This window comes from Bradyrhizobium sp. USDA 4354, assembly GCF_054060315.1.
In genome coordinates this window covers 2,959,326-3,016,996 of record NZ_JBSSDC010000001.1, presented here as the reverse complement: position 1 = coordinate 3,016,996, position 57,671 = coordinate 2,959,326, and the positions used below count along the sequence as shown (strand labels likewise).

Genomic DNA, 57,671 nt, shown 5'->3' with positions numbered 1-57,671 from the left:
TTTCCGCATGAGCAGTTCGCGGTGGCGTTCGGGTTGTGAAACGTAAAGCCAGAGCTCTCCAGTGCCATCACGAAGTCGATGGTCGTACCGACCAGATGCTCACGGCTCTTGTTATCGACGAACACCTTCAGCCCGTCGCATTCGATCACGGTGTCGTCAGGCTTCGCTTCCTCGGCCAGACCCATCTTGTATTTGAATCCATTGCAGCCGCCTGCTTCGATCATGACGCGCAGACCGCCGGTCGGGTGCGTCGACGATGAAATCGCGCTCTTGATTGCATTCACTGCGCTATCCGTCAGGTTGATCACGGCTTTCCCTCATCAGCTTGGATTTAGCTACCAAGGGCAAGTCACGTGCCAGCGCGCAGACGCTTGATGATGCGCACCTTTTCGGATCGCGCCTGTTGGCTTTGGAACCGGTGTCGCGTTCCCGACAAGGCTCCTTGATGCGATCGCAGCCACTGACGCGTTTTCGTTCTAAGCTACGGCGAAGGCCCCTACTCATGCAACGGCAAGCAATTTGCATCGGATCTGGCACCGGCCAAGGCGTCGGTGAAGAGCTTAGATCGAGGAAGAGTTTAATGACTGCAATCGAGAACACCGCACTCGGCAGACTTGAGAAGGAGGGCCGCTTGCTCAATGCCGTACTCAAAGGCGGGACTACCAAGCCGGGCCGGTTCGGCTTTCGCGGCGACGTGGCGCTAAAATTCCAGACTCAGGTCGCGGACGAAAAACGGCCGCCAGACTATTCGATTGAGCAGGTGTTGACGATCGCGCAGGACGGCGAACGCACTATTCCGGTGCTGGCCGGCTACCTGCATTCCTTCGCCTATCTCGCTGACGTCGCGACCGTCCTTGATGGCGCCTTGAGCCCAACCGGCAGCTACTTCATATTCTGCAACAACATTGATTTACTGGCGAAGTACCGAGTGAAGTTCGGTGACATTAGCTTCCACGTCCTACCGTGCGATGAATCCACGGTTTGGAAGGAGATGATGGACCTGGTCGGGCTCAACAAGGACGAAATCAAGAAGCTCGATCCGGGCGGCAAGCTTGATTACCTCCTCGATGCCGCAAAGGATCTCGACCTGTCTTATGAGGAGATCTCGTACGACGACGGGCTAAAGAGGATGGAGCCCGTGAAAAACCGCAACGAGAACCGGCCGGTCTGAGCGCGGTCTTCAGTTGTTGGCCGATGCATCGTCTTCGACAAGATGCACACCAACGACGCAGATATCACCATCCAGAACTGCCAACGCGATCGGCGTGAGCGCTCTACCTTGACATGGACCTTCGACGCACCGGCCGGTGCCGAGTTCGAAGGTCGAACCATGCTTGCCGCACATCAGCCGGATACCGTATGGATCTAGGAATTCGTTCCGCTCCCAGTCCAAATTGACGCCGTTATGCGGGCATTTATTGGCGTAGCCAAGCACCTTTTTGCCCCAGCGCACCACAATGATGGACCACGGCCGGTGATTGCCGTGATCATCGACGACCACGAGGTGGAATCCCATGGCCTGGCGGCTCGGAATGTCGTTAAAGCTGCAGATTGCGTAGATGGGATTTGGCTTCATTTATCACCCATTTATTGCAAGACGCCTTTCACGCTGTGCAATCAACCTGCAAGAACCGTACAAGTGCCGGGCTGATAGTGTCTGTGGTAATCCAACGCGCAAGCCAGCCATTGCTGGCTCACCCAATTACCCGACGCATAATTCAGACCAATCAGTTCGATAATTTGGGCCTTGCTGCCGTTTCCATGAAGGCCGTGCAGCTGCAGCTTTCGGGTCCAAGCCCTCTGCACCATCTGCCGGATAGCTGCCTGCGGTGGCTGGTCGTTGCTGCTCGTTGATGGCCACTCCGTAGGGAGCCCCATTACGCCCCCTCGGATCGCGCATCCCACCGCATCTTCGTAAGCGCCTTCGGAGAAAGGTTGAACTGACGTTTCAGCCGGCGGGGGCGACGCAGCGAGCGTGCGCCCCTTTGCAAGACCGTTGAGCCCGGGATAGAACGGTTAAATGTCCGTCATTTCAGGCCCGCTGCTGCTATTGCAGTCAATTTACTCCATGTGCATCCCCCTAAGAGCGCGCTCCAAGTAAAATGAAGGGTCATCGTCCGACGAATCCGTTTCGTAGCTTCTCTGAGGACCGACATCACTGCCCTCATCTTTGGAGAGATACTTCGTAGGCTTGCCTACCCGCTGCCACTCGTCGTTCTCGTTCTTCGCCCAGACGTCGGGGCGCTGGTGAGGATCAAGCGCCCAGTGGTTACGAGCCACGTGAACAAAACCCATGTCCGCTAGACGAGGTTCCATGCCCGCTAGGGCCGGCCGTGACAAGATCAGCGGACGGTCCCCGTCCTCTCGCAGTTGATACTCTAGCAAGATATCGCCAGCATTCTCGACAAGCGGGTGAGTCACCCTCAGATCTACGACGGATGTGATATCGTTGCGCCCAAACTGCTGCTGAAAATGGTCTCCTTTAATCACAGCCGGGCCTCCTGCTCTTAGAAGCCCGACAATTTCGTCGCCCAACCGGTAGCTGTAAAATCGTGCTGGCTTATCTGGATCGTCGTAGGTGTTGGCGTAACCGCCAGCAACCGTTGCTGCGCGCTCAGCCTTGTCGAACACGAATTTGGAGTACTCTTCCGGGTTATCGGCGATGTGCCTGATATCACTGCGCAAGAATCTCTCAACTCCGTCCAAGAAGGTTTTCCGGTCGATCTCTCTAATGGGCGGTTCGGAAACGAGAGAGTATGACGCCGCTGGTTCGGATGACGACCCACCTCGCTCCATCCTGCAACTGTTTCCGCAAACCGGGGACTATCTCCCGCTTCTGCCGAATCGTCAGTTTGGTTACCGATGGTGAACTGGCTAGATGGGCCAACGCTTCTGCCATACATGAGAGCGCTCTCCTATCGGCAAAGTTGCACGCAATTGAGCTCGTGCCGTGCAAGCTCTGCTGACTAGGATAAATTCCTAGCTAACCACAACCTGACCAAAGAACTCTGCGCGCTTCGGCGTGACTACCCGACGCTCTCTGCGCGTGAGTTACAGATAGTCGCTGCGACAAGCCGCGATCTGTGGGTAGAATCGCACGTAAGATCGCCGGCTGCCGATCCGTCAAAGAGATTGACGTCAAGTGACAATGACTCGCAGTTCCTATCACCAGATGGGTACCCGGCCCGACCAGGTGCCCGCGCAACGACAATTAGAGACCTGCGTGCGAAGTGATCCGTGTTGATTTGCGATGTGCTCTCGATGTCTACGTGCTCTATTGCAACGCCTGCGTACTGGGCAGCGAAATGTCGTCCGCCACCGGGCGTGCGCAAAATGACCAACTAATGTGTTCCCGGCACATCACGTTCTAAATAGAATCGACCATCTAGGCAGACATCATTGTCCACGATCGGCGGCACGGCGGACAAGTAAGCTACTCCTGATCGCAAGCAGACATGCACAGCATCCCCTCGGATCAAATCGCCCGACGTAGTGGCTACCTGCCTTGAACTATGCTCTTCGGACTCCATCATGACACGCACTTCGATCCACTTAGCGCTGCGGGAGGCGCGGCTCACGTTCTACGAATAGGCGGACCTTGGAGACGAGTGATTTGTGAGCAACGGCTATTGTATCGGCATAACATAGCCGGCGCCCAACCATCACCGGGCAATGCCTGCGCTTTAGCTCGCTCGATCTTGCTATTGGATGTTTAATCGAGATCCTTCTCACGCGCCGTCCTCACCATGAGTTCACCTGATCAAAATTGCACCTTTCATCACCTATATCTCGCCTGCCGCGACAGGACGAATGTGTTCGCTCACGCCGCTTCAGGTACGGCTGACGTGTGAGTCTGGCAGTTGGCCGGGCAAACCCTGGCGCATGCACCGCAGCCAATGCAGGCGCCTTGATCAGTCAGAACCATAATCTTCTTCTCGATCTCATCGTCGTCGTCATCGAGGTTGACAAATTCGCCATCCTCGCTGATTCCTTTCAACGTCATGACATCTCGGCCGCACACCTTGAAACAGCGGCCACATCCGATGCACTTCTTGGCATCGATCGAGATCAAGTATTGTGGCGTCCAGTCGCGTCCGTCTCGTGTTTGAAACGACATGCATTGTCCCTTTAAGTATTTTCCAGCGCCTTCAAGTCGAGGCTCTTGCGCTCAAGTTCGGCATAAGCATGGTACGCCTTCTGCGCCACCTCCATGATCGAGGTCCAGTTGACGGGCAATTCTTCCGAAAGGTCGTGCAGATCCATCTTGGCTTGTGTCGCCTTGACAGACAGCTTCTTTAGTTCCGCCTTCAGTGTTTCACGATCGTTCATGAGTATCCACAATTGCTCGCCACCTCCGGAAATTTCCGAATCATGTCAATTCCGTCGCTGACATACTTGTCGCCCGCCTGCGCGAGCTTTACGAAATTAGGAAATCCGAAGCGATGCACATCGCGCAGCTGCTTGTTCACGGCGATCAGCCGGCCTGAGATGAGCACCATGCGGCCGAAGCCTTCATGATGCAGATCCAGAATCGGCTGGATCATCACGCCAGTCTCCCTCTCGATCGAGAGCGCGACCGCATCGAAGAACAGCTTAAGCCGCCACAGCGTATCGGGATCAGGATCACCGATAATCGGCAATGCGCGCCGTTTCTCCTTGTCCAGGATATAGTGTTCGAGCAGGTCAAGATCGCTCTTCGCCTTCCAGGCTCCGTTGGTATCCTGAGCACGCCAAATCTTGATCAACTCCTTGAGGAACGGCGCGTCGACAGCGCTGCCCTGCTGCTCTATTTTTGCGGTCATATCACCTCATTCGTCGAACTCGAACGTACGCCGTCGGTCTTTTGCCATGGCCTTGCGTAGCCACGGAGGTGGCGTGCCATTCAGTACGCGCTCGAGTTTTTCGAGCAACACCAGAATGCTTTCTGGCTTATTCACCTTGATAGGATGGATCTTGTTGGCCACCACTCGCGCAGCCCCGGCACCGCCAATGGCGGCGACGTAAAGGATTGCGCAATCCTTGATGGCCTCGATCTTCGGCGCCAACTTGTCGTCGTTGCCGTCTTCCTTAAGATCGCCATCAAACTCAATCGCTTTGAGAAACACGTGCCCGCCAGGCGTGACATCGTAGATTGCGATATTCTTTGCCCAACCAAAATGGGCATCGACGCATCTCATGTCTTGAGTGGCAAACGCGACCTTCATGCAATCGACCTCTCAGCTGCGGCGGTGGAGCTGCGATACCGCGAGCATCGTGGCAGTCCGGCCGCAGTCCGCCATCTATCGGGCGTAGGCTGATCGTTCTCCTCGCGGTGCGCGATCACGAGATTGGCGATTTCGAAGATCAGATTGCGGGTACCACGATAGCCCACGGATAGTTGGTGTCCCGCGCCAAGTCGGTCGAACATCGGAAACCCCGTACGATAGAACGGGACTTTCAGCCGAGCCGCCGCTTGCCTGCCATGCGAATGCGTGATCAGCAGGTCGCAATTCCTTGTTTTGGCAAACCCTTCCAGATCCTCGAGATCGCCAATGAGTACCTCCTTGGTCTTGATCCGCTCGATCACCCCCGACTGAGTGGTCGTTACGGCCGCGGTCACCTGCGCGCCCATCTCGTGCAGCATGCCGGATAGATCGAACAGTAGGTCTGGCTCAGCGCCGATCGCAACTTTGCGACCGCCAATATGGAAGTGCGCGTCCAGCATTGCATCGGCGAGCTGACCGCGCTGGCGTCGATACTTCAATGGTATCGGGCGGCCGCTGATCTCGCTCAAGAACGTCATGAATTCGTCATTCGGACAGAGACCACACAGCCGCTCGAAGACACGAAAAGGCACGCCGGTCTTGACCTGCATGACCTCTGCCGCTCGCTGCATCTGCGCGCCGATTGCAATCGTCCACCCGGCGCGGCCCATGCTCGCAATTTCGTCGACGCCGATGCCGCCGATGGTCGTTGGCGTAAACTCATCGGGGATATGCCCGTCGAGCGATCCCGCCAGGTCAGGGAGGAAGGACGGGCACAACCCGAAATCCTCCAGTATGACACGGAGTTCATCAAGGTCGCCCGGCGTGAGGTGACATCCCGGCAAAACATTCACCTTCGATGGATCCCGCAGGCCATTGGCGTTGGGCCCTTCCACCAGCACCTCCACAATGCGCGCCACAGCCTTCTCCCAGCCATCCTGGAACGCGCCCTTGAAATCAGGCGTCGAGACATACACCAGTGGCAACTTTGCGAGTTGCGGATGCTTGCTCCGGATTAGCTTGAGGTAGGCATCCACATCGTCGCCGTTGGTCTCGGTGACACCGGTCGAGCAGATTCCGATGATCTTTGGCTTGGTACGGTTGTAGATGTTCAGTATCGCCTGCTCGAGATTCTCATAGCCGCCGAGTACGGTCGCGACCTCGCTCATCGCGGTGGTCTGCAGCGGTACTGCCTCTTTGAAATGCCGGACAAAGAGCGTGAGCCCGAAGGACGTGCACCCCTGGGAGCCGTGCAGAAGCGGCATCGCCCCGCGCAGCCCCATGAAGGCGAATGCGCCGCCGATGGGCTGGCTCATCTTCAGCGGGTTGACAGCGCAGGCTTTTGTCGGCGCCGTGACGATGGCCATGATGCCTCCCTATTCTGCGGCCTGTCGCATGGCAGATGGCTCGGACACCAAGATATCTTCGATGCGTCTTTGGCAGCAGCCACCGACCGCATTGGTATGCTCTCTGACCGCTGCGACGCTCCTCAGGCCATGCGCGTAGATTGCATCCTCGATCGTGCCCAGATCGACCGTGTTGCACACGCAGATCTTCCTCGGGCGGCGCGCGGCTTCGGCGAGCGCCGGATCGCAGGCGATCGCGGCCACCGGCGATTGCATCTGCTCCATCGCCTTGGCCAATACGTCCCATGGTGCCGGTCGACGTAGCTGCTCCCACATCGGACTGGAGAGCGACTTATCGATCTCCTCCACCAGCTTGACCATTCCGACATAGCCCATATAGGCGTGGCAACGCTCCTGGTTGATATCGAGCCAGGGCATTGCCGCTTTCAGTGCGACGAACTGCGACTTGCCGCCCGATAGCATGATGTCCGCTTTTGCGTCCTTCAACATCTTGTACATTTCGCGCGGCGTCATGTCCTCGATCATGTGGGCATCCTGCCCCATCAGCTCCTTGATGCGCTCCTTGTCTTTCCTGGTTGATTTCTTGACGCTGGTTCCGACTAACTCAAGCCCAGCTTCCTGGAGTGCCGCAACGACCGACCATGACTTGACGCCGCCGGTAATCAACAAGGCCTTCTTGCCTTCGAATCGTGGCTTGTACGGCTCGATCGCAGCCCAGGCCCACGCTTCCTCGCGCGCGATCACCGCTTCGGTGCGCCCGAGCAGATCTGTCGGCGCGCCGCGTTCAACCAACAAGCGGGCAAGCTGACGCAGCGATTCGCTCGAATCTTGAATACCGTAGAATGACCCCTCGAAGAACGGGATCCCGTAGCGTTGCTCCATCTTGCGCGCGACGTTGATCATGGACTTTGAGCACACCAACATCGCCGCCCGCGCGCGATGGGATGAAGCGACTTCGCGATATTTGCCATCGCCGGAGATGCAGGAGAGAATCCGTACTCCAAGCTCGTCTAGCAGTGGCTTCACTTGCCAGAGCTCTCCGGAAAGGTTGTATTCCCCGATCAGGTTGATATCGTACGGCGTGGTGTAGTCCGGTTCTTGCGTCCCGATCACGTAGTCGAGCAACGCCTCGCCGGCGAGCTTGTTACCGAGGTTCTTCGAGCCGACGAAGCCCGGGGAATTGATCGGGATCACCGGCTTTGCAAACCTTTGAGATGCTGCCTTACAGACTGCGTTGATGTCGTCGCCGATCATCGCCGGGATGCAGGTTTGATAAACGAAGATGGCAGGCGGGTCGCACTTGTCGATGATCTCCTTGATCGCTTTGCAGAGCCGCTTCTCGCCTCCGAATACAATATCGGTTTCGCTCAAATCGGTTGTGAATGCGGTGCGCCACAGATTCGCGCCGGACGACGCCGCGCCGCGATTGTCCCAGGAATTACCTTCGCACGCGATCGGACCATGCACCAAGTGAGCGACGTCGGTGAACGGCTGCAGCGCAACTTTCGCGCCATCGAAAGCACAGCCGCCGGCTGCGCTACCCGGCTGCAGCTGTTTGGTGCAGCCCCTCTTGCGTTCAGCCTCCGACTTACTGCCATTCTTGGCGCAGCCCGGCTCGTCGAAAATATTCTGGACCGTGGCCGCTAGTGAACTCATCCTTTTTCCTCTCAGCGCAAACCAATTGCAAGGTCAACCGTCGTGTGCTTGTGCCATCGTCGAGTGCTTGGGCGATGGCACGCGCACAGTCGCTCATCAACGAATGATGTCGAAGCTGTAGTCAGTTTTGCCAAGAACGTTGGTCTTCTTGTCGATCTCGTCGAAGATCTTGTCCAGCATCTTCACCAGCACATTCAGGCCGCCCTGATAGCCCCATAGGGGGGAGCGGTGATGGTGATGCCGATCAAAAACCGGAAAGCCGATGCGGATCAGTGGCGTTCCAGTATCGCGCTCCAGGTACTTGCCATAGGTGTTGCCAATCAGAAAATCGACCGGCTCGGTGAACAGGAGTGATCGCATGTGCCAGAGGTCTCGGCCCGGATAGGCTTGGCAGCCCTGCCCAAATGGCGAACTTGCAAGCAGCGCCTGCATTTTTTCGTGCCACGCCTTGTTGCCGTTGGTGGACAGCACATGGGTCGGTTCGGCGCCGAGTTCGAGCAGAAACGCAGCCAACCCATAGCAAAGATCCGGATCGCCATAGATGGCGAACTTCTTGCCATGGATATGCGCGCTGGAGTCAGCGATGGCGTCGACCAAACGGCCACGTTCTCGTGCGAGTTGCTCGGGAATCTCCTTGCCGCTGATGCGTGACAGCGCGACGATAAAGTCATCCGTTGCGGATAAGCCCACCGGGTAGTTGAAGGATACGACGTCCTGGCCATGCTCAGCCACGAATGGCAGCGTTTTTTCGGTGCACCACTGCTGCATGGAGATTGTCGCCTTGGCGTGAACCGCGTTGGCCGCATCTTCCAGCGTCGTACCACCGTCATACATCCGGAATTCGCCGTCTGTCGGGGTATCGAAGACTTCAGAATTATCGGCGAGAATCGTGTGCTCGATGCCCATCAACGCCAAGATGCGCTTGATCTCGCGAAGGTTTCCGACGGTATAGCCATCGAAGCCACCAATGATGTTGATCGCCCCGTTCGGCTTGCGCTCCAGCTTCGGCGCTGTTCCGGCCTTTCCGTCCCAAAAATGCTCCAGAATGCCCTTGAGCGCATTGTCATAACCGGTGACGTGGCTGCCGACGAACGCCGGCGTGTGGGCGAACGGCACGTCGAAGTCCGCCGGAACCGAGCCTTTTTCTTTCGACGTCTTGATGAAGGCGTTGAGGTCATCGCCGATCACCTCGGCCATGCAGGTCGTGGAGACCGCAATCATCTTGGGTCTGTACATGTTGTAGCTGTTCGCGAGCCCGTCGATCATGTTGTTCAGGCCGCCGAATACGGCAGCGTCTTCCGTCATCGACGAAGAGACGCAGGAGCTAGGCTCCTTGAAGTGCCGCGAAAGATGGCTGCGGTAATAGGCCACGCAGCCTTGCGAGCCGTGGACGAAGGGCAGCGTGCCCTCAAAGCCAACAGAGGCGAATACGGCGCCAAGCGGCTGGCAGGCCTTGGCCGGATTTACCGCTAGCGCCTCCCGCGCAAAGTTCTTTTCCCGATATTCAGCCGTTTTCGTCCATTCCTTGATACGTTCGACCTCGGCGGGATCGCGAGGATTCTCGAATATCTTCTTCTTGGCCAGCATCTGCTGGTATTCTGGACCGCGGAACAGTTCGAGATGATCGAGCACGTGTTCGGCACTCTGCGCCATTGTTGAAGTCCTTCACTATAGAGATTGGTATCGCCCCGGCTTTCGCAGAGAGCAAGATGAGTTGCTTTATTCTGCAGCCAAGAGCTTGGCTCTCGAAGCCTCCTTCCAAGGGGCCTTCGTTTTCTTCCAGACCGGCGAGTTGACGGCCATGTCCATGTCGCGCGCAAAGATCGCAAAGCCGTCATAGCCGTGATATGGGCCCGAATAGTCCCAGGAGTGCATCTGCCGGAACGGCACACCCATCTTTTGGAAAACGTATTTTTCCTTGATGCCCGAGCCGACAAGGTCAGGCTGGAGCTTTTCGACGAAGCGCTCGAACTCATAGCCATTGACGTCATCGTAGATGAGCGTGCTGTCCTTTACGTAGTGCTGAGCTGTGCGCTGATAGTCGTCGTTGTGACCGAACTCGTATCCGGTGCCAACGACTTCCATCCCGAGGTCCTCGTATGCGCCAATCACATGACGCGGACGGAGCCCGCCGACGTACAACATCACCGTCTTGCCCTCCAGGCGCGGGCGATATTTCGCGATCACGGCGTTCACCAGCGGCTGGTACTTTTCGATCACCCGCTCGGCGCCTTCCTTAATCTTGTCGTCGAAATAACCCGCAATCTTGCGCAGCGACTCTGCGATCTTTGAAGGTCCGAAGAAGTTGTACTCGCACCACGGGATACCGAACTTCTCTTCCATGTGGCGTGAGATGTAGTTCATGGAACGATAGCAATGCAGAATGTTGAGCTTTGCCTTCGGCGTTGCCTCGAGCTCAGCCAGTGAACCGTCGCCGGACCACTGCGCGATCACCCGCAGGCCCATCTCCTCCAGCAGAATTCGTGATGACCAGGCGTCGCCGCCGATATTGTAGTCTCCGATGATCGCAACATCGTACGGCGTCGGCTCGAACTTTGGTTTGCCGTCGGGCTCGATCTGGTCGAAAATCCAATCCCGCACCGCGTCGTTCGCAATGTGGTGGCCTAGTGACTGCGACACGCCCCGAAAGCCCTCACAACGGACCGGCACGATGGTCTTGCCGCCATATTCCTTGGATTTCGCTCTTGATACGGCCTCGATGTCGTCCCCGATCAACCCGATTGGACATTCCGATTGGATCGTGATGCCGTTGTTGAGTGGAAACAGCTCCTGGATTTCGTCAAGAATTTTGACCAGCTTTTTGTCGCCACCGAATACGATATCCTTTTCCTGGAAGTCGGAGGTGAACTGCAGGGTCACAAAGCTATCGATGCCCGTCGTGCCAACGTAATAGTTGCGTCGCGAGCCCCACGAATACTGACCGCAGCCGACCGGGCCATGGCTGATATGGACCATGTCCTTGATTGGGCCCCAGACCACCCCCTTTGACCCTGCATAGGCGCAGCCTCTGATCGTCATCACGCCAGGTATGGATTTGATGTTGGACTTCACCCCACAGTCTGACTTGCCGGCTTGGTGAACGTTGAGGTGCTTGGCACGCCGTTTCGCGGTTTTCTCCGGATAGACCTTCAGCACCTCCTCGATCAGCTCTTTGTTGCGAGCCCTGATTTCTGCGATGCTCTGGGTCGTGGCGAGACTCATCTGATGTCCTTAAAAGTTAGCTGTTGCGAGGGCGGCTTCTTGACCAAGACTTTTGCAACCAGCATGCCAGCGTCTCGTGAGGAAAAAAACACAGCAATCAAAATCGCTTAGCGCGTCTCGTGCGGTGACAGGGGTGTTGTTGCGAACCCGACATCACGCTTTGGGCAGAGAACTCTTGGTTTGGGCCTGTTCGAAATGGAACAAGGGCTGGCGTGCGTGTATTGCCCGCCCAATTCTCGAGCGTGTCCGCGATCGCAGTACTCTGCGATCGCGCTTGCCCAAGGCGGCCGTACAGGAAGACCTGCTGCAAGGCCGGCTGGCCGACACAGGCTTGCCAATGCTATCTATGCTTGCTGAGACCTACAGGTGCTTACTTGCTGCGATGACGATGAGGTGCATGACCTCATCCTCCAGACCTCAATGCGAGCTGCCTCGCCACCTGGACGTCGGTCGTAGGCTCGCCGAATCACGAGAACAGCTGCCGCGCCTTGATAAGCGCACGCACGAGCACATCAATCTCTTCACGTGTATTGTAAAGTCCGAGGGACGCACGGCACGTCGCCAGCACGCCGAAGCGCTTGAGCAGGGGCATCGCACAGTGGGCTCCCGCCCGTATCGCTACCCCGGCGCGGTCGACGACCGTGGCAATATCATGCGCATGCGCACCCTTCATATCAAATGAAATGATCGGCCCCTTCTCGGCAGGGGTCCCGATCATGCGCACGAAGTTGATGTCCGCCAGCCTCTCCTGCGCGTAGGCGAGCAGTACGCTCTCGTGCCCGCGGATCTGCACCTTGCCTATTGAATTGATGTAATCGATAGCCGCGCCTAAACCGATGGCTTCGACGATCGGCGGCGTACCCGCTTCGAACCGGTGTGGCGGATCACCATAAATGACGCCGGAACGCGAGACCTCACGGATCATCTCCCCGCCGCCATTGAAGGGCGGCATCGATGCCAGATGCTCAGACTTGCCGTAAAGCACACCGATGCCAGTCGGACCATAGAGTTTGTGGCCCGTCATGACGTAGAAATCGCAATCAATGTCGCAGACGTCGGCGCTCAGATGGGCGCATCCTTGCGATCCGTCGACCAGCACCGGGATACCACGAGCATGCGCGATCCTCACCACGTCTTTCACCGGCAACACCGTGCCGAGCACGTTCGACATTTGTGTGATTGCAACCATCTTGGTGCGCTGGGTCAGCAGTCGCTCAAAATCATCGAGCAAAAAGTTTCCGTCATCATCCACTGGCGCCCATTTGATCACTGCACCGAGTCGTTCCCTGAGAAGGTGCCATGGCACAATGTTGGAGTGGTGTTCCAAAATCGAGAGAACGATTTCATCACCCGGGCTAATGCGTTCACGGCCAAAAGTCTGGGCCACCAGATTGATTGCTTCCGTGGCGCTCCGGGTGAAGATGATCTCTTCGTTTGAATGCGCGTTCACAAACTGCGCCACCTTAATACGGGCGCCTTCATACGCCTCGGTCGCCGCGTTAGCGAGGTAGTGCAAGCCGCGATGCACGTTGGCGTATTCGCTGGAGTACACCTGCATCATACGGTCAAGCACAGCGTTGGGCTTTTGCGCGGATGCAGCGTTATCAAGGTAAACAAGCGGTTTGCCGTACACCGTCATGGCGAGCGCAGGAAAGTCCGTACGCAGACGGTTGACCTCATAACTACCAATGCTCACGGCGGGATGTGCGCTCATCGCCCCGCCTGCAGCCAGTGTTCAGCTTGCGCTGTCACAAAATCGCGTAGATTCTCGGAAGTGATCTCCTCAATCGACTCGCCAAGAAATGCTTTAATCAGCAACCTCTGCGCATCCGTCTCGGATAGCCCCCGAGCGCGCAGATAGAATACGAGAGTGTCGTCCAGCGCACCCGATGTCGCTCCGTGGACGCAGGTCACGTCGTCAGTCAAGATTTCAAGTTCGGGCTTATTGTTGGCCTCGGCCCGGTCCGATAGGAGCAACGCTCGCGTCGTCAAGGTGGCGTCCGCCTTCCGGGCGGTGGGACGAACGACGATTCGGCCCTGAAACACCGAGCGGCCGCAATCGTCGACGACTGCGCGGAACTTCTCCCGACTGGTGCAATGTGGCACGGCGTGGTCGACCACAATCGTTGTGTCGGCGTGCAGCTTGTCCCTGATGAGATTAACCCCATTTGCCGAGAGCTTGGTTCCCTCGCCGGCCAGCGTGATGAATCCCTGATAGCGGCTGATGGAGCCGCTACAGGTCATGCTGAAGAGGTCGAGCTTAGCCCTGGCGCCGACTGCGATGATCGCCGACGAGATGTTCACGGCGTCAGAGGCATCGGCTGCGACGCGGATATGCGAAAGGCTCGCCTCGTCACCAACCAGGACGATTATCGCATCGTTGGCTTGATAGCCGCTCGCGCCTTCAGCCGGGACGAAACTTTCCACGACCGCCGCATGCGCTCCTTTACCGAGCTGCAGATAGGAGCGTGTAAAGGTGGACACCGATAGCCCGGTTGCGACGTGAACGATTTGAATTGGACGCTTCACCGCATTTCCATCGGCGACCGTAATCACCAGGCCATCTGTCGCCATTGCGGCATTGAGCGAGATCGCCGGATCGCTCGTCATCGACAGCACCAGACCGGCCATGGACCCAGTGGCCGAATTCTCCAGAACCTCTCGCAGCGACCGTACAACGATTTCATTTTCCAGCCTGCCGAAATCGGATAACTCCGGCGCGAATATGCCATCCACCAAAACCAGTTTGACCGCCTGATCGGCAGCCACTTGCTTGGCAGACACCTTTGCGCGCACCAGCGCCTCCGCATCCGGTCGCGGAGCAAGTGGCAGCACCTCGCCGATTAGGGCGCGCAGATCAGTGTATTTCCAGTCTTCCATGCCCCGATGCGGAAGGCTGGTACGCTCGTAGACCTCAAATGCGCTCGCCCGGATTTGGGGGACAAGGCCTGCACCAGGCAGCCGTCCACGCGCCGCAGCGAAAACATTGCCAATTGCGCGTTCGGGGTCGGCTTTGGGCAAAACCTGCTTCATCGGAGCCCCTTGAGTCGTCAGGCCGCGTCTTCGAATTGAGCGTAGCCAGAAGCCTCGAGCTCCAGCGCGAGTTCCTTGCCGGCGCTCTTCATGATCCGCCCTTTCGACATCACGTGCACAACGTCCGGCACGATATGGTCGAGAAGCCGCCGATAGTGCGTGATCACGATCATCGCTCGTTCCGGCGAACGCAGGGCGTTGATGCCGCTGGCGACGATACGCAGCGCGTCGATGTCGAGCCCGGAATCGATCTCGTCAAGGATGCACAGACTCGGCTCGAACAACGCCATCTGCAAAATTTCGTTGCGCTTCTTCTCACCGCCGGAGAAGCCGACATTTACGCCGCGCTTGAGCATGTCCTGCGGAATGTTGAGCGAACCGGCCACCTCGCGGGCTCTTTTCAGAAATTCGGGGGTGGAGAATTCCTGTTGGTCGCGCGCCTTGCGCTGGGCGTTCAGTGCCGCCCGCAGGAAGTTCATGGTGGTTACGCCCGGGATCTCGACCGGATACTGGAATGCCAGGAACACACCCTTGGCGGCGCGTTCGTTCGGGTCCATCTCGAGGAGGTCCTCGCCCTTGAACAGGATCTGGCCGTCGGTGATCTCGTAGCCGGGTTTGCCGACAATGACGTGCGACAGCGTCGATTTGCCGGAGCCGTTCGGCCCCATGATCGCGTGCACCTCACCCGCATTGACGTTAAGATCGAGGTCGCGAATAACTTCGCGGTCTTCGACACCAACATGCAAATCTCGGATTTCGAGTAGCGCCATTCTAATCTGATCCCTGAAATGTCATCTGGCGAGCCGCATTCGAGGGGGCTCGCGGGAGGTTTGGTTATCCGACAGATCCGTCAAGCGAGATCGAGATTAGCTTCTGCGCCTCCACTGCGAACTCCATCGGCAGTTTTTGCAGAACTTGCTTGACGAAGCCGTTGACGACGAGACCGACGGCCTCTTCCTGATTGAGCCCGCGCTGGATGCAGTAGAACAGCACGTCCTCGGAGATCTTCGAGGTCGTCGCCTCATGCTCGAACGTCGCGGAGGAGTTCTTGGCCTCAATGTAGGGCACGGTGTGCGCGCCGCATTTGTCGCCGATCAGCAGCGAGTCGCAGGCGGTGAAGTTGCGCGCCCCGGTCGCCTTGCGATGCGCCGTCACGAGACCGCGATAGGTGTTCTGCGACTTGCCGGCGGCGATGCCCTTGGAGATGATGCGGCTCGACGTGTTCTTGCCGAGATGAATCATCTTGGTGCCGGAATCGACCTGCTGGAAGCCGTTCGAGATCGCGATCGAATAGAACTCGCCGCGCGAATTGTCGCCACGCAGGATGCAACTCGGATATTTCCAGGTGATCGCCGAACCCGTCTCGACCTGGGTCCAGGAGATCTTGGAGTGGTTGCCGCGGCAGTCGCCACGCTTGGTGACGAAATTGTAGATGCCGCCCTTGCCTTCCGAATTGCCCGGATACCAGTTCTGCACCGTCGAATATTTGATCTCGGCATCGTCGAGCGCGACGAGTTCGACCACGGCGGCGTGCAGCTGGTTCTCGTCGCGCTGCGGCGCGGTGCAGCCTTCGAGATAAGAGACGTACGAGCCCTTGTCGGCGATGATCAGCGTGCGCTCGAACTGGCCGGTGTTGCGCTCGTTGATGCGGAAATAGGTCGACAGCTCCATCGGGCAGCGCACGCCCGGCGGCACGTAGACGAACGAGCCGTCGGAGAACACCGCCGAGTTCAGCGTCGCGTAGAAATTGTCCGAGGTCGGCACCACCGATCCCAGATATTTCTGCACCAGTTCAGGATGCTCGCGGATCGCCTCCGAGATCGGCATGAAGATCACGCCGGCCTTCTTGAGCTCCGCCTTGAACGTGGTCGCAACCGAGACCGAATCGAAGACCGCGTCGACCGCGATCTTGCGCCGGGCCGGATCTTCCTCGCCCACCTTGGGCTCGACGCCCTCGAGCATGGCGACTTCCCGCAAGGGGATGCCGAGCTTCTCGTAGGTCTTCAGGATCTCCGGATCGATCTCGTCGAGCGAGGTGACCGTCTTCTTCGGCTTCGGCGCCGCGTAATAGTAGATGTCCTGGAAGTCGATCTTGGGATAGTCGACGCGGGCCCAGGTCGGCTCGGTCATGGTCAGCCAGCGCCGATAGGCTTCCAGCCGCCACTGGAGTATCCAGGCGGGTTCGTTCTTTTTCTGCGAGATGAACTTTACGATCTCTTCCGACAGCCCCTTGGGGGCCTTCTCGGAGTCGATCAGGGTCTCAAACCCATAACGATACTGGTCGACGTCGATGCGCTTCACGCGCTCGACCGTCTCTTGTACAGCTACCATTGCCCACTCCACTCGCGCAACGACAACTCCCGCTGGCGAGGATTCCGCCACAATCTATCTGAGCGGATCGCGCAAGTTGCCGCCGACTCGGCGCCAGCGAGTGAGAGAGATAGAAGACGGATCCAAAAGGCGGCGGCTGTCGATCGCGTTTTCATCATGTTTCGCGCCGGAGCTCCTCTCATCGGCTAGCTCCACCTATGCCGGCACGCAGGTATCGGGCACCGGACAAACGACGGCGCATTGCGGCGCGTCAAAGTGCCCCTCACATTGGGTACACTGGGTCGGATTGATCACATATATGTCGTTCTTCAGGTTGATCGCGGCATTGGGACATTCGAACTCGCATGCACCGCAGACGGTGCACTGGGATGCGATTATCTTGTAGGCCATCAATGCGATTCCATGAGCGAAAGTTGCGGACAGTTTCTTGCTTTCAAGTCTTGTGCCAGACAGTTCAACTTGATTTTGTCTGGGCTATTTTCGAGAACGCAAGTCGCCGTCTCGACACCGTGTCGCAAATCCTACAACGCGCATGACAGTAGCTTGAGCTCGATTCCGTGGTTTGCGCATGGTCGATCTCACGGCAGTCAGAGATCAGGTGAACCGCGTTCGCCAGCCTTAGAGAACGATCTGCGATCCTTGCTAAGGCCGCCGTGCCGCGGCGATGATGGATGAGCCGCGCGACTTCAAAAAGTTCTCCGCTGGTATATCAGGTCGACCCCGAGCCGCATCTTGATGGTTCCACTCACCGGGCAGCGGCGGCTTCGGCGACAGCACCAAGGTAACCCGCACAGTCATCACCGGGCCGGTTGGCGTCTCCACAGACAGTCAGAATCGCGGCGTCGGGCCAGACAAAGTCGGTCCGGTGATCGCGGGCCCCCAGCGGACTCGCAGGACGCATTCTCAATTGCCTTGGATTACCTGGCGAAACCGGCATTCATATGCGCTGTATGGACCGAAAGTACATTGTCTCGCATCGTGCGGGGACTAAAGCCAGGCGTTCGTCTGGTGATCCTCCGCTTCGCTCCAAGTTCGAAATGCATCCCGGCGCCGGTCAGCAGATCGATGGAGCGGAAAAAAAAGCCACCCCGAAGGGTGGCCTAAGTCAGGGAGGAAACGCCCATAAGGGCCTCTGGGATCAGGCCGCAGCCTGTTCGATCGGTGAGAAGGGCAGCCCGAGGCTTTCGGCCACCGCTTCGTAAGTTAGCCGGCCCCGATGGACGTTGAGGCCTGCGCGCAAATGCGGATTTTCGAGCACGGCGGAAAAGCCCTTGTTGGCCAGAGCCAAACCAAACGGCAGCGTCGCGTTGTTCAGTGCCTGGCTTGAGGTCAGCGGCACGGCCCCGGGCATATTGGCCACGCAATAGTGGATGATGCCATCCACTTCGTAAGTAGGATCAGCGTGAGTGGTTGGGCGCGATGTCTCAAAGCAGCCGCCCTGATCGATAGCGACGTCCACGAGCACCGCCCTCTTGCGCATCGAGCTCAGCATGGTCCGGCGGACCAGCTTCGGTGCGCTCGCACCTGGAACGAGCACCGCACCAATCACCACATCCGCCGCAAATACCTCTTCCTCTACGGAGTCGATAGTCGAAAACCTGGTGCGAGCGCGTCCTTCGAATAGCTCGTCCAACTCGCGGAGCCGGAGTATCGAACGGTCGATGATGGTCACCTCTGCGCCCAGACCAACCGCCATGCGTGCCGCGTGCGTACCAACGACGCCACCTCCGATGACCACGATTCGGGCAGGCTGAACACCGGGCACCCCACCGATCAACAGCCCTCGTCCGCCTGCACTCCGCTTCAGGGCGCTCCCCGCCGCTTCGATCGCAAGCCTACCCGCCACCTCGCTCATCGGCGCCAGCAGCGGAAGACCACCATGCGGATCAGTTACGGTCTCGTAGGCGATCGCAGTGCATCCAGATTTCAGGAGGCCCTTGGCCTGATCCGGGTCGGGGGCCAGATGCAGATAAGTGAACAGGATCTGATTTTCCCGCAGCTGACACCATTCGGACGGCTGAGGTTCCTTAACCTTTACGATCATCTCGCTCGATGCGAATACCTCAGCTGCGGAAGTTAGAATCGTTCCGCCAACAATGCGATAATCGTCATCGGTTGCACCAATACCAGCGCCGGCATTGGTCTCGATCATCACGCGGTGGCCCGCCGCCACGTATTCGCGGACAGCTCCCGGGGTAAGGCCCACGCGATATTCGTGCGCCTTGATTTCCTTGGGGACTCCGACCTTCATTTGAAAACTCCCTGCCTAGAGTGCCTTTCTAATCGCAAGCGAGCAGCGATATTGCGACGCAGCCGTCAAAATGGCGCAGAAATTCAACGATATTTGACAAGCTTCGCAGGATTTCAAACCTACGGGTACCGAGCGGATCGTGTGACCATGCTCGCTTAGCCCTCGAAACTGCGCGATGGCGATGAATCGTTTCGAATTGCGTTCTCGGTTCGTGGAAAAGCTAACAACCGATATTCAGCACGCCTAAAGAGCGAAGTCGCAGTCTACCGGTTGGACAGATTGCCCATAGGAAAGGATCGTTCAGAGCGCAGTGTGTCAACAGATCCGAGGCAATTGTTCGCCCCACAACCAGTCGACGATTCGTCGACCGCCGAAACTGGTCGCCATCTGCACAAATTTCCGATTGTCAGCCACCGCCTCGCCAATATCAGCTGCATCGGACCCGAGCGGGTGCGCCTTCATGGCTGCAAGCACGGCATCGGCCAAATCAGGCGCGACGATCGCAACGAGCTTGCCTTCGTTGGCGACATGGATCGGATCGAGTCCAAGGAGTTCGCAGGCAGCCGCAACCGCGGGCTTCACCGTAATGGATGCTTCCTGCAGACGGAACCCGAGCTCGGATTGATGCGCAATCTCATTGAGGGTTGCGGCAAGCCCACCGCGCGTGGGGTCGCGCATCACCCGGATGCCGCTACCGCCGGCGGCAACCATGACCGCTACGAGGTTATGCAACGCTGCGGAATCCGAGACGACCTCGGTTTCAAAAGCGACGTTCTGGCGTTTTGACATGATCGCCACCCCATGATCGCCGAGGCTACCGGAGACAAGCACACGGTCCCCGACCTTTGCCTTGTCGGCGGAGAGATCGAGCCCATCGGCCACAATCCCGATCCCGGTCGTAGAGATGAACAGACCATCCGCCTTGCCGCGCTCGACGACCTTGGTGTCTCCGGCAATGATGTAAACGCCGGCATTGCGCGCTGCCGCGCCCATGGAATCCGCGATCGCCTTCAGATCAGAGAACGGGAAGCCCTCCTCGATGATAAAACTGGCCGACAGATAGAGGGGACGAGCGCCGGACATCGCGACATCATTGATCGTGCCGTGCACAGCCAGTGACCCGATATTGCCGCCGGGAAAGAACAGCGGCGAGACCACATAGCCGTCGGTCGTCATCACCATCCTGCCTGCCGCAACGTCAAACGCCGACTGATCATTGCAGCGCGCGAGCCATTCATTACCAAAGGCTTGGTGAAAAAGGCCGGAGATCAGCTGTGCCATGGCACGGCCCCCGGATCCGTGGGAAAGATCAACGCGTCCGTTCTCGACGTCGAGCTTGCGTTGATTGCCCTTTACGCTCATGACGTCCGCCTCAACGGCTCATCGCGAACTCGGCCATAGGTCCAATACGCCGCACAAGCGCCTTCCGATGATACCATGCAGGGCCCTATGGGAGTTTCCGGTGTGCAGACGGTTCCAAACAGCTTACACTCGACCGGCCGCTTGGCGCCGCGCAGGATCGCGCAGCACTCGCACGCCGGATTGTCTGCGACACGCAGGTCGTTGATCGCAAAACGGGTCTCGGCGTCGAATTGCACGTAAGCCTGCTTCAGCTTCAGTCCGCTGTTGGGTACGAGTCCGAGCCCACGCCATTCAAACTGCTCACGCAGTTCGAATATCTGCGATACCTCCTCCTTGGCGCGCCGATTGCCTTCGCGTGTCACTGCACGGCTGTATTGGTTCTCCACCTCGTAGCGGTCTTGGTTCACCTGCCGCACCAGCATCAGGATCGCCTGCATCACGTCGAGGGGTTCAAATCCCGCGATCACGATCGGCTTGCCGAATTGTTCCGCCAGGGGCTCGTAGGGCTGCGTACCGATAATGGTGCTGACATGTGCAGGACCGATGAAGCCGTCAATTGGGACCCCACCCGTGTTGCGGATCTTCGGGTTCTCGAGAATGCTGTGCATCGCAGAGGGTGTAAGCACGTGGTTGCAGAACACGCTCAGGCCCTTCAGCCGCTTCTTCTCGGCAATTCGGATCATGACCGCCGTCGGGGGCGTCGTGGTCTCAAATCCGATGGCAAAGAAGATCACTTCGCGGCTCGGCGCCTGTTCGGCGAGCCGGATAGCGTCGAGCGTCGAGTAGACCATCCGAATGTCGGCGCCGAGCGCTTTAGCTCGCAACAGGGACTGTCCTTGCGACCCAGGCGCGCGCATCAGGTCGCCGTAGGCGCACAGAGTGACCTCTGGTCGGTCGACGAGCCGGATCGCCATGTCGATTCGGCTGGCGGGCAGAACGCAGACGGGACAACCGGGCCCGTGGATCATGCGGACGTTCGCGGGCAGCAGATCCTCCAGGCCGTAGCGGGAGATCGCATGAGTGTGTCCGCCGCAAAATTCCATGAACCGATAGGCTCTTTGCGAACTGACCTCGGCGTCAATCGCACGCGCAAGTCCCTGCGCGATCGTCTTGTCGCGAAATTCGTCGGAATATTTCATGATCAGCGTTCCCCTTCGCTGCCTAGCTCCTGCAGGAGCTCCAGCGTGCGCTTGGCTTCCGTCGGATCGATCTTGGCCAGCGCATAGCCGACATGGACAAGGACGCAATCGCCGACCTCGAGCTCGTCGATGAGAGCAATCGATATCTCCAGGCTGATGCCATCGATGGACACGACGGCCATGTCATTGGGAAGAATTTTCGCAATCTTTGCCGGAACCGAAAGACACATATCAGGCTCTTCCTCCTCAGGCGGACGACCGTTGAACAATCTGCAGAGCGGCAATCCAGGCCTGGCCAAGGCTCAAACCGCCATCATTGGGCGGCACCTGCCGTGGCACCAGCGGGGTAAGGCCGGCAGCGCTGCAACCGCGCGGGATTTCGTCCGCCAGCACCGCGTTCAGGAAGCAGCCCCCGCTCAGAACGACGGTATTAACGCCGGTTGTCCGCGCAGAGCGCGAGATCCAGTCAACACAGGCGGCGGCGAAGGTGCCATGAAACAGCCCGGCTCCGCCCGCGGCGTCAATGTCATCTGCAATCAACCGCGCAAACAGCGGACGAAGCGACAGCACGCCGCCATCGATCGTCCAGCCGGCTTCGAGAATCGCAGTCCGCCGCACCAGCGCCTCGAGCTTCATCGCCGCTTCGCCCTCATAGCTCTGCAAACTGGCAATCCCCAGCAGCGCCGCTGCCGCGTCGAACAACCGGCCCGCACTGGTCGTGGTGGCCCCGCCCGGCTGATCGAGCAAGGCCGACACACATCCAGCCTGCCGTTGCCCCGCAAAGCGCGGCCCGATTTCGTTACCCCGGCCGAGCCCGTGTAAAACTGCGCTCGCCATGCGCCACGGCTCGCGGGCTGCACGATCTCCACCAGGCATTTTCAAGGGCGCTAAGTGCCCGATGCGTCGACACCTCGTCCCTTCGCACAACAATAGCTCGCCACCCCAGTTACCGCCCTCGGAGCCAAGGCCATGGCCATCGAGCACCAGGGCAAGCGCAGCTCCCGCATGGCCATGCTCGGCGATCACTGCGGCAGCGTGTGCGTGGTGATGCTGGACAGCGACCAACGCGCGGCCATTTGCTTCCGCAAACCGGGTAGAAGCCATATCAGGATGCAGATCATGGGCGATGGCGACAGGCTCTACATCAAGGCTCGATGTAAGATGTCGGATCGTCTCCTCGAACGCGAGGATGCCTTCGGCCGTATCCAGATCGCCAATATGCTGGGAGACGAACGCTTGGTTGTCCCGCGTGATGGTGACGGTCGATTTCAGTGCGCCGCCGACGGCGAGCACGGACGGCACCGACTTCGCAAGCCTGATCGGTTCGGGAACATAGCCACGGGCACGACGAATGAATTGCGGCCGGCCAGCCACCACCGACACCACGGAATCATCAGCACGCGTCAGGATATCGCGATCATGGGTCACGATAAGGTCGGCGATCCCCTTGAGCCGCCGCAGCGCCTGCGCGTTATCGATCAGGAGCGGTTCGCCGCAAAGATTGGCACTGGTGGCGACGATGACCGGGCCGGCCCCCGCACATGCTCCTGCCGAGCGAAGCGCATGAAAGATGAGGTGATGCAGCGGCGCTACAGGCAGCATGACACCCACACGCGATAAGCCAGGAGCTATGGCGGGCGCCAGATTGTTGCGCGAAGGCAGAAGGACAATGGGACGTGCTACGGATTCGAGCAGCGCAAGCTCGGGCGCGTTCGCCTCCGCGATGTCGCTGACGCACTCTATGGAATCGACCATAACAGCGAACGGCTTCTGAAGGCGATGCTTTCTCCTGCGCAAAACTTGCACGGCGTCCTGGTTACGCGCATCGCAAAGGAGCTGGTATCCGCCCAGCCCCTTTATCGCCACGATTTGTCCTCCCGCGATTGCCGCGACAATGGCGCTGATCCCATGGCTGAGCCGAGGACCGCATGTCGGACACGCGATCGCTTCCGCATGAAACCTGCGGCTCGCCGGATCGGCATAATCGGCCGCGCAGGCGGCGCACAGCCTAAAAGCCCTCATCACAGTGTTGCGGCGATCGTACGGAAGCCGTTCGGCGATGGTGTAACGTGGGCCGCAATGGCAGCAACTGATGAAGGGGTAATGGTAATGCCGATTCTCTGAATCGAACAGCTCGCTGAGGCATTGCTGGCAAACAGCAGCATCAGCGACGATCTGCGTCGACAATTTGCCGCCTTCGCTCGTGCCGATCGAAAAGTCTTTCGCCGCGTGCGCCGCGGTCTCCCGCACGCAGATGTGGTCGATGCGTGCCAATGGAGGCGCCTCGAGCGGCAACGTAGCGACAAACTCCGACGCGCGGAGGCCCTCGACCTCGATGATAACGCCCTCGGGGCCATTGATGACAAACCCCGCCAATCCGTACCGCATAGCGAGTCCATAGACGTAAGGACGAAATCCGACCCCTTGCACGGCCCCACTCACGCACACGCGCAGTCGCGTTCGGTTGCCGGTGGTTGCGGCGCTCATCGCCTCGTGTCCTCTATGGCGCGCCTCCGATGCCCCGCCTGTCTATCGATCCAGGCGTAGAGCGCGCCAAACCCCTCGCCAGTACGCGCCGAGACTACAAGCACGTCGATCTTTGGATTGACGCGTCTGGCGTATTCGATCGTCTTGCCCAAATCGAACTCAAGCAGCGACGCCAGATCAATCTTGTTGATCACCATGAGCGCAGAAGCGGCAAACATATCAGGATATTTGAGCGGCTTGTCTTCACCTTCAGTCATCGACAGCACTACGATCTTGCAGGCCTCGCCAAGATCGAAGGCTGCGGGACAGATCAGATTACCGACGTTCTCGATGAAGAGAATACCGCCCGCGAGCAGCGGCAAGCGCCGATAAGCCTCGCGAATCATTGCAGCATCGAGATGGCAACCCTTGCCGGTGTTGACTTGAATAGCTGGCACGCCGGCGGCCCGAATACGTTCGGCATCATTCGAGGTCTGTTGGTCGCCTTCGATGACTCCGACCGGGCGGCTACGCTTGAGCTCGGACACGGCGCGGACGAGCAGCGTCGTTTTACCTGCACCGGGACTGGACAAAAGATTAAATACAAGCAGGTCATCGGCTACAAAGAGCGCGCGGTTGTCCGCCGCAATCCCATTATTCCTGCCAAGAATATCGCGCTCGACCTGAATGACCCGCTCTCTGCTCATGCCCCCGACCTTCAAGCCAGCCGGCCCGGCGCCGCCGCTCAGAAGCGCCTGCATGCCATGAGCCTGGTGATGGGCAGAGCGATGATTGCGACTATGACTATCGCCAGGATGGTTTGAACGCTGCGGGCCTTGGTCGCCATGCGGATGGGCACAATGGCGATCGCAATCGTCCTGCACATGGCCATCGTATCGCTCATGGCTCTCCGCATCATGCGCCTTCGCGCGTTTGGTCGACGGCGTTCCTTCGGTGCAGCCGCAAATGGTGCACATCAATCGATCTCCAGCTCTTTCACGCGCATCTGTTCGCCCGCGGTTACCTGCAATTGATAGCTGCCGCAGCAAGGACAGCATTCACCGCGCCGTGCAATTTCGACGCTCTTCGAACAGCTCATGCACCAGGCAACGCCTGGAAGTTCGACGATATTTAGGACCGCGCCCTCGGCAACGGTCCGCGTTGCAACGACAGCAAAGCAGAACCTGATCGCTTCAGGCGCGGCATGACTCAGCGCTCCCATCTCTAGACAGACGCTCCGCACCCGCGAAAAGGATCGCTGACGTACCTCCTCCTCGACGATTTGAATGATGCCAAGACAAATCGTCACTTCATGCATCGCCAACTTCGCGAAAATTGAGGGTGAACCCGACGCACGGATCGAGCGATGCAATCACCGCGTGTACTGCATCCCGACGTTGTTTAGCCGTCAGCACCCGCGCCCTGCAGGTTCCGGACAAGCGGTCCGCGCCGGTGGAAATTCCACTCCGTCGGCGCAAGGAATTCGAAGCGGGATATCCGGCCCTGAGGATCAAGCTCAACCGCGTGGTAGAGACGCCCCCTGGCGCATTCGACCGCGGCCGCTGCACGGCCGGGTCCTAGCTTATAGCTTTCGATAATCCCATGCTCCGCCGAGTCAATATGAGCACCGGCCTTGAGCCAGGCGTATAGCCGGAGGATTTCAGCAATTCTGGCCCTCAGCCGCTCGGCCGCTCCGGATGGGCTCGGCGAGAGCCAATCACGCGTCATTTGGCGCGCCCATGGACCCGTCTCGGGCGCATGTCCGTCGAGATTGGGACAACAGCAAAATGTCGCGTCATCCACGAGCAGCCGTTTAATGATGTTGCGGTCGTCGGCAACCGACAGAAACGAGTGCTCCGCCGGAATTGGCTTCAGGTCGATCTCATCAAGCGCTGCAATGCGAAGCGCCAATGGGCTACCGGACCTCAGCGCGCCACCCTCATTCGGCATGCCGAGCGCGGCCAGCGCACCCACAATCCGCGCTGTTGCTTCGCGTTGAGCTGAGCCCCAGGCTGGCTGTGCGCTGCCAACAAGCGCTGACATTCCCCGCATCAGGGAGCGGATGACCGCCGCACTCGCGACGTCTTGCGTAAGATGTCCGACAAAGAGGCCGCGCAGCAATTCCGCGATGCGCTCGGTAACGATAAGCGCAATACGATGCTGTTTTGTTGCGCGGGTGATCGCTTCGTCGCGCGCGGTCTCGATCGCGGACAGCAGTGCGATTTGCTGAGCAGCGGCACACAACGCGAAGAGCCGCGGCAGCACGTTGAGCAGTGACGAGGCCTGTTTGCCGGCGAACAGGCGCGTCAGTGGCGGTCGGACCCGCGGCAGGATCTCAACCGCGGCGACTACGTCGGCAGCAAGCGATACGGTGACATCAATTTTGTTGCGGGCAGCTAGGCTCATGCGCACTGCTCCCCCATCATACCGCGCAAGATATGCCGGCGGTCGCTGTGCGCGCCCCGTCTGCGGGATCCCACCCGATGCCGAACGTTCTCCAAGCTCTTCATGTGAAGTACGCCTTGATAATTTCCTGCATGCGTTCGGCAGAGTCCTGGAAATCCTCGTCGGCAGCCAACGCAATAATCGGCACGCCGCCGACCTCCAGCGTATCAAGGATGATGTTGTCGGTAGAATTGAAGAACTGCACCGACCAGAGATTCCTGATCCCGGTCGCCTGCACTCGGCAGGTGCCGTAGCCGCGGAAGATGAGTTGGACCGGGCCATTGCCCACGCTTTGCTGCAGGAATGCCAGGTCGACAACGCTCATCGGCAGCAACGTGAGATTTATGACATGCGCGCGCATGCCAAACCGCCAGACGCGCGCCCGCTCGCGTATTTCCGCGAGCACCGGTTGCACGTTCATCGCGCCGTCCGGCGCCGCGCCGATCGCAAGATCGGCGGACGTCAAGTCTGTTGCGGCGCGCCGGACAATCTGCGGGATCGCTCCGACCTCAAGATATTCGTGCGCCGGCTCGCTCCCGATGCACACGCGCCAGATTCCCGCAAGCACGGACTCCCGGATTTGCGCCAAAGAGCCATCTGGCAGCGCAACGACGCCGGCGACCTCACCTTCTCCGAGCACTTCACCTATCAGCTTGCGCTCGGGATCGCTGAGATTCGCGAGTCCGTACAGTTGCGTCTGAGCGCCGCTTCTCTGGCTGCTAACGGCAGCAGCGGCATTCGATAACAGCGCGGTGGCATTGGGATAGTTTTTTGCGAGCTCGTCGCCATCGCGCCAAGCGCGCTTGGCGAGTGCACTCGCACTCGTCAACCCGCTATGGAATACATCGGGACTTCCAGAGCCCGCGGCAAGGTCAGTCGCCACCCGGTCGGCGCCGTCGGACACAACGCGGATCGCTGTTTTCATGACGCGACGTTCCGTCGGCTGTATCGAGATGCAATGGACTTGCCGACAGAAGTGCTGCCGGCGTGTGGCCGAACGATCGGTACCGAGATGCGGTCGATCGTGACCAGACGGACCGATCTCTTGCCGATCAGGCGGAGTGTATCGTTCCGATGGCACAGGCTCGGCGTCGACGGGCCACGCAGGCCGAGCCGGCCGACCAGTTCGCCACCAACGCCGCCCGCAGGCACTGCGCCTTGCATGCGCTGCCGAAACGCCTTGATCATTTCAGGAACGAAGAATGCGAGCTGGATGATCCGGAGCAAATGTAGGCGATCGCCCGCCGACAGCGGCATCACGGCCGCCCTCACGGGAGCGTGCGCGGCCAGGCGCGCATCGACGCTGACGCCCTCCACGGGGGCGGGCCGCGCCAGACCATACTGCGCCGGCTGCAACTTCATCACATGCCTTTCTGATAATGTTCGGTTCTGCTAGCAGGCTTACAGCAAGGCGCATGCCAACCATCGTCTGGCCGCGCATCCCGCTCGAACCAACGGCTCGAAGCGGCTGACAGTTTCCATGCAAAACTTACGTGCGACTGGAATTCGATTTGTGAGAAAGCCTCGTCGGCGCAACCGGCGAGTGGAACTGCTAGCGTAGGTGCTCCGGCAATTGCGGCTCATGACCGATCAAGTCCGCAAAGAAGCGATCGCAGTCCTGGCCGTTAAGGCTGGCCTCAAGCCCGTCAAGTGCTCCCGAGATCAGCCTCGCTTCATTTTCGTCCAAAAGCCGCACCGCGGTGTCGATATGAACGAGCACCTTGGCGCCGACCGACGTGTCGGAGAGAAGCACGACCGAGATGCGCCGCTGTTCATTGCCATACTCGCACAGCGCCGTAATGCCGTCGGTCTCGACAATCGTCATTGGCAAGCCAAGGCACATGGTCAGTCGCGGGCCGCTAGACCGGCTGCGCCCTCATCTCAAAAATTTGCATGGTCGATATTGTTCACCAACAGCCGTTCTGATGCAGGCAGCGGCGCGGTCCGCGGTTTTGCCGGCGAGTCCCACTGCGCCAGGAGTTTGCAAGCTAGTTCAATCGCAGGCGCAATCTGAAAGCGCACCGGGGCGGTCAGCGGACCGCCCCAATGCTCCAGGTCCAGCGGCTGACAGCCGATGAGAGCGAGCTGTCGCGGGCAGCGGCCAAGCAGGTCGGCCGCACTCAAGACGTCCTGAAAGCCGGTCTGATGCAGGCTCACCTTCTTGGCGGCAGTAAATTTTGGCACTTCGTCATCTCGCACAAGCTTCAACTGCCCGGGCAGCAATCCATAGTCGATGGCATCGAACACGATCAGGCAATCGGCCTGCTCAAGAAAACTGACGAGGTAGAGCCCCTGTGTGCCGCCATCGAGGACGGTGACGTTGTCATCGATAGCGTAGCGGCGATGAAACTCCTCGACCACCCGCACGCCGAACCCCTCATCGGCCCACAGGATATTGCCGATGCCGAGCACCAGGATTCGTTTCTTATTTTCTAGATTCAGCATCCGCTTCCCAGTCAATCGCGCAACCCGTGCTCACCCGACATGATGTCTTCCCGGATCACGGCGTAGACGTGGACCAGCGCGAAGATCACGATCACCCACAGGCCGAGATGATGCCAGGTATGAACGTCCTGACTGTTCGGCCAGATTGAAAACACCCAGCCGAACAGCTTGTACTGCCAGCTGTCAGTACCGGCACCTTGCCCATAAAGTGCAAAGCCTGTGACGACCATGAACGTGATCGTCTGCGTAAACATGAGGAACATTGCGAGCTGAGCAAGACGGTTGTGCCTGACGCGCCCCTCGGGTCAACTGTAATGAACGCATAACAGAGAATCTCGTGGTACACCTCGCGCCAAAAGCACCTGCGCCAGAGCGGCACGCAAAAGATCTGCATGGCATGCGCGTTTCCCATTAAGGCCCAGTAGATGCGCAGAAGAAAGCCGACGCTGAGCACATATCCCGCCGAGAAATGAGCAAAGCGGAGATAGCCGAACAGGAAATTGCCGCTTGCCTCTCCCCATATCGCCGTTGTCCCGGTTCCAATGAGATAGCCGGTTGAACTCAGCATCAGAATGGCCGCCGCATTGACCCAATGCCACAGTCGCACCGGCGCGTAAGCGGTGCCAGCGCCGATGCTCCGTTCAGTGGGTTCCGCATCGCCGGCGGCAAGGAGCTTCCGAGCTCTGTCCAGCATGTCATTAGCGAACATTGACTGAGGCCACTTCCTGGCCGTCAGGACTCATCACGTGGGTCGAGCAAGCCAAGCACGGATCAAAGGAATGGATGGTGCGCAAGATCTCCAGGGGCCGCTGCGGATCGGCCATCGGGGTACCGATCAGGGAGGCTTCAAAAGCGCCAATATTGCCCTTAGGATCGCGAGGAGATCCGTTCCAGGTCGTCGGCACGACACATTGATAATTGTCGATCTTGGCGTCCTTGATCTTGATCCAGTGCCCAAGTGCACCGCGCGGCGCCTCAGTGAACCCGTAGCCCTTGGCCTCCTTGCTCCAGCTTTCCGGCTTCCACTTGCTGACATTGGCAGTTGCCGTATTGCCGGACTTGATGTGGATTACCAGCTTATCCTGGAAATAACGCATCTGATGCGCCGCCCACTGGCATTCGAGCGCTCGCGCCGCAGTACGGCCAAGCGTCGAGCACAGCGCAGTCAAGGGAAGATTGAGCCCCTTGAGCAGTCTCTCGGCCGGCTCCTTGAACTCGGATTTGCCTTGCGCATAACCGATGATGTATCGCGCCAACGGCCCGACCTCCACAGCGTGGCCGCGCCAGCGTGGCGCTTTGATCCAGGAATACTTGCCGCCTTCGTCGAGCTCCTTGATATCTGTCTTGCTGCCTTTGAGTTTTGGCCCAAGTTCAAAACTCGGCTCGGTGATACCGTCCCAGGGATGCAGTCCACAGCAATCAGTGGGGTGCTTATACCATGAATGCGCTACGAATTCCTGGATCTGCTCGGGATCACCATGGTCGATCGGCAGTATCTCCTTGAGATTGCCATCAAGAATGATCCCGCGCGGCAGCTTGAAGCTCTTCGCGGAACAGTCATTGGCGTTTTCGGGGATGTCCCCATAGGACATCACGCTTTTGCTCGAAAGTCCGCCGCCATGGAGCCAGTCCTTATAGAACGAGCAGATCGCGGCAATGTCGGGCAGGTAGACCTGCTCGACAAACTCGATCGAACGGTCGATGATCGAGGACACGATGTTCAGTCGCTCCATATTGATCGCACCCACCGCACCAGTTCCGTCGATATTGATCGCACAGGGCACGCCGCCGACCAGCCAGTTTGGATGCGGGTTCTTGCCACCATAGATAGCTTGGATCTTGACGATCTCCTTCTGGAAGTCGAGCGCTTCCAGATAATGCGCTACAGCCATCAGGTTCGCTTCCGGTGGCAGCTTGTAGGCCGGATGCCCCCAATAGCCATTCTTGAACGGACCGAGTTGCCCTGATCCGAAGAATTTGGTGAGCCGGATCTGCAAATCCTTAAAATAGCCAGGGGACGACAGCGGCCAGGGCGAGATAGACTGCGCGAGCGCGGACGTTGACTTGGGATCGGCCTTGAGCGCGGAGACCACGTCGACCCAATCCAGCGCGTGCAGGTGATAGAAATGTACGAGGTGATCATGCACGAGCAGGCACAGCTGCATGATGTTGCGGATCGAATTGGCATTCTCCGGAATCGTAATTCCTAGTGCATTTTCAACCGCGCGCACGGAGGTGAGCGCATGGGTGCCGGTGCAGACCCCGCAAATCCGCTCGGTGAACGCCCAGGCGTCGCGCGGATCGCGCCCGCGCAGGATGACTTCGATGCCACGCCACATCGTCCCGCTTGAGACCGCATTGCGGATCACATTGTCGGAATCGAGATTGGCTTCGATGCGCAGGTGGCCTTCGACCCGCGTCAGCGGATCGATGACGATTCGCCTGCCGGAACGATCGAGATTGAACCCATTCGGCGTCTGGACGGCCACCGTCGCCCCCCTCCTCAACTCGGTTTGCTTTTGTGGGCTGCGCGATCCGGCTTGTGGGTCAACCGCTTCACGGCGGTGACCGCCGCATGGGCAGCGACGGTTAACCCAACCACGCTGGCAGCGGCCATGCCGATCTGGTCGGCGTTCTCCTCGATGCCAAACTGCTTGATGGTTGTGAGCCGGTCGTAAAATGACCCTTTGTCCCAGAAGCCGTCTTCGGAGCAGCCGAAGCAGCCGTGGCCGGACTGAATCGGAAATGAAACGCCCCCGTTCCACCGAAGGGCCGAACAGGCATTGTAGGTGGTTGGCCCCTTGCAGCCCATCTTGTACAGGCAATAGCCCTTGCGGGCGTACTTATCGTCCCACTCTTCAACGAATTGGCCAGCGTCGAAATGGGAACGCCGATAGCACTTGTCGTGAATGCGCTCGGAATAAAACATACTTGGACGCCCTTGACGATCGAGCTCAGGAAGCTTTCCGAATGTGGTGATGAAAGTCACGAGGCCACTCATGACCTCCGCGATAGGCGGGCACCCGCGGCACCTTGATGATCGGCTTGTTGGTGATCACCTTATCGATCGGCGCCGCGCCAGTCGGATTGGGCTTGGCCGCCTGCACGCATCCCCAGGACGCACACGTGCCCCAAGCGATGATCGCCATGGACTCTTCCGCCATCCACCTGAGCTTTTCAACGAACGGCTTGCCGCCGTCAATGCAGAACATGCCATCCTCCTTGAGCGGCGGATTGCCTTCGACGGCGAGCACATACCTGCCTTTGTACTTGGCACGAGTTTCCTCCAGGATGGCCTCGGCCTGGTGTCCTGCCGCCGCCATGATCGTATCGTCATAATCGAGCGAGATCATAGACAGCAGCGCGTCCTTGATTAAGGGATGGGCCGAGCGGATAAAGCTCTCCGAGCAGCAGGTACACTCGAGCCCGTGCAGCCAGATGACGGGCACACGCGGTTTGATCTCCAGGGCGTTGGCAATACTGCTTGCGGCGAGCGGACTAAGTCCCAAGCTCGCGGCAGTCAAACTGCAGAACTTGTGGAAACTACGACGCGTGATACCCTGACGTCTGATCACGCTGTAGAACGTTTCCGTTGCACCACCCATGAAGCCTTCCATGTGAGTTGTCGTCGGCCGTAACGAATTGCTGACGTTCAGCAAAAAACAGGCCACCGAAGCGAAACACTTGACAGATACCAAACCACCGCTTCGTGATTTGCGGATTGTCGAAAGCAGCCAGCGAGCCACAAGCTGCGCCATTGATCCGTCATGCTAATGGTGTCCGGTTTTGGACATCGATGTGAGCACTTCAACAGAGCAGCACGATGGTTCACCACTGCACGGCGACTACGTCATCCTCGCTCTTGCACGACCGCGACACTCACGCGTCATGCCGATTGTTGAATAGAATTGGTGCAGTTGATGGGCACCGCACTGCTCGCCGGTCTCAAGCAAACTTGCCGATTGCTGACCAATGGAGCGTTAAAGCTGCTCATAGTCTCAACTGCGCAAACAGCCCGCACCAAAGCGGCTGTCGAGCGACGAAGAGAAGCCGCAATGGATTGAGCCGCGATGCGCTCGCTGCCTTCAATTTTTTAGAACTGATCGATCCCATCTGCCTTTGATTCAAAGCGCCTCGCCGGACGGCATCGCGACAGGGCCGTGGGCGAGAGCCTGGACGTTCAGAGCTATCATCTGGGAGCGTGCGTCGCACGAGCCAATCGATAGCAAGGCTTGGCGCATCGCGACACCAAACCCGCTTGCAAGAGCTTCTTCGCGAAGGCGGAGGCGATCTCGTTTTTGAAGCAATGGTGCGGTCCGGCCGACGCGGATAGCAGGCGACGCCGACTTTCAGTCGACATCGATCCGTACTAGCAACACTGTCTGCCTACTACCCAAAACGGTTCATCGAGCCTTTCGACGGAAAGCGATTATCGGATTATTGCAGCATAGACGATATATTGGACTTGTTCACGGTAGTACTTTCGGATTTCTCCAGGCGCTGCCGTTCCGACTACCACGACGAGGCGCTCCTTTGGGTCGCAGAAAAATTGTGTACCGTAGGCGCCGGTCCAGGTGAACTCACCCGGAGTGCCCGGAACCGCCGAGAGACCCTCGGTTATGCGTACAGCCACTCCGAGCCCGAAGCCGAAGCCGGCACGGTGCGCCTCCACATTGGCGACCTTATTTTTGATCTCTGGCCCGAGGTGGTTGGAGATCATGTGGCGCACCGTCTTCGGACCGAGAATGCGCTTCCCATCGAGCTCCCCGCCGTTGAGCAGCATTTGTCCAAAGCGCACGTAGTCACCGACTGTCGCAAATGCGCAGGCTCCCCCGCAGTCAAACTTCGTCGAACTTTCGAGGAGCTCGATGTCTTGTGGCTGTCCCGTCAGCGGGTCGGCCGGAAATGGATGAGCGAGGCGCTCGCGTTGCGATTCAGACAAATGGAAAGTGGCATCCTGCATTTCGATGGGATTCCACAGATTTCTGGCGAGATAGTCGCCCAATCGCTGTTCGCTGACCTGTTCCACGACAGCTCCCAGCACATCGGTCGAGAAGCCGTATTCGAATTCCGTCCCGGGTTGGTGCGCTAGCGGCAGCTTAGTAATGGCTTCGATGAACGCCTGCTTATCGCCCCTCAGTGGCGGAGCGGCGAAATCGGGATAGAGACGCGCCACTTGGTCTGAGCTGTCCGGGGGCACGCCATAGGTGAGCCCGGAGGTGTGGCGATAGAGATCGTGGATGTAGATCGGAGAACTCTGCGTTTGAAATTCCAATGAGCCGTCATGCTGTGGCACTCCCACCTTCATGTTTCCGAATTCCGGGTAGTAATCCGTAAGCCTGGCCCGTAGAGGCAGGCGACCTTGCTCCATGAGGATAAGTCCCGCAACGGCCACCATCGGCTTGGTCATAGACGCAAGCGCGAACATCGCGTCGAGCCGCATCGACTTTCCTCTTGCAGGATCGAGTTGCCCGTACGCCTTGTAATGAATCAGCTTGCCGTCCCTGGCGATTGCAACCACCGCACCCGGCAGGCGTTTACTAGCGATTTCGCCAGCGAAGAACTCGTCGAGCTTGGCGAGGCGCTGCTGAGAAACGCCGACGTCATGGGCCGTCGCTTCGGGCAGAGGCGCGGAGTGCACTGAATTGAAGCCGATTCCAGCAGCCGCCGCGGCCATAACAAGCTTGTTCATTGTAGCCTCGCAAGGATTGATGGATCCGGCTTGCAATACTGCTGCTCGGTCGTGATCGGATATGTCCAGCCGCCTAGCCTAAGACGGTCCGGTGCCTCTCCTGGCACAGTGTCTGTCGATGAGGGTTAAGGTGAAGATTGCCGCGAAGGCGAACATCACCATACCGCCGGCAACCACACTCGCCTCGCGCCAGCGCGATGCTTGGACGTAGTCTACGACGTAGGCTGACAAAACCTTGGTGCGCCCAGGAATGTTGCCGCCGATCATCATCACGACGCCGAATGTACCGATCGTATGAGAAAAACCAACCACGGCGGCTTTAACAAATTCCAATCGCGCCAGCGGCCCCCTGATGGCAATGAAGGCATACAACGACGAAACGCGCCCCTTAGTTTCCAACGGGCGATCTCCTATCGCACAAAGGCGTTACGGATCGGCTGCACAACCAACGGCAGAGCCGAGAGGACCGATCCGATCACGATTCCCGCGAAGGTAAAAGCGAGCGTGCGCTCGCCCCACAAAGAGGCGAGAACGCCCCCGGTCCGTTTGGGCCGAGCAAGACGAGTAAGCAAAAGCCGAGAGCCGTCGGCGGTAGCACTAGCGGCAGGGCGATCATCGTCGTCACCGCCCCTCTCAAAAGAGTCTTTGAGCGCGCTAGCCACCAAGCGAGGGGCACACCAATCACGAGGAGGATCACGGTCGTCACGCTGGCGAGCTCAATCGTGAGCGCAACGGATTGCGCAATCTCTGCCGAAAAGACATCCATGTGCGTCAGCCCAAAAGTGAAAGCAGGTCGTCTTACGGGCCCAGTGATCGCCTGCACGTCCGGCTCGCCCAGGTATGTGGCGCGGATCGCCCTTTGGTCGAGCCGCATTTCGTGGCGGCCGCCACCTTCACGCGCGTCGTTTCTACGAGCAATAGCAGCATCGCAAGTCTCCCCGGCAACTCCTGTGACAGGGCCGCTTCCATCCATCTGACGGCGGCACCTCCTCGTTCGTAATCAGCAATTCCTGTGCCGCGTACGAACTGTGGGGCGCTCTATGCGCAACGTGGAAGAAATTCGCATAGACATCGACGTCGCTGTGACGTGGAGCTAACGCTATGTCAGATTTCTGGCATCTTTGTTGCCGAGCAGACAGCGACAGCCGCGCAACGAAACGGCAGAATTTGACGCCGCCAGAGTCGGTGGCTAAAGCGCCGCACTCGCCGCGCCGGGAATGGAACGGATCGCAGGAAGCCTGCCCTTTCGCAGCAACGCGAACGATCTAGCTGAACAATCATCGTAACGCTGCTTCTGCGACGCGGCAAAGGGCGCGAGGGGCCGAGAGCGAAGGCTGCCTCCCGACCAACCTGTCTAATGCGCATCGTTAGCACAGGCCTGGAGACAAATGCCCAGTGCGCGAACGAGCTTTCCCGCTAGCGACAACGCAGTGCATCGATTCAAGTTTATTGCCGCGCAATCGAGCTCCTAAACCAGCCTTCCATCGCGTGGATGAGTACAATCCAAACTATCAATTTTACCAATGTCATCTTCTGTTGCATCCATCTCAGTAGTTGGCGCATATCGATCACGCTCGGGCTTCCATCCCGAGACGGGACTCCGCTAATGCTTTTTGTTCGACCTTACGAACGCGGGCCGAGCACTCAAACCGATGCCGCCCGGAGACAGACGGTTTGTCCGAGACGGCCTAATCGGGCGCGCTTTGGGCATCTGGTGCATATCTTGCTTAACGAAAAAGGATAACGCAACTAAACGCCTGCCTTTGGAACGACGTGCCGGCTCTCGGAACCGTCCTTCAATCGGACACGGCAAAAATGATGAGTCTCGTATGACGCTGCCGTCTCTCGACGACGCGGCGGCTCACATTCGAGTATATTCGGGAAGGAAGCGTCATGACCACCATGGCAACTGCGGCGCCCGCACGCGCATCGCAAGCTTGGTATAAGATTCTCTATGTGCAGGTGCTGATCGCGATCTTGATTGGCGCCATGGTCGGTTGCCTATGGCCGTCTGTCGCGACCAACGACTGGGTCAAGGCGCTCGGTGACGGATTTATCAAGCTCATCAAGATGGTGATCGCGCCGATTATTTTCTGCACCGTCACATCTGGTATTGCGCATATTCAGGATGCGAAGAAAGTCGGGCGCGTCGGCGTCAAGGCGCTGGTCTATTTCGAGATCGTCTCCAGCTTTGCCTTGGTGTTGGGCCTTCTTATGGGCAATCTGGTCCAAATCGGTCATGGCCTTGCGGTCAAGCCGGATGCTGCGGCGGTCGCCAATTACGTCAAGCAGGCGGAAGCCTCGAAGACCGTCGATTTCTTTCTCAACATCATTCCCGATACCGTGGTCGGCGCCTTCGCCCGCGGCGATGTTCTGCAGGTTCTCCTGTTCGCGATCCTATTCGGCTTTTCGCTGATGGCGTTGGGAACCCGTGGGGAGCGGCTGCGAGGCATGATTGACGACGTCGCGCACGCGGTGTTCGGCGTGATCGCTATCATCATGAAAGCGGCCCCGATCGGCGCCTTCGGCGCCATGGCCTTCACTATCGGCAAGTTCGGGCCGGCAGCACTCGGCAATTTGATCGGTCTGATCGCGCTGTTTTACGCGACGGCGGCGTTATTTGTCGTGGTGGTGCTCGGTTTGATCGCGCGCCTCGTCGGCTTTTCAATCTTCAAGTTCATTGTCTATATCAAGGACGAGATTCTGATCGTACTCGGCACATCGTCCTCTGAAAGCGCGCTGCCGCAGTTAATGGAGAAGCTCGAACGGCTGGGCTGCTCCAAACCCGTGGTCGGCCTGGTGGTGCCAACTGGCTACTCCTTCAACCTCGACGGCACCAATATCTATATGACACTGGCGACATTGTTCATTGCCCAGGCACTCGGGGTCGATCTCACCTTTGGCCAGCAGCTCACGATCCTGCTCGTGGCAATGCTAACGTCGAAGGGAGCAAGCGGCGTCACCGGCGCGGGCTTCATCACGCTCGCTGCGACGTTGTCGGTGGTCAACCCAGCGCTGGTGCCGGGCATGGCAATCGTGTTCTCGATCGACAAGTTCATGAGCGAGGTGCGCGCCCTTACTAACATCACCGGCAATGGCATCGCCGCCGTGTTCGTATCCTGGTGGGAGGACGAGCTCGAGCACGCGACGCTGCAGGCTCGGCTCAACCAGCCCAACGTTTCCACCACTATCGACACACGATGAGGTCGGTCCCGGATCGCAACCACCGCCATTCGAAAAAGCGTCGAATGCAAGCGCAGCCACATTTCTCGTAGTTCGAGTCGACACAGCCGACTTGACACGAGCCGGAACTTTCACGCGCGATCTCCCGTGCGCAGCCCCTTGCCCCGCGTCGCCCCCGGCAGCCGCCCTGAAAAGATGCCAGCCGAGCAAAAGAGTAGGAGCTTGTTTAACAGTCATTTTCAAGCGCGTCTTTCGCTGTCACGCTCCCGGCCATCTGAACGCTTCTGCAACATTTTGCCGGGCCAGATAACAGGAACTGCGACAGAACGTGTCGAGCCTGACAGACCTAGGTGTTGGTCCGCCCACAATTGCCCATGTGCGCGCTCACTGCGCTTACCTTGTCCAACCAACGAGGTGGTAGCGACCTTGCTGACCCAAGTCGTCATCCGTTGTTACGGTCCGCGCTGCCGCATTAGGTCATGATGGGTGTGATCAGCACGGATTAGATGGCACCTCGACGGAGCCGTGGCGGCTCCACACGGCTAGTGTCGGTTCGGCGTCGCTGCGCGCGCTCGATTCCGGCCGACCACTCGCGGACAAGTCCTCCGCACCTAGGTATGATGGCCCTAGGGCATACAAAGCAGTCGCGTAACTTCGCCTTCGTATCTCGGCACATGACCATTGCGCTTTCTTCCGCATGACCGATCGTACCGGCGAGATGAGTGGTCCGGCAGCTTGTCTTTGTTCTTTCCGGTTCGGCGAGGCGCGCCTGATTGTTCCGGCTCAAGCTCTTGACTGAACTGCAGCCGCTGTCCTCGTCCGGCTGGCGTAAGAGTTGTCCTCGGCAGCAGCCTCGAGCGGCTGCCAGGAGTAATCGGCAGCGGAAAAGCAGACATCTGAGCTTCGATTGAAGGCGCTGTCAGCGCGCCATATTGAAAGGTTTAGGACAACTATACGTACGTCTGTGATGCAATTTTTCTCGGCGCGTGCTCAGTTCATCACCAAGCAATCGAGCGGAACCGCTCACCAGCGGGTGCTGGTGCCGAAGATTGCCCCATTTTTGCCTAAAACGTTATAGCTCTCCCGCCGGAGAACCGGCCGGACCGTGTCAAAATGCGTAGCCAGATCAGCAGTTTTAAAAGTTCAGCCCCTCAGTTTACCTTCGGCAGCATAACGCTGGCCGTGGTAACACTGGCATGCTTGTACCTTCAGGCGCATTTCGCCGCGACGGCGTTCGCCTATTTGTTAGTGGTATTGCTGTTTTCGTTGATGGGCAGCTTCGTCGCCTCGTCCGCGCTTTGCATCCTAGCCATCGCTGCTCTTGTTTACTACTTTGCGCCGCCGGCGTTTAGCCTGCGAATCGATAACCCCAAAGATCTTCCGGTGGTTGTTGCATTCCTTATTTCCTCGATTGTGGGAACGCACCTGATCGGAAAGCTCCGCCAGGAAAGAGAGGCTGCGCGTGTGGCTGCGGTCAAGCTTCAGCGGAGTGCGGCCGATTTGGAGGATCGCGAAAAACGGTGGCGCGCAATATTCGAGCACAATCCGGCCATGTACTTCATGGTCGATGAAGCTGGCACTGTCCTCAACGTCAATACGTTCGGCGCGACACAACTCGGCTATGCTCGTGCTGAACTGATCGGTCAATCCGTGCTGGGCGTATTTCTTGAGGAGGATCGCGCGTTCGTTCGCAAATGCGTTCGGACGTGCCTTGAGGACATCGGACAATCGCGGACGTGGGACGTCCAGAAAGTCAGGAAGGACGGCTCGGTATTGTGGGTACGTGAAAACGCCAAAGCCATGCTCTGGGGCGATGAGCAGCCCATTGTCCTTATCGCCTGCGAAGATATCACGGAGCGAAGGCGGACCGAACTTGCCCTGCAGCGGAGCGAAGCACATTTAGCCCAGGCGCAGGAGTTGAGTCACACAGGCAGCTTCAGCTGGAACCCCACTACGGGCGAGGCCTTCTGGTCAAAGGAAACATTTCGGATTTTCCAATTAGATCCTGACACAGTGCCGCCGGGGCCGCAGCTCGTCGTTGAGCGCACTCATCCAGATGATAGGGCTTCGGTTAAAGAAATTATCGATCGCGCGATGCGAGACCCGAGCGATTTCGAGCACGAATACCGGCTTCTGCTACCGGACGGCTCGGTGAAGCACATCCATGCGCAGGCACGAGCGACGAGAACAGCCTCTGGTAACATCGAGTTTGTTGGGGCAGCTACGGATATTACGGCGGCGAGGCGAGCAGAACAGCAGCTGCGCCGGAGCGAGGCCTATCTGGCCGAAGCCCAGCATCTCACTCACACGGGCAGCTGGTCCTGGGACGTCTACGGTCTAGATTTCGTGTATCGCTCCGCCGAGGTCGATCGTCTGTTTGGCTTTAGCCCGCAAGAGCCGGTATCGATCGAGACCATTCGATCGCGCATCCATCCGGACGACTTGCCGCGGCTACAGGAGGTGCAGCGACAGGCGATTGAACGCAAGGAGGGGCGGTTCGAGTATGATTTTCGTATCCTTCTACCAGATGGCGGGATAAGACGCATACACTCCGTTGCGCACGTGGTGGTCGGCAGCGATGGTAACGTCAGCGAGCTGATCGGAACACATATGGATGTCACCGAGCAACACGCAGCTAGGGAACGCCTGGAAAACACACTTGCCGCGCTGCGCGAAAGCGAACAGCGCTTTCGCGACTACGCCGAAACAGCTTCCGACTGGCTCTGGGAGACCGGGTCGGATCATCAGGTCACTCACTTATCCGAGCACACCAGCGCTGCGGGAATTTTGGCGACAGGATTGATGGGCTTGCTTCGCTGGGACATTGCGTGCGACGTCGAAGAGGAACCCGAGAAGTGGCGGCAGCATCGGGCGACGTTGGAGGCCCATCTTCCGTTTCGGGATCTCGTCTACCGCACCGTGAATCGGACAGGTTCTCCGATCTATGTCCGCACGAGTGGCAAGCCTTTTTTCGATGGAAAGGGTAATTTTCTCGGCTACCGTGGCGTCAGCACTGACATCACCGCTACCATTCGCGCCGACCAAGCCGAACAAGAACTACGAAAGGCACAGGCGGAGCTTGCGCATGTCACGCGTGTAACGACGTTAGGGGAGCTGACAACTTCCATCGCCCACGAAATAAACCAGCCACTCGCCGCTATTATCAGCAACGCCGATGCGTGCCTCGGTTGGATGGGTCGCGAAGCTCCTAATCTTTCCGCGGCGCGCTCTTCGGTGGAGTGGATCATCGAAGACGCAATCCGGGCAAGCGAGGTGATTCGTCGTATTCGCGCGCTCGCGAAGAAAGGCGCGATTGAGATGGTGCCGCTCGATATCAATGAGGTCGTTAAGGACGTCATTGCGCTGGTAACACGAGAGCTGGTGAGCCACCGAGTGACGTTACGAACGGAGTTGACGGCAGAGCTGCCTACGATCCTCGGCGATCGGATTCAGCTACAGCAGGTGATCATCAACCTGGTGATGAACGGAATCGAAGCCATGGACGCAGTTACAGACCGGACGCGCGAACTGCTGATTCAATCATCAAAGAATGATGTGGGGCACGTCCAGCTTGCTGTGACCGATTGCGGCGTCGGCATCGCAGAGAAGGACGCGGACCGCGTCTTGGATCCCTTCTTCACTACCAAATCGAGTGGCCTTGGAATGGGTCTTTCGATCTGCCGGTCGATCGTGGAAGCACACGGAGGACGGCTGTCAATGGTCCACAAAAATGGACCGGGCGCGACCTTCCAGTTTGCCCTGCCGCTGCATAAGGAGGCCGTCTCGTGACAGGACGCTTTGACTCGCCAGGTGAAGGCAGCAATGCCGAGGCCTCGACAAAGGCGATCGTCTTCGTCGTCGAGGATGACATCTCCATGCGTCGCTCGCTTACGAACCTTTTTCAATCGGTAGGGTTAGACGTCATTGCATTCGGATCGGCCCGCGAAATGCTGCAGAGCACAATTCCGGACGTTAATAGCTGTCTAGTACTTGATGTCCGGCTGCCAGGCTTGAGCGGCCTTGACTACCAGACCGAGCTAGCGAGGTTGAACATACATATTCCGATCATTTTCATTACCGGCCATGGCGACATTCCCATGACCGTCAGGGCCATGAAGGAAGGAGCGGTCGATTTTCTCAGCAAACCGTTTCGCGATCAGGAACTGCTTGATGCCGTGGTTGCCGCGACCGAACGCGATCGCAAAAGACGGGAGGCTCAGCAGACCGTCGCTAACCTGCAGGCTCTATTTGAGACCTTAAGCCCGCGCGAGCAGGCGGTGATGAAACTGGTCGCTACCGGCCTGATGAACAAGCAGGTAGCCGCCGAGCTTGGGCTCGCCGAGATTACGGTCAAGATCTACCGGGGACACGTCATGAAAAAGATGCGTGCACGGTCGCTGGCCGACTTGATCAGAATGACTGAGACGCTGGGAATTCGCGCCAATCATCCTGAACAAACCCAAGTATGATTTTACAATTTCATCAGTCGAGCCCACTTTTCGCCGAAGGTGGCTAATGCTTGCAGCCGCTATTCCCGCTTCAGGAGGGCTCGTCTTGTCCACGCCTTTGATTTCCGTCGTTGACGACGACGCCTCAGTCCGTGCGGCGACAGAGAATCTTTTGAAATCGCGTGGCTACATCGCCCAAATATTTGCGTCGGCCGAGGAACTCCTGAGGTCCCCGCAATTGGACAAGACATCCTGTGTCATTACCGATGTGCAGATGTCGGCTATGAGCGGCCTCGAGCTGTTGGCAGAGATGCGGACACGTGGTTACGACGCACCATTCATTTTCATTACGGCTTTCCCCAACGACCGCGTACGCGCGTCAGCGCTGGGCGCCGGAGCGATTGGCTTCCTCGCCAAGCCCTTCGCCGGACAAGCGTTAATCGAGTGCCTCGACACCGCACTGAAGGCGTGTGGCGGCCGAGTCGGGATCTGACGCAATCAACCTGCAGCGCTTGAGTTCATGTCCGATCTAAACGCTCATGCGACGACGATCTCGCCACCGATCAACCTCTTTGCGGTCGGACACGCTACTTGCTCTACAATCGGGCGAGCGAGAGGCCAATTGTTGCCTTGTGGATGCCTTACCGACTATCGCCAAGCGGCTACATTGGTGCAACTTGCCGCTGCGAGGGACGGAGGGCGCGCCGGCTCGACTCATTCTGCAGTGACGTTCAACGTAATGCTCACCTAAAGCGATCGACGAGCCTAAGCACTTCTTAACTTCGTCTGGATCGAGGCTGTATATTCCATTGCAGAGCGGAGCCGGCCGAGAGCGCTCGAAGAGATTGGCTGTGCGCAGCCCGACTGCAGTGACGATGAGAACGGAGCTTCGCCGAGCACAACCGCCTCACGTCTTGTGTTGAGGCTCTTCTGGTGAAAGAGCTCTGCATGATGCTCGTGCTCACGGCGTCGTTATGTCCGTTAACGCATGCAGGCCAGCCTTGTCCATCGGGCCGCCGGCTCGCGGTGCGCTTCCTGCCCACCGACTCAGTGCCCACGCCCTTACACTTCGTAGGCGTCATCGTAGAAGACTTCTGCCTCCAAGCAGTCCAAACTGCTCGGCGCAGCACGCCCGGCCCCTGGGCGGCCGGGCGCACTTTGCGCGGCACCCCATGCAGGTTCTCGCCGCAGCGAACATTGTCGCAATTGCTTTGCGCCATGAGCTCCTACTCCCAAGGCGCAAACAAATCAGCAACCGCTAAGCCAAGGAGCAGTCTGGGGGTAATTCTGAGCCGACTCAGAGGAACTCCCAGCCGAAACGGCAATAAACGCAGAGGAGCCCGGAGCACGCTAGATAGGGCCTATTCCATGGGGCCATATCCCCGGGATCCCATGGTCACATAAAATCATCCTCATAATCGTATGTTGAGGAGCTCGCTGGGATCTCGGTATCACTGCCTTCACTGTCGTCATCTTTGGAAAGATACCGCGCAGCAGTGCCTTTTCGCTGCCATTCGCCGTCGCTATTCCTTACCCACTTGTCTGACTTCTCTGGGTCGAGAACCATGTTGTCGGCGTCAACCTCGACGAACCCCATCTTTGCCGCACGAGCTCTTGCTTCCGGATTAGCTGGACGCAAATTGAGCAGCGGCCGTTTGCCTTCCATTCGAAGTTGATGCTCGAGCAGAATATCGCCAGCGTTCTCGACGAGCGGATGAACGACCTGAAGATCTACGGTAGAGGTCGTCCCAGATCGCCCAGGAAACAGCTCCTTCCACCTTTTGACGTCGAACTTCGTCATGCTGTCGCCGCCTTCCATTCTTAGAAGTCCGACACTCTTGCTGCCCAATTGGTAGCTGAAGTATCGCGCATTCTCGGAATCTCGGGTTGTCCCGTAGTCTTTGGCAAGTTCTGCAGTTCGCTTTGCCTTGGCGGACACGAACTCGGAGTACTCTTGGGGGTTGTCGGCGATGTACTTGATTTCGTCGTCATGATAGGCTTCCGCGGCTTTTCGGAATGACTGACGATCGTTGAACTCCATTATGGGAGGGGTTGAAACGAGCGAATACGGTCTTGTTGCCGAAGATGAGCCGCCACTCGAGCCAGATTCGGCTAAGCGCATATTGGCGAACGCATCCGCAAAGATGTCCGCGTCGATTTGCTCATCACTTTCGGCAAAGTGAGAGGATTGGAAGTAGGACGAGCCATTGATCCGATTATACATGGCGATTGGTGCTCCCGTCGGACATACATTTCCGCATCTGGTTTAGGCTTGTTAGGCGCAGCGGCGCTGATAGGGAGCCTGGCTTACCAAAACCTGACGTGGTCCTGCTGGCCGCCCTCACGATGGCTTGTCACAGGGCCTCCTTCTGAACGACACCGCGGCACGCTCGTGCCATTGCCATTCATCAGGTTTGATGAGAGCCGCGAGCACGTCCGAGCATGCTGCTCCATTGGGAATTGGGTCGATCGATGATTCACCTGCTGACGCCAATCGGGTCGTTCTCTTTTCGGAGTTCCGCGCGCCGCCTCAAATCTGGGTTTTCTTTTCAACGTTCCAGTGGAGCTCGCGGACGAGCCGCCTTCCAAAATTGGCCGATTTCCAGACTTTGACCAACGATATCGCCTGCGCCAGAAACGTAATCTAACTTCGACTCGTGGAAGCGCGACCCGCGCGCTCGGCGTCAACGCTCATTTATCCAAATCCGCATTTCGCCTTCGCCGCGATTAGCCCAGCTGAACCACGGGATGAATGTCAGCTGCTGCGGTTCTAGTTGTCCAGGCACTTTGTCGTACTGATAAAGCGCCGCTTCTTCAGAATGCGTGTGTTGCAACCGCGCCCCGTCGGCCTGCAGCAAAATCTTGCCGTTAAGGAGACCAGTTCCTTCGATAAGGGAAAACCGGCTGTCTGCATGAAGCCAAACGTTGTGTAGCTCGGTCCCGTTGTCGACTTCCTCCAGACAATAAATTAACGGGCCACGTTGGATGGCCACCTTGCCGGCCAAATTGCGAACTTGTGGATGGCCGTATACGCGACGCACTTGCATCGGCAGCGATAGCGTGACGCGATCTCCCTGCCGCCATTTTCGGCGAATGTGCAAATAACCCTTGCGCGGTTCGCAATTCACAGGCTCGCCGTTCAGGCTCGCCTGCGGCGAGCTGCACCACTCCGGCAGGCGCAGGGCGAGCGTGTGGGCAATTGGCGGCGCAGATTCGACGGCGATTTCCACCTCGTCTCTCCAGGGATAGCTGCCGCTTATCAGCAACCGCAGCGCATGTCCGTCGACGGATATTGCCACCTTATTACCAACGTAGAGATTTACATAGAGCGCGTCGGTGCAGGGCGTGTAGATGTAATGACCAATCGATGTGAAAAGGCGTGCGATGTTAGGTGGACAGCACGCGCAGCCAAACCAGCGTCGTCGCACCGGCGAGACATGATTGTAGATGCCATTAGATCTCAGCGTTTTGGGATCCACTTCGAGCGGGTTAACATAGAAATAGTGACGTCCGTCGAACGCGATACTGCCGAGAACGGTATTGTAGAGCGCGCGCTCCATCACGTCCGCATAGCGCCCGTCCAGTTCCATCTCCAGCATACGGCGTGCGAACATCATCAGGCCAATCGACGCGCAACTTTCCGCGTACGCCGTGTCATTCGGTAAATCGTAATCGCTGCTGAAGGCTTCGCCGGCGCCTTGCGAGCCGATGGCTCCAGTAACATAGATCTGGCGCTGGACCATGTTTTGCCATAGGCGTAGGCAAGCTTGGCGCTGCTGCTCATTCTGGCGCAGACGCGCGAGATGAGCTACCGCGGTCATGAGATATACAAAACGAACCGCATGACCAGTTGCAGTCCGCTGCTCCGAAAGCGGCAAGTGCGCTTGGCTATACGCTTTGTTTTTTATCATCCAAGGCATGCGGTCCGATTTGGGGACGCAGGATTGCTGGCGCTTCTCGTATTCAATGTCGTAAAAGTGCGGCTCCGTGCCGCGTTGCTCCACGAAATAATTGGCTAGCGTGAGATATCGCCGCTCCTTTGTCGCTTCGTAGAGGCGTGCCAACGCAAGTTCGATTTCCGGATGGCCATCGTAGCCGTGCAACTGATCGCGCTCCGGGCCGAAAACTGTGCCGAGGTGGTCAGCAAGCCTGCAAACGACCTCAAGCGATTGCCGTTTGCCAGTCGCCTGAAAGAACGCGACACCCGCTTCAATCAAATGGCCCGCGCAATAAAGCTCGTGGCACTCCGCTAGGTTGGTCCAACGCTCCTGAGGCGCGTTCAGTATGAAATAGGTGTTGAGATAGCCGTCGCCACATTGGGCGGCCGCAATCAATTCAATCAGCTCATCGGCGGCTCTCTCCAGGTCTGGATTTGGTGCCTGGCATAGCGACCATGCAGCCGCCTCAAGCCATTTTGCGATGTCGCTGTCCTGGAAAACCGTGCCATGGAACTTCCCCCTCGCACGTCCGGCGGCAAGGCGGAAGTTCTCTACCGCGTGGCTCGGTATCGCATCGGGATCACGATCGTTCAGCACCTCCCATTGGTAGGGAATTGCCACTTCCCTGACCAGCTGCTGGCATTTCCCAATCAGCGGATCCGAGACCTGTAGGTTGTGAAGATCGACTTCGGCCACATTCCGATCATTCATCTCGTTCCTCCTTGGATTGTGGCGACGGACGCCTAGCCTGGCAAGCCATCTCACCGCGATTGCGTTGTTGGGTTGTGGCCCTGGGATTTGCGGCTGCACAATCGTATTCTCGGTGCGAGCGTTCAAACGATAGAAATGGAGAGGCTGCCCTAAGGCGCCGCACTCCAGACATGCGTTGACAGCAGTCGCCTTCGAGGAACGGGACAGCAATTCCCGTGCCGGAGAATGAGGAGCGGTTCTTCTTTCAACCAGATCTGCGGCTCCGCGGTCTGAGCCCGATGCGATCGCTGGCCCACCAACCGGATTTGGCCAGTCGTGCTAAATCCCGCGTGCCACAAGGATGGTCGATCCTCGTATACGAGCGGGTCGGCTGTCGCTGGGCCAGATAATGGCCAATAGTACCCGCCTGTCGGATATACAGCGGGCGCGCCGCGTCCTTCCGGTGCGGCGAACCATCTGCTATTGATTCTAGGCCCTGGAACTTGCGCGGGAATGTCCGGTTTCTAACAATCCTTTTGATGACACGTAGCAGGTGGGAGGGCCGCGGTGGCGCGTGTGCCCCAACCGGATTGAATGAGCCGCTGCTATGCGCGATCTACGGAAGAAACTGGACTGCTAATCCTAGCAATTGTCCCGAGGTCGAAGTGCATGCTCAACTTGCCCGACATGGCGCGGATGCTGGCAATCGGGAAAAGTAAGTTGTCGCGTATGCGCTTCCAGTGAATAAGCCGCCGACGGAGCGGCCCGAAGCTGTCGGCACCGACTTGCTCGCCGGCTTCGGCAAGATGCGAGGATGAGTTAGAGATATCTTTTGTGCATCGAGCTTCAGGCTGATTTGGCCCTGCAAGGCAGATAGCAGGCTGGGTAACCAAGAGCGACTTGGATCTCCCACTTGTCCGTAATGCGTCGTTCGTGAAGAACGGCTAAGCGATTGAGCTAGAATCGCATTTTGTCTTGTGGGCTGGTTTGCGAATGCAGGGTTTTGGTGCGCGGGGCATCGGAGCCTTGCAATTTCATTTCGGGATTCCGTCGAATCGCCAGCCATGATTCCGTCGTCGCATCGGAGGTGGCGATGCGACCGAAGAAGCACAGGACGATGGGATCGGGCGATCTGTTCCGGGCCAGGCTGAACCAGATCATCAATATGAAGCACGCGCTGCTTCAGCTCGCCGGCAAGGTCGATTGGGACTGGATCGGCGGCGAGGGCGCGCCGCTGTACAGCGAGAACGGCCGGCCCGGGATCGCGACCCGCTTTGTGATCGGGCTGCTGCTGCCCAAGCACATTTACGGCCTGTCCGATGAGGGAGTGTGCGAGCGCTGGCTCCGCGACCCGTATTTTCAGTACTTCACCGGCGAAGAGTTCTTTCAGCACGCCTTCCCGCACGAGCGCTCGGGCCTGATCCACTGGCGCAAGCGGCTTGGCGACAAGCTGGAGCTGTTGCTGGCCGAGAGCCTGCGGGTGGCGCACGAGGTCGGCGCGTTAGGCAATCACGACCTGAAGCGGGTCACGGTCGACGCCATCGTGCAGCGGCCTCGACACGTCGCGGGCCCCTTATGGAATGCGTGGATTGGATCGAATTCGGCTACGCGTGCTCGCTGACTGGCGGCGAGCGGCCCAGCGCAGATCGGTGCAGCACTCCGGGCGCGATCCCGCCGCCTAACGCAAGCTCGTTTTGAAGTGGCGAGCCATTCCTGCAGCAACATACTCAATGAGCTCAGTAGTCACCAGGTCCGGCCTCGCTCACAGCGACTATTCGGCAGCCGACCCCGGGCCTAGATTAAGGCGTTCGAAGTACCAAGACATGTCATCGCCGGACGACTCTGTCTCATCACTTGCTTCACTCGAAGCTCGCTCGATCCTTGCCTGAGCACCACTACTCTCGGCAGCGAGATATCCTTCAGGTTTGCCTACCCGTTGCCATTTACCTTCAGCGTTATGCGTCCACTTGTCGGGATGCTGGTGAGGATCAAGCACCCAGTGATTCTTATCACTCACAGGAACAAAGCCCATCTGAGCCAGACGGGGCTCGATGCCTGGCAACGCAGGTTTTGACATAATCAATGCTCGCTCGCCGTCCTCCCGAAGCTGATGCTCCAGTAGAATATCGCCAGCGTTCTCGACGAGCGGGTGAGTAACCCGAAGATCTACTTGGGATGTGACGGCGTTTCGATCGGGAAACTGGGCGCTGAATCGCCTTCCTCCTACCCGAAGTCCGCCTTCTGTTCTCAGAAGCCCAACAGTTTTGTCACCCAATCGATAGGCGAAATATCGCGCCTCGTCCGTATCTTCGTCGGTGTGACCATGGGTTCTAGCAATGTTTGCTGCGCGCTCAGCTTTTGTGGATATGAAATCCGAGTACTCCAGTGGATTATCGGCAATGTGCTTGATGTCATCGCTATAGAAGGCCTTCACTTCTTCCGCGAAGGTATCCATGTCGATCTCTTCGATCGGAGGTCGGGAAACTACGGAGTACGGCCGTGTCGCTGCTGGGCCAGCATCGGGCGCAATGCCTGCAAGCCTTTCCGCAAAGCCCTCGTCATCTGAATGCCTCGATTCATCAGCCTGGGTAGCGCTTGTGGATTGGCTGGATGAGCCAACAATTCGGCCATACATCGGATCTCTCTCCTGTCGGTACGATTGGGGGTGCTGAGCTCGCGCCGCTCGAGCTCTACCGACGATAGTAAGAGGTCTAGCTGACTATGAGCTGACGCGCCGAGGTTGAACATCTGTCGCGCGCTCTTGTGAAGAGGAAGCTAACGCGTCGTTCGTGAAGAACGTAAGCCATTGAGCTAGAATCGCATTTTGTCGTTGTGGACTGGTTTGCGAATGCAGGGTTTTGGTGCACCGGGCATCGGAGCCTTGCAATTTCGTTTCGGGATTCCGTCGAATCGCCAGCCATGATTCCGTCGTCGCATCGGAGGTGGCGATGCGACCGAAGAAGCACAGGACGAGGGGATCGGGCCATCTGTTCCGGGCCAGGCTGAACCAGATCATCAATATGAAGCACGCGCTGCTTCAGCTCGCCGGCAAGGTCGATTGGGACTGGATCGACGGCGAGATCGCGCCGCTGTACAGCGAGAACGGCCGGCCCGGGATCGCGACTTGCTTTGTGATCGGGCTGCTGCCGCTCAAGCACATTTGTCCGATGAGGGGGCGAGCGCTGGCTCCACGACCCGTACTTCCAGTACTTCACCGGTCCAGCGATGCCGCCAGCGTCATCCTCTCCGCCGTCGGCCATAACTTCCGCCGCATCCTCGCCTTGCTGAGGACTCTTTGGCGTCTCTTCCTGACCACCATCATCGCTGCCCTCAGCGACCAATCACCGCTGAAATCGTTCTTAACGGACGACTAATTCCCGATTGTTATCGACCGTTCCAGTCGAATGCCAGGAAGGTAACGCTCGCTGCCATTGGTGTCCTGACGTGATGACGCAAGCAAGACGGAATCTGCTCTTTAGCTGGATAGGTCTATGATTGACCTGTTGATGTCGGGATCGTTCTCCTTCTGAGCTCGCCCATGCCATAGTGACGTCGTCGTCTCGCCGCTTAGCGGAGCACGGCCTGCGTCGCGCAACCATACGGCAGCTATGAGCAACTTCGGACACAGCAAGATCGAGAACTTGTCCGGTTCCGTCCCCACGAAATCGACGCGACCAAACGCAAGCCCAACGGCTCGACGCCGAGGCCTCAATGCTCCGATACTAACACTGCGGCCTCATTCGACGGTCACCGATTTTGCTAGATTACGCGGCTGATCCACGTCCGCGCCCCTTACGAGGGCGGTATGGTAAGCCAGGAGCTGAACCGGGATGGCATAGACTATCGGCGTAAAGCTTGCGACCATCTCCGGCAGCACAATGGTCATGAGTGTGTCCACCGTCGCTTCCAAAGCACCCTTCGCATCGGTGATCAGGATGATCTTGCCGCCCCGAGCGGCAACTTCTTGCATGTTCGAGACGGTCTTCTCGAAGACCTCGTCGTAAGGCGCGATCACCACCACAGGCACGGCCTCATCGATCAGTGCGATCGGTCCGTGCTTGAGCTCGCCGGCGGCATAACCTTCTGAGTGGATATAGGAAATTTCCTTCAGCTTGAGTGCGCCCTCCAACGCCAGGGGGGCCGATGTGCCGCGACCGAGATAGAGCACGTCCCTCGAGTCAGCGATATAACGCGCGAGCTTCTCGATCTGCGGCTCGATTAACAGCGCCGCAGCAATCAACCGCGGCACTTCGATAAGCTCACGCACGAGCTTCGACTCATCGATCTCAGACAGCTTACCGCGCTCTTTGCCTGCTGAGACGGCAAGCGCCGCCAATACGATCAGCTGGCAGATGAATGCCTTTGTGGAGGCTACGCCGATTTCTGGCCCCGCCAGCGTCGGCAGAACGGATTCACTCTCGCGCGCAATCGTCGAGGTCGGGACGTTGACCACAGATATCGTGTGCACGCCCTGCCCCTTGGCGTATCGCAACGCAGCCAGTGTGTCAGCGGTTTCGCCCGACTGCGAAATGACGATGGCGAGATCGCCCCGGCGCAGAGGCGCCTCCCGGTAGCGCGAACTCGGACGCTACATCGATCTCGACAGGCAAGCGCGCCAGCCGCTCGAACCAGTATTTGGCGATGTGCCCGGCATAGCTCGCCGTGCCGCACGCGGTAATTGAGATGCGCTGAATGGATTTAAAGTCGAACGGCAATGTGAGCGGCAGGGCGACGCGCTTGGCCGCCATGTCGAGATAATGTGCTAATGTCTTGCCGGCCACGGTCGGCTGCTCGTGGATTTCCTTGGCCATGAAGTGGCGATAATTCGCTTTGTCCACAAGAAGTGACGATACGCCAGACTTTGATGTTTCCCGCTGGACGACGGAGCCGTCTGCGCCATAAATCACGCACATCGTGCGCGTAAGCACGGCCCAGTCGCCGTCTTCAAGATAGGTAATCTTGTCGGTCAAAGGCGCGAGCGCGATCGCGTCCGATCCTAGATACACTTCGCCGTTACCATATCCGATCGCAAGGGGTGACCCCTTGCGCGCGCCGATCAAAAGATCGTCATGCGCCTTGAAAAGGAATGCCAGCGCGAAGGCACCGCGCAGCCGCGGCAGCGACGCTTGTACCGCATCCTGCGGCGAGTAGCCATTCTTGAGGTAAGATTCGACGAGATGTGCCACCACCTCGGTGTCCGTCTCTGAGTCAAAATGGGCTCCATTCCGCTCCAGCTCGGCTCGCAGCTCGCTGAAATTCTCAATGATCCCGTTATGAACGACCGCTACATTTTCCGTCGCATGCGGATGAGCATTGCTCTCGGTCGGCTTTCCATGAGTCGCCCAGCGGGTGTGACCAATACCGGTACGACCCGACGGCGGATAATAGCGCAGCCGCTCCTCAAGGTTTCTCAGCTTACCTTCAGCGCGTCGCCGCTCGATACGGAGACCTTCGAGAGTAGCGAGGCCTGCGGAGTCGTAGCCACGATATTCCAATCGCTTGAGCGACGCGACCAACTGCCCAACGACCGGGCCACGCCCCAAGATACCGATAATTCCACACATATGGATCAATGCTGCCCAAGTTAAAGAAGCCCGACGTTCCCCCTCACAGGAGCCCCGTTATGAAATTCGCTTGCCCGATGATAACAGATGTCAAGTTCGGGAATTGTCGCGGCCGGCGGTATCGCCGCCGCATTCACAAGCGTGAGTTAGATCTCTTTCAGCCATCATCGCTTCGCCTGGCTACATTCCGCTTTTGGCTGCCTATCGTGTACAAACTGCAATGCGGCCGCGAAAAGCGTGACCGCTTCGAAGAGAGCCAGATATGCAGGTGCGCTTGCAGGGTGGCGCGACATCCAATCCCGACACAAACAGAATCGCGCGGTTGCAACGATAGCTGTCGTCGTCGCCACAAGCCGATGCGAGGATACATCGCGCAAATAGTCTGGCTGCCTATATGAGGACATTCGAACCAGATCGGCAGACCAATTATCCTACGATAAAACATCTTTGTCTTGTTTGGCTCATCATCATTGATGAGCCATTTCACGAATGCAGCTCAAATTCCAGGAAAGTGAGCAGCGATATCGGCGAACCGAGCGGCAGTGGATGTGAGAGTAACTGAGTCCTTGCGGCTCACTGATAGACCTTTCGAGAGGTTCACGTTCCGTCTCGGCTGCGCTCCATTCGGGAGATTGAAAGATGAAACCTGCCCATGGCTTCTACATGGTCTGGCGCCGATATATTTGCGCAGCCGCTCTAGCGTGAATTGTCCTGTGTCACTGGAAACATTTTGCCGGCGCGGGTTTAAGAGGCTCATCATACTCGGACCGAGGCACGTTACGCTCGTCGAGACTAAATGATTGGCGTCGAAACTCTATTGTACAAACGTAAATTTTCGATATCGATACGTTCGAGGATCTATACCAACGTTTGCTACTCTTTCTCATTTGTCTTGCGTCGACCGTCCACTGCCTGCCGCGAGTTGGATATTGGCAACTGCGCTGATCACGGCTGATGAATCGACCCAAGACGGGGTGTTCTGTTCGTCGATTTACGGTACAGGCGCTTTGTAGACTACGATGCGCAGGCTTGACTACGTGCTGGCTTGCATCCTTCACTCCGACAAATGCATTGACGACTGCGGCCTCAGCTCGTCGCTCTCCCAAGCCATGACGAGACAACGCGAGTGCGTACATGCGCCTGAGGATAGATAAGGAACACATACCGGCTTCTATCTCATTGGAGCTATCGCCCGGGGGTAAGCGCGCCCTGGCGCTCGTAACAGCGGTTTCCATCCATCTCGCCTGCTTAGGAACATCGCGGATATCACGCAGGTTGCGAGGCTTAGTTGACTTTCATTTTTTAAGCTCAATCTGTTGTCCTCCAGTCCAACATAAATCAATGTATATAGTGTGCATTCCTACATGATGTGTATGACTGGAGCTAACGATCGCTTTCCTCTAATTGCGGGTGGAGCGCGCTTGCGCATCTAGATTTCTCGAGAAACGGCTTCGCAATAGCGTTTCACAGGGAGGCTTTCTTTCCGGCGCAACTAAGAGAGACCATGGCGGCTCAGGAATCAAAGCGGCGCGTTGCGCTGATCACCGGCGTCACCGGGCAGGACGGCGCATATCTCGCCGAGTATCTGCTCGGTCTCGGCTACGTCGTGCACGGCATCAAGCGGCGGTCGTCCTCCTTCAATACCGCTCGCGTCGACCATCTCTACCGGGACCCGCATGTCGGCGAGGTGCCGTTCCTGATGCACTATGGCGACATGACGGACTCGACCAACCTGATCCGGCTCATGCAGCAGATCAGGCCGACCGAGATCTACAACCTCGCCGCGCAGAGCCATGTCGGCGTCAGCTTCGAAAGCCCGGAATACACCGCCAACGCGGACGCGATCGGCGTGCTGCGGCTGCTTGAGGCGATCCGCATCCTCGGCATGGAGAAGGAGACGCGCTTCTATCAGGCTTCCACCTCCGAGCTCTACGGCCTGGTGCAGGAGGTTCCGCAGAAGGAGACCACGCCGTTCTATCCGCGCTCGCCCTACGGCGTGGCGAAACTCTACGGCTACTGGATCACCGTGAACTACCGCGAAGCCTACGGCATGTTTGCCTCAAACGGCATCCTGTTCAATCACGAGAGCCCGATCCGGGGCGAGACCTTCGTCACCCGCAAGATCACCCGCGGCATCGCCCGCATCGAGGTCGGGATCGAGGACACGCTCTATCTCGGCAATCTCGACGCCAAGCGCGACTGGGGCCATGCCCGCGACTATGTCGAGGGCATGCACAGGATCCTGCAGGTCGACGAGCCCGGCGACTTCGTGCTCGCGACCGGCGAGACTCGGTCGGTCCGCGAGTTCGTCGAGCTGGCGTTTGCCGAGGTCGGGCGCAGCATCGAATGGCGCGGCAAGGGCGTCGAGGAGGTCGGCCTCGACAAGGCGTCCGGCAAGACCCTGGTGCAGATCGATCCGACCTATTTCCGTCCGACCGAGGTTGATCTCCTGATTGGCGATGCCAGCAAGGCGCGCGCGAAACTGGGCTGGGCGCCGAAGACGCCATTCTCGCAATTGGTGAAGGAAATGGTCGCCAGCGATCTCGTCCAAGCCAGGCAGGACGCAGCCAATGGCAAGCACGGCGTTTGAGCTGAAGGGCAAGACGGTTTTCGTCGCCGGCCATCGCGGCATGGTCGGCGCGGCGCTGATGCGCCGGCTGGCACGCGAACAGGCCTATCTCTTGACGGCATCGCGCAGCGAGGTCGACCTGCGCGACCAGACCGCGGTGAATGCCTGGTTTGCCGCGAAGCGGCCGCAGGCCGTGTTCCTAGCCGCTGCCAAGGTCGGCGGCATCGTCGCCAACAACACGCTGCGCGCCGAGTTTCTCCACGACAATCTGGCGATATCGAGCAACGTGATCCAGGCGGCCCATGCCAATAGATGTGAGAAGCTGATGTTCTTCGGCTCCTCCTGCATCTATCCGCGCTTGGCGCCGCAGCCGCTGCGAGAGGATTCGATGTTGACCGGCCCGCTGGAGCCGACCAACGAACCTTATGCCATCGCCAAGATCGCCGGCATCAAGATGGCCGAGGCCTATCGCAGCCAGTACGGCGCCGATTTCATCAGCGTGATGCCGACCAATCTCTACGGCCCGGGCGATAATTATCACCCCGAATACAGCCACGTCGTCGCCGCGCTGATCCGCCGCTTCCACGAGGCCAAGATTTCGGGCGGCGGCAACGTCGTGGTGTGGGGCACCGGCACGCCGCGCCGCGAATTTCTCTACGTCGACGATCTCGCCGACGCCTGCATCCATCTAATGAAGTCCTATTCCTCGCCGGAACTCGTCAATATCGGTACCGGCGAGGACATCAGCATCGCCGAGTTAGCACTCATGGTCGCGGCCGCCGTCGGTTTTCGCGGTGAGATCAGCTTCGACACGTCGCGCCCTGACGGCACGCCGCGCAAGCTGCTCGACGTCGGGCGGCTGTCCGGGCTCGGCTGGCGCGCCACGACCTCGCTTGAGGACGGCATTCAGCAGGCATACCGGGCGTATCGCGCCGACAGCGATGGACGGCACCAGAGTGGTCTGCCTGTTCCGGATAACGGGCCAATCCTAGGTATCAATCGGCGGTGAATGCCAGCCTAGCGGACTTGCGGCTCACGTAACGACCAACTTTGCTTCGCAGTTGACAAGCGTTCATTGTCAACAACCGGGCTCAGTCGGACGCCAAGAACCCAAGTGACGCGGTGTATCCTAGCTACGACGCAGCCAACCACTTGCAGGAAAAGGAGAATGGCCATTATCGAGACCCGCTGACATGAAGTTGAGAGCTCATCGTCGCTAAGCCGCTAAGCGCCGACCGGTGGACGGTCATTAGCCGGAAGCGTACTAGTGTCCCTTTCCGCTCGGCCAACGCCTTAGCGATGGTCTGTCATCATCATCCTCGCCGACAGCGTAACGATGGCCATGAGCGCGCCCAACATCCCAAACGCCAAGCGCAAGCCAAACATGTGTGCGACGAGCCCAATGCCGGCGGGCCCGACGAGTATACCCGCATAGCCGGCTGTCGTGATGACCGCGATCGCAACGCCTGCTGGCATCATTTTCTGTTTGCCGGCGCGTCGACAAAGTACAGGTACAACATTTGAAATACCCAATCCAATAAGCAGGAACCCCGCCATAGCAATCAACGTAACGGGCGCGGCCACCACAGCCAAGAAGCCTGTTACGATCGGCAGAGTCCCGAGCATCAATGTGGCACGGTCTCCGATTCGCGCCACCACGGCATCTCCGCTGAGACGCCCTGCGGCCATCGCGATTGAGAAGAGCATACAACCAATGCCCCCGTGCGCTTCCGCGAGAAGATCTCGTTCAACGAGAAGCAAAGCGCTCCAATCGAGCATTGCACCCTCAACAAGAAAGGTGATAGCCGCGAGCACAGCTATTAGCAACACACTGTAATGGGGCAAAACAAACAATGGCCCCTGCTGCCCTGAACCCGCCGCGAGCAACCCCGGCCAGGCCGATACAATCGCGATCGTCATTAACGCCGAACAGACCAACGTCGAAAAAAGCGGGCCAAGCTGCAGCGACAGGAACGAGGTCACGGCGGCAGAGCCGGTGAATTCCCCAATGCTGTACTGGGCGTGGAAGCCAGACATCAATGGACGGCCCGTGGTGCGCTCCAACTCAATCGCATGAATGTTCATGGCTACATCGATCGAGCCGAGTGAAACGCCGAAAGCAAACAGCGTAGCACCGAGCCTGACAGGTGTGTCCGCAATTGCAAGGCACGGCAGCATGATCGCGAGTCCAAGTCCACCCGCGAGGATAATGGGCTTGCTGCCGTACCGCGCATTCGATACGCTGGTCAAAAGCATCGCGATAACGGATCCCGTTCCGAGACAGAGCAGCAGAAGACCAAGCATGCGGTCATCGACCGCGAGCCGCTCCTTGGCGAGTGGCACCAAAGGCGCCCAGGCCGCGAGGCCGAATCCGGCCACAAAAAATGCGAGCCGTGTCCCAAGCAGGCCGGCAGACCAATTAGCAGACAGTATCACGGGCACTCCTGAGAGAACGGGCTCGCGAGCGCGGCGCCCCTCATCCTGCGCGCGTCGCCTGCAAGCGGCGCTATCGACAATGGCCTCAAGTTGGCATTCTTAATCCCTGCAAATGCAATGCCGTCACAAAAGCTGGACTACGTCACTAGGCGAGCGGGCGGGGATCGTCGATCCCGTGGATAGGGTCTTTC

General features: G+C 58.5%; 41 protein-coding genes and 6 pseudogenes (1 of these 47 only partly in view). 9 read left to right on the top strand and 38 right to left on the bottom strand.

Features of this window, described 5'->3' with window-relative positions; all coding sequences use genetic code 11:
- Nucleotides 1–308 carry the 5' portion of a HesB/IscA family protein gene (locus tag ACVIIV_RS14120; RefSeq protein WP_456744728.1) on the bottom strand. It extends 13 nt beyond the left edge of the window, so only the first 308 of its 321 coding nucleotides appear in the window; the start codon lies at nucleotides 306–308; the stop codon falls past the left edge of the window.
- Between the two features lie 272 nt (nucleotides 309–580).
- On the opposite strand from ACVIIV_RS14120, the gene ACVIIV_RS14115 reads away from it, so the two are divergent.
- Complete coding sequence (locus tag ACVIIV_RS14115) at nucleotides 581–1,171, top strand: hypothetical protein (protein WP_456744727.1); 591 nt, start codon at nucleotides 581–583, stop codon at nucleotides 1,169–1,171.
- Nucleotides 1,172–1,180: 9 nt separating this feature from the next.
- On the opposite strand, the gene ACVIIV_RS14110 is transcribed toward ACVIIV_RS14115, so the two are convergent.
- The 32 genes and pseudogenes from ACVIIV_RS14110 to ACVIIV_RS13955 form a co-directional block, all read right to left on the bottom strand.
- Nucleotides 1,181–1,576, bottom strand: coding sequence for a Rieske (2Fe-2S) protein (locus tag ACVIIV_RS14110; protein ID WP_456744726.1), 396 nt, complete (start codon nucleotides 1,574–1,576; stop codon nucleotides 1,181–1,183).
- A gap of 485 nt (nucleotides 1,577–2,061) precedes the next feature.
- Nucleotides 2,062–2,685 (bottom strand): host specificity protein, encoded by a 624-nt coding sequence (locus ACVIIV_RS14105; protein WP_456744725.1) that lies wholly within the window; start codon nucleotides 2,683–2,685, stop codon nucleotides 2,062–2,064.
- Nucleotides 2,686–3,820: 1,135 nt separating this feature from the next.
- Nucleotides 3,821–4,117 carry a ferredoxin III, nif-specific gene (fdxB, locus tag ACVIIV_RS14100; protein ID WP_456744724.1) on the bottom strand — a complete coding sequence of 99 codons (297 nt, stop codon included), beginning with the start codon at nucleotides 4,115–4,117 and terminating at the stop codon, nucleotides 3,821–3,823.
- A gap of 11 nt (nucleotides 4,118–4,128) precedes the next feature.
- A complete protein-coding gene (locus ACVIIV_RS14095) occupies nucleotides 4,129–4,329 on the bottom strand; it encodes a CCE_0567 family metalloprotein (protein ID WP_456744723.1) in 201 nt (66 codons plus the stop codon).
- Nucleotides 4,326–4,802: a NifX-associated nitrogen fixation protein gene (locus ACVIIV_RS14090; protein WP_456744722.1), complete on the bottom strand. Its 477-nt coding sequence runs from the start codon at nucleotides 4,800–4,802 to the stop codon at nucleotides 4,326–4,328. Before ACVIIV_RS14090 ends, ACVIIV_RS14095 begins: the two co-directional genes overlap by 4 nt.
- 6 nt (nucleotides 4,803–4,808) lie before the next feature.
- Nucleotides 4,809–5,204: a nitrogen fixation protein NifX gene (gene nifX, locus ACVIIV_RS14085; protein ID WP_456744721.1), complete on the bottom strand. Its 396-nt coding sequence runs from the start codon at nucleotides 5,202–5,204 to the stop codon at nucleotides 4,809–4,811.
- Nucleotides 5,201–6,610 (bottom strand): nitrogenase iron-molybdenum cofactor biosynthesis protein NifN, encoded by a 1,410-nt coding sequence (gene nifN / locus ACVIIV_RS14080; RefSeq protein ID WP_456744720.1) that lies wholly within the window; start codon nucleotides 6,608–6,610, stop codon nucleotides 5,201–5,203. The genes nifX and nifN overlap by 4 nt, the downstream gene beginning before the upstream one ends.
- 9 nt (nucleotides 6,611–6,619) lie before the next feature.
- A complete protein-coding gene (nifE, locus tag ACVIIV_RS14075; protein ID WP_456744719.1) occupies nucleotides 6,620–8,266 on the bottom strand; it encodes a nitrogenase iron-molybdenum cofactor biosynthesis protein NifE in 1,647 nt (548 codons plus the stop codon).
- 96 nt (nucleotides 8,267–8,362) lie between these two features.
- On the bottom strand, nucleotides 8,363–9,919 hold the full coding sequence (gene nifK / locus ACVIIV_RS14070) for a nitrogenase molybdenum-iron protein subunit beta (protein ID WP_456744718.1): 1,557 nt from the start codon (nucleotides 9,917–9,919) through the stop codon (nucleotides 8,363–8,365).
- 66 nt (nucleotides 9,920–9,985) lie between these two features.
- Complete coding sequence (gene nifD, locus ACVIIV_RS14065) at nucleotides 9,986–11,488, bottom strand: nitrogenase molybdenum-iron protein alpha chain (protein WP_456744717.1); 1,503 nt, start codon at nucleotides 11,486–11,488, stop codon at nucleotides 9,986–9,988.
- A gap of 466 nt (nucleotides 11,489–11,954) precedes the next feature.
- Nucleotides 11,955–13,202 (bottom strand): cysteine desulfurase, encoded by a 1,248-nt coding sequence (locus tag ACVIIV_RS14060; RefSeq protein WP_456744716.1) that lies wholly within the window; start codon nucleotides 13,200–13,202, stop codon nucleotides 11,955–11,957.
- Nucleotides 13,199–14,521, bottom strand: a complete 1,323-nt coding sequence (gene sufD, locus ACVIIV_RS14055; protein ID WP_456744715.1) for a Fe-S cluster assembly protein SufD — start codon at nucleotides 14,519–14,521, stop codon at nucleotides 13,199–13,201. Before sufD ends, ACVIIV_RS14060 begins: the two co-directional genes overlap by 4 nt.
- A gap of 17 nt (nucleotides 14,522–14,538) precedes the next feature.
- The gene (gene sufC, locus ACVIIV_RS14050; RefSeq protein WP_456744714.1) at nucleotides 14,539–15,291 is read right to left on the bottom strand and encodes a Fe-S cluster assembly ATPase SufC; all 753 of its coding nucleotides are present in this window, start codon (nucleotides 15,289–15,291) and stop codon (nucleotides 14,539–14,541) included.
- 64 nt (nucleotides 15,292–15,355) lie between these two features.
- Entirely contained in the window at nucleotides 15,356–16,852 is a 1,497-nt protein-coding gene (gene sufB, locus ACVIIV_RS14045) for a Fe-S cluster assembly protein SufB (RefSeq protein WP_456744713.1), read from the bottom strand.
- Between the two features lie 195 nt (nucleotides 16,853–17,047).
- On the bottom strand, nucleotides 17,048–17,242 hold the full coding sequence (locus ACVIIV_RS14040; protein WP_091956552.1) for a 4Fe-4S binding protein: 195 nt from the start codon (nucleotides 17,240–17,242) through the stop codon (nucleotides 17,048–17,050).
- Between the two features lie 748 nt (nucleotides 17,243–17,990).
- Nucleotides 17,991–19,103, bottom strand: a complete 1,113-nt coding sequence (gene ald / locus ACVIIV_RS14035) for an alanine dehydrogenase (RefSeq protein ID WP_456744712.1) — start codon at nucleotides 19,101–19,103, stop codon at nucleotides 17,991–17,993.
- A 315-nt stretch (nucleotides 19,104–19,418) separates the two neighbouring features.
- Nucleotides 19,419–20,465 (bottom strand): hydrogenase expression/formation protein HypE, encoded by a 1,047-nt coding sequence (hypE, locus tag ACVIIV_RS14030; protein WP_456744711.1) that lies wholly within the window; start codon nucleotides 20,463–20,465, stop codon nucleotides 19,419–19,421.
- Nucleotides 20,462–21,604: a hydrogenase formation protein HypD gene (hypD, locus tag ACVIIV_RS14025; protein ID WP_456744710.1), complete on the bottom strand. Its 1,143-nt coding sequence runs from the start codon at nucleotides 21,602–21,604 to the stop codon at nucleotides 20,462–20,464. The genes hypE and hypD overlap by 4 nt, the downstream gene beginning before the upstream one ends.
- A gap of 2 nt (nucleotides 21,605–21,606) precedes the next feature.
- Nucleotides 21,607–21,786: a HypC/HybG/HupF family hydrogenase formation chaperone gene (locus tag ACVIIV_RS14020; protein ID WP_456744709.1), complete on the bottom strand. Its 180-nt coding sequence runs from the start codon at nucleotides 21,784–21,786 to the stop codon at nucleotides 21,607–21,609.
- A gap of 64 nt (nucleotides 21,787–21,850) precedes the next feature.
- Nucleotides 21,851–24,091, bottom strand: a complete 2,241-nt coding sequence (hypF, locus tag ACVIIV_RS14015; RefSeq protein ID WP_456744708.1) for a carbamoyltransferase HypF — start codon at nucleotides 24,089–24,091, stop codon at nucleotides 21,851–21,853.
- Entirely contained in the window at nucleotides 24,088–25,047 is a 960-nt protein-coding gene (gene hypB, locus ACVIIV_RS14010) for a hydrogenase nickel incorporation protein HypB (protein ID WP_456744707.1), read from the bottom strand. The genes hypF and hypB overlap by 4 nt, the downstream gene beginning before the upstream one ends.
- The gene (gene hypA / locus ACVIIV_RS14005) at nucleotides 25,047–25,388 is read right to left on the bottom strand and encodes a hydrogenase maturation nickel metallochaperone HypA (protein WP_456744706.1); all 342 of its coding nucleotides are present in this window, start codon (nucleotides 25,386–25,388) and stop codon (nucleotides 25,047–25,049) included. Before hypA ends, hypB begins: the two co-directional genes overlap by 1 nt.
- An 83-nt stretch (nucleotides 25,389–25,471) precedes the next feature.
- Nucleotides 25,472–26,476, bottom strand: a complete 1,005-nt coding sequence (locus ACVIIV_RS14000; RefSeq protein WP_456744705.1) for a hypothetical protein — start codon at nucleotides 26,474–26,476, stop codon at nucleotides 25,472–25,474.
- 100 nt (nucleotides 26,477–26,576) lie between these two features.
- Complete coding sequence (locus ACVIIV_RS13995) at nucleotides 26,577–27,440, bottom strand: hydrogenase expression/formation protein (protein ID WP_456744704.1); 864 nt, start codon at nucleotides 27,438–27,440, stop codon at nucleotides 26,577–26,579.
- Nucleotides 27,437–27,877 (bottom strand): hypothetical protein, encoded by a 441-nt coding sequence (locus ACVIIV_RS13990; RefSeq protein WP_456744703.1) that lies wholly within the window; start codon nucleotides 27,875–27,877, stop codon nucleotides 27,437–27,439. Before ACVIIV_RS13990 ends, ACVIIV_RS13995 begins: the two co-directional genes overlap by 4 nt.
- Nucleotides 27,878–28,067: 190 nt before the next feature.
- Nucleotides 28,068–28,358, bottom strand: a complete 291-nt coding sequence (locus ACVIIV_RS13985; protein ID WP_456744702.1) for a HypC/HybG/HupF family hydrogenase formation chaperone — start codon at nucleotides 28,356–28,358, stop codon at nucleotides 28,068–28,070.
- Nucleotides 28,359–28,396: 38 nt separating this feature from the next.
- Nucleotides 28,397–28,960, bottom strand: coding sequence for a HyaD/HybD family hydrogenase maturation endopeptidase (locus ACVIIV_RS13980; RefSeq protein ID WP_456744701.1), 564 nt, complete (start codon nucleotides 28,958–28,960; stop codon nucleotides 28,397–28,399).
- A gap of 11 nt (nucleotides 28,961–28,971) precedes the next feature.
- A pseudogene (gene cybH, locus ACVIIV_RS13975) lies at nucleotides 28,972–29,654 on the bottom strand (Ni/Fe-hydrogenase, b-type cytochrome subunit).
- Between the two features lie 4 nt (nucleotides 29,655–29,658).
- Entirely contained in the window at nucleotides 29,659–31,449 is a 1,791-nt protein-coding gene (locus tag ACVIIV_RS13970) for a nickel-dependent hydrogenase large subunit (RefSeq protein ID WP_456744700.1), read from the bottom strand.
- Nucleotides 31,450–31,463: 14 nt separating this feature from the next.
- Nucleotides 31,464–32,565 (bottom strand): annotated as a pseudogene (locus ACVIIV_RS13965) (hydrogenase small subunit).
- A gap of 824 nt (nucleotides 32,566–33,389) precedes the next feature.
- Nucleotides 33,390–34,652, bottom strand: a complete 1,263-nt coding sequence (locus ACVIIV_RS13960) for a serine hydrolase domain-containing protein (RefSeq protein ID WP_456744699.1) — start codon at nucleotides 34,650–34,652, stop codon at nucleotides 33,390–33,392.
- A 78-nt stretch (nucleotides 34,653–34,730) separates the two neighbouring features.
- A pseudogene (locus ACVIIV_RS13955) lies at nucleotides 34,731–35,418 on the bottom strand (molybdate ABC transporter permease subunit).
- A 1,127-nt stretch (nucleotides 35,419–36,545) separates the two neighbouring features.
- On the opposite strand from ACVIIV_RS13955, the gene dctA reads away from it, so the two are divergent.
- The 4 genes from dctA (at nucleotide 36,546) to ACVIIV_RS13935 (ending at nucleotide 42,776) form a co-directional block, all read left to right on the top strand.
- Nucleotides 36,546–37,856: a C4-dicarboxylate transporter DctA gene (gene dctA / locus ACVIIV_RS13950; protein WP_456744698.1), complete on the top strand. Its 1,311-nt coding sequence runs from the start codon at nucleotides 36,546–36,548 to the stop codon at nucleotides 37,854–37,856.
- Between the two features lie 1,092 nt (nucleotides 37,857–38,948).
- Nucleotides 38,949–41,624 carry a PAS domain S-box protein gene (locus ACVIIV_RS13945; protein WP_456744697.1) on the top strand — a complete coding sequence of 892 codons (2,676 nt, stop codon included), beginning with the start codon at nucleotides 38,949–38,951 and terminating at the stop codon, nucleotides 41,622–41,624.
- The gene (locus tag ACVIIV_RS13940) at nucleotides 41,621–42,304 is read left to right on the top strand and encodes a response regulator transcription factor (protein ID WP_456744696.1); all 684 of its coding nucleotides are present in this window, start codon (nucleotides 41,621–41,623) and stop codon (nucleotides 42,302–42,304) included. The genes ACVIIV_RS13945 and ACVIIV_RS13940 overlap by 4 nt, the downstream gene beginning before the upstream one ends.
- Nucleotides 42,305–42,350: 46 nt before the next feature.
- Nucleotides 42,351–42,776: a response regulator transcription factor gene (locus ACVIIV_RS13935; RefSeq protein ID WP_456744695.1), complete on the top strand. Its 426-nt coding sequence runs from the start codon at nucleotides 42,351–42,353 to the stop codon at nucleotides 42,774–42,776.
- A gap of 903 nt (nucleotides 42,777–43,679) precedes the next feature.
- On the opposite strand, the gene ACVIIV_RS13930 is transcribed toward ACVIIV_RS13935, so the two are convergent.
- Entirely contained in the window at nucleotides 43,680–44,507 is an 828-nt protein-coding gene (locus ACVIIV_RS13930) for an Effector protein NopP (protein WP_456744694.1), read from the bottom strand.
- Nucleotides 44,508–44,967: 460 nt separating this feature from the next.
- Nucleotides 44,968–46,932, bottom strand: coding sequence for a glycoside hydrolase family 127 protein (locus ACVIIV_RS13925; RefSeq protein ID WP_456744693.1), 1,965 nt, complete (start codon nucleotides 46,930–46,932; stop codon nucleotides 44,968–44,970).
- Nucleotides 46,933–48,004: 1,072 nt separating this feature from the next.
- Here ACVIIV_RS13925 and ACVIIV_RS13920 point away from each other — a divergent pair.
- Nucleotides 48,005–48,484: pseudogene (locus ACVIIV_RS13920) on the top strand (transposase); the annotation flags it as partial.
- Between the two features lie 198 nt (nucleotides 48,485–48,682).
- Here ACVIIV_RS13920 and ACVIIV_RS13915 read toward each other — a convergent pair.
- Entirely contained in the window at nucleotides 48,683–49,366 is a 684-nt protein-coding gene (locus ACVIIV_RS13915) for a host specificity protein (RefSeq protein ID WP_456744692.1), read from the bottom strand.
- Nucleotides 49,367–49,859: 493 nt separating this feature from the next.
- On the opposite strand from ACVIIV_RS13915, the pseudogene ACVIIV_RS13910 reads away from it, so the two are divergent.
- Nucleotides 49,860–50,130 (top strand): annotated as a pseudogene (locus ACVIIV_RS13910) (IS5/IS1182 family transposase); the annotation flags it as partial.
- 517 nt (nucleotides 50,131–50,647) lie between these two features.
- On the opposite strand, the pseudogene glmS reads toward ACVIIV_RS13910, so the two are convergent.
- Nucleotides 50,648–52,475: pseudogene (glmS, locus tag ACVIIV_RS13905) on the bottom strand (glutamine--fructose-6-phosphate transaminase (isomerizing)).
- A gap of 1,504 nt (nucleotides 52,476–53,979) precedes the next feature.
- On the opposite strand from glmS, the gene gmd reads away from it, so the two are divergent.
- Nucleotides 53,980–55,065, top strand: a complete 1,086-nt coding sequence (gene gmd / locus ACVIIV_RS13900) for a GDP-mannose 4,6-dehydratase (protein ID WP_456744691.1) — start codon at nucleotides 53,980–53,982, stop codon at nucleotides 55,063–55,065.
- Entirely contained in the window at nucleotides 55,046–56,053 is a 1,008-nt protein-coding gene (locus ACVIIV_RS13895) for a GDP-L-fucose synthase family protein (RefSeq protein ID WP_456744690.1), read from the top strand. Before gmd ends, ACVIIV_RS13895 begins: the two co-directional genes overlap by 20 nt.
- Before the next feature lie 284 nt (nucleotides 56,054–56,337).
- Here the strand turns inward: ACVIIV_RS13895 and ACVIIV_RS13890 are convergent, their stop codons facing one another.
- On the bottom strand, nucleotides 56,338–57,477 hold the full coding sequence (locus tag ACVIIV_RS13890; RefSeq protein ID WP_456748722.1) for an MFS transporter: 1,140 nt from the start codon (nucleotides 57,475–57,477) through the stop codon (nucleotides 56,338–56,340).
- Nucleotides 57,478–57,671 lie beyond the last annotated feature (194 nt).

Coding starts and splice junctions, on each gene's coding strand:
- ACVIIV_RS14115 (WP_456744727.1), top strand. CDS start 581: ATGACTGCAATCGAGAACACCGCACTCGGCAGACTTGAGAAGGAGGGC.
- ACVIIV_RS14110 (WP_456744726.1), bottom strand. CDS start 1,576: ATGAAGCCAAATCCCATCTACGCAATCTGCAGCTTTAACGACATTCCG.
- fdxB (WP_456744724.1), bottom strand. CDS start 4,117: ATGTCGTTTCAAACACGAGACGGACGCGACTGGACGCCACAATACTTG.
- ACVIIV_RS14095 (WP_456744723.1), bottom strand. CDS start 4,329: ATGAACGATCGTGAAACACTGAAGGCGGAACTAAAGAAGCTGTCTGTC.
- ACVIIV_RS14090 (WP_456744722.1), bottom strand. CDS start 4,802: ATGACCGCAAAAATAGAGCAGCAGGGCAGCGCTGTCGACGCGCCGTTC.
- nifX (WP_456744721.1), bottom strand. CDS start 5,204: ATGAAGGTCGCGTTTGCCACTCAAGACATGAGATGCGTCGATGCCCAT.
- nifN (WP_456744720.1), bottom strand. CDS start 6,610: ATGGCCATCGTCACGGCGCCGACAAAAGCCTGCGCTGTCAACCCGCTG.
- nifE (WP_456744719.1), bottom strand. CDS start 8,266: ATGAGTTCACTAGCGGCCACGGTCCAGAATATTTTCGACGAGCCGGGC.
- nifK (WP_456744718.1), bottom strand. CDS start 9,919: ATGGCGCAGAGTGCCGAACACGTGCTCGATCATCTCGAACTGTTCCGC.
- nifD (WP_456744717.1), bottom strand. CDS start 11,488: ATGAGTCTCGCCACGACCCAGAGCATCGCAGAAATCAGGGCTCGCAAC.
- ACVIIV_RS14060 (WP_456744716.1), bottom strand. CDS start 13,202: ATGAGCGCACATCCCGCCGTGAGCATTGGTAGTTATGAGGTCAACCGT.
- sufD (WP_456744715.1), bottom strand. CDS start 14,521: ATGAAGCAGGTTTTGCCCAAAGCCGACCCCGAACGCGCAATTGGCAAT.
- sufC (WP_456744714.1), bottom strand. CDS start 15,291: ATGGCGCTACTCGAAATCCGAGATTTGCATGTTGGTGTCGAAGACCGC.
- sufB (WP_456744713.1), bottom strand. CDS start 16,852: ATGGTAGCTGTACAAGAGACGGTCGAGCGCGTGAAGCGCATCGACGTC.
- ACVIIV_RS14040 (WP_091956552.1), bottom strand. CDS start 17,242: ATGGCCTACAAGATAATCGCATCCCAGTGCACCGTCTGCGGTGCATGC.
- ald (WP_456744712.1), bottom strand. CDS start 19,103: ATGAAGGTCGGAGTCCCCAAGGAAATCAAGGCGCACGAATATCGCGTG.
- hypE (WP_456744711.1), bottom strand. CDS start 20,465: ATGAGCGTAAAGGGCAATCAACGCAAGCTCGACGTCGAGAACGGACGC.
- hypD (WP_456744710.1), bottom strand. CDS start 21,604: ATGAAATATTCCGACGAATTTCGCGACAAGACGATCGCGCAGGGACTT.
- ACVIIV_RS14020 (WP_456744709.1), bottom strand. CDS start 21,786: ATGGCCGTCGTGTCCATCGATGGCATCAGCCTGGAGATATCGATTGCT.
- hypF (WP_456744708.1), bottom strand. CDS start 24,091: ATGAGCGCCGCAACCACCGGCAACCGAACGCGACTGCGCGTGTGCGTG.
- hypB (WP_456744707.1), bottom strand. CDS start 25,047: ATGTGCACCATTTGCGGCTGCACCGAAGGAACGCCGTCGACCAAACGC.
- hypA (WP_456744706.1), bottom strand. CDS start 25,388: ATGCATGAAGTGACGATTTGTCTTGGCATCATTCAAATCGTCGAGGAG.
- ACVIIV_RS14000 (WP_456744705.1), bottom strand. CDS start 26,476: ATGAGCCTAGCTGCCCGCAACAAAATTGATGTCACCGTATCGCTTGCT.
- ACVIIV_RS13995 (WP_456744704.1), bottom strand. CDS start 27,440: ATGAAAACAGCGATCCGCGTTGTGTCCGACGGCGCCGACCGGGTGGCG.
- ACVIIV_RS13990 (WP_456744703.1), bottom strand. CDS start 27,877: ATGAAGTTGCAGCCGGCGCAGTATGGTCTGGCGCGGCCCGCCCCCGTG.
- ACVIIV_RS13985 (WP_456744702.1), bottom strand. CDS start 28,358: ATGTGCCTTGGCTTGCCAATGACGATTGTCGAGACCGACGGCATTACG.
- ACVIIV_RS13980 (WP_456744701.1), bottom strand. CDS start 28,960: ATGCTGAATCTAGAAAATAAGAAACGAATCCTGGTGCTCGGCATCGGC.
- ACVIIV_RS13960 (WP_456744699.1), bottom strand. CDS start 34,652: ATGAACAAGCTTGTTATGGCCGCGGCGGCTGCTGGAATCGGCTTCAAT.
- dctA (WP_456744698.1), top strand. CDS start 36,546: ATGACCACCATGGCAACTGCGGCGCCCGCACGCGCATCGCAAGCTTGG.
- ACVIIV_RS13945 (WP_456744697.1), top strand. CDS start 38,949: ATGCGTAGCCAGATCAGCAGTTTTAAAAGTTCAGCCCCTCAGTTTACC.
- ACVIIV_RS13935 (WP_456744695.1), top strand. CDS start 42,351: ATGCTTGCAGCCGCTATTCCCGCTTCAGGAGGGCTCGTCTTGTCCACG.
- ACVIIV_RS13930 (WP_456744694.1), bottom strand. CDS start 44,507: ATGTATAATCGGATCAATGGCTCGTCCTACTTCCAATCCTCTCACTTT.
- ACVIIV_RS13925 (WP_456744693.1), bottom strand. CDS start 46,932: ATGAATGATCGGAATGTGGCCGAAGTCGATCTTCACAACCTACAGGTC.
- ACVIIV_RS13915 (WP_456744692.1), bottom strand. CDS start 49,366: ATGGATACCTTCGCGGAAGAAGTGAAGGCCTTCTATAGCGATGACATC.
- gmd (WP_456744691.1), top strand. CDS start 53,980: ATGGCGGCTCAGGAATCAAAGCGGCGCGTTGCGCTGATCACCGGCGTC.
- ACVIIV_RS13895 (WP_456744690.1), top strand. CDS start 55,046: ATGGCAAGCACGGCGTTTGAGCTGAAGGGCAAGACGGTTTTCGTCGCC.